51 protein-coding genes (2 of these 51 only partly in view) are annotated in these 57,359 nt (G+C 68.2%); 20 read left to right on the top strand and 31 right to left on the bottom strand.

Features of this window, described 5'->3' with window-relative positions:
- The 3 genes from nadD to rlmH form a co-directional block, all read left to right on the top strand.
- Positions 1-90, top strand: partial view of a nicotinate-nucleotide adenylyltransferase gene (nadD, locus tag V7060_RS05185; RefSeq protein ID WP_334178192.1) — the 3' end only. 588 nt of this gene lie to the left of the window's left edge; the window shows 90 of its 678 coding nt (coding positions 589-678); its start codon lies beyond the left edge, outside the window; it ends in the stop codon at positions 88-90.
- Positions 91-121: 31 nt separating this feature from the next.
- Entirely contained in the window at positions 122-538 is a 417-nt protein-coding gene (gene rsfS, locus V7060_RS05180) for a ribosome silencing factor (RefSeq protein ID WP_334178191.1), read from the top strand.
- A gap of 84 nt (positions 539-622) precedes the next feature.
- Positions 623-1,093 (top strand): 23S rRNA (pseudouridine(1915)-N(3))-methyltransferase RlmH, encoded by a 471-nt coding sequence (rlmH, locus tag V7060_RS05175; protein WP_334178190.1) that lies wholly within the window; start codon positions 623-625, stop codon positions 1,091-1,093.
- 65 nt (positions 1,094-1,158) lie between these two features.
- Here the strand turns inward: rlmH and V7060_RS05170 are convergent, their stop codons facing one another.
- Both V7060_RS05170 and V7060_RS05165 read right to left on the bottom strand, forming a co-directional pair.
- Positions 1,159-1,824 carry a TonB family protein gene (locus V7060_RS05170; RefSeq protein ID WP_334178189.1) on the bottom strand — a complete coding sequence of 222 codons (666 nt, stop codon included), beginning with the start codon at positions 1,822-1,824 and terminating at the stop codon, positions 1,159-1,161.
- A gap of 209 nt (positions 1,825-2,033) precedes the next feature.
- Complete coding sequence (locus V7060_RS05165) at positions 2,034-2,777, bottom strand: SIMPL domain-containing protein (RefSeq protein ID WP_334178188.1); 744 nt, start codon at positions 2,775-2,777, stop codon at positions 2,034-2,036.
- Between the two features lie 160 nt (positions 2,778-2,937).
- Between V7060_RS05165 and V7060_RS05160 the strand changes: the two genes are divergently transcribed.
- The 4 genes from V7060_RS05160 to tldD all read left to right on the top strand — a co-directional run bounded on the left by V7060_RS05160 (position 2,938) and on the right by tldD (position 10,478).
- Positions 2,938-3,534: a Maf family nucleotide pyrophosphatase gene (locus tag V7060_RS05160; protein WP_334178187.1), complete on the top strand. Its 597-nt coding sequence runs from the start codon at positions 2,938-2,940 to the stop codon at positions 3,532-3,534.
- Between the two features lie 10 nt (positions 3,535-3,544).
- Complete coding sequence (rng, locus tag V7060_RS05155) at positions 3,545-5,032, top strand: ribonuclease G (RefSeq protein WP_334178186.1); 1,488 nt, start codon at positions 3,545-3,547, stop codon at positions 5,030-5,032.
- A gap of 108 nt (positions 5,033-5,140) precedes the next feature.
- Positions 5,141-8,974, top strand: coding sequence for a YhdP family protein (locus V7060_RS05150; protein WP_334178185.1), 3,834 nt, complete (start codon positions 5,141-5,143; stop codon positions 8,972-8,974).
- A 55-nt stretch (positions 8,975-9,029) separates the two neighbouring features.
- Positions 9,030-10,478, top strand: a complete 1,449-nt coding sequence (gene tldD, locus V7060_RS05145; protein WP_334178184.1) for a metalloprotease TldD — start codon at positions 9,030-9,032, stop codon at positions 10,476-10,478.
- A gap of 137 nt (positions 10,479-10,615) precedes the next feature.
- Here the strand turns inward: tldD and yjgA are convergent, their stop codons facing one another.
- On the bottom strand, positions 10,616-11,170 hold the full coding sequence (yjgA, locus tag V7060_RS05140) for a ribosome biogenesis factor YjgA (RefSeq protein WP_334178183.1): 555 nt from the start codon (positions 11,168-11,170) through the stop codon (positions 10,616-10,618).
- Between the two features lie 98 nt (positions 11,171-11,268).
- Between yjgA and pmbA the strand changes: the two genes are divergently transcribed.
- Together pmbA and V7060_RS05130 are read left to right on the top strand one after the other, a co-directional pair.
- A complete protein-coding gene (gene pmbA / locus V7060_RS05135) occupies positions 11,269-12,627 on the top strand; it encodes a metalloprotease PmbA (RefSeq protein WP_334178182.1) in 1,359 nt (452 codons plus the stop codon).
- A gap of 127 nt (positions 12,628-12,754) precedes the next feature.
- Complete coding sequence (locus V7060_RS05130) at positions 12,755-13,132, top strand: DUF4870 domain-containing protein (protein ID WP_334178181.1); 378 nt, start codon at positions 12,755-12,757, stop codon at positions 13,130-13,132.
- Between the two features lie 59 nt (positions 13,133-13,191).
- Here the strand turns inward: V7060_RS05130 and V7060_RS05125 are convergent, their stop codons facing one another.
- From V7060_RS05125 to V7060_RS05110, 4 genes are all read right to left on the bottom strand, one after another.
- The gene (locus V7060_RS05125; RefSeq protein ID WP_334178180.1) at positions 13,192-14,070 is read right to left on the bottom strand and encodes a polyprenyl synthetase family protein; all 879 of its coding nucleotides are present in this window, start codon (positions 14,068-14,070) and stop codon (positions 13,192-13,194) included.
- On the bottom strand, positions 14,060-14,320 hold the full coding sequence (locus V7060_RS05120) for an exodeoxyribonuclease VII small subunit (protein WP_334178179.1): 261 nt from the start codon (positions 14,318-14,320) through the stop codon (positions 14,060-14,062). The genes V7060_RS05125 and V7060_RS05120 overlap by 11 nt, the downstream gene beginning before the upstream one ends.
- A 48-nt stretch (positions 14,321-14,368) precedes the next feature.
- Positions 14,369-15,670, bottom strand: coding sequence for a tRNA lysidine(34) synthetase TilS (tilS, locus tag V7060_RS05115; protein ID WP_334178178.1), 1,302 nt, complete (start codon positions 15,668-15,670; stop codon positions 14,369-14,371).
- Positions 15,671-15,810: 140 nt separating this feature from the next.
- Entirely contained in the window at positions 15,811-16,080 is a 270-nt protein-coding gene (locus tag V7060_RS05110) for a hypothetical protein (RefSeq protein ID WP_334178177.1), read from the bottom strand.
- An 81-nt stretch (positions 16,081-16,161) separates the two neighbouring features.
- On the opposite strand from V7060_RS05110, the gene lepB reads away from it, so the two are divergent.
- Complete coding sequence (gene lepB, locus V7060_RS05105; RefSeq protein WP_334178176.1) at positions 16,162-16,713, top strand: signal peptidase I; 552 nt, start codon at positions 16,162-16,164, stop codon at positions 16,711-16,713.
- 6 nt (positions 16,714-16,719) lie between these two features.
- Here lepB and V7060_RS05100 read toward each other — a convergent pair whose 3' ends face one another.
- Positions 16,720-17,472, bottom strand: coding sequence for a tetratricopeptide repeat protein (locus V7060_RS05100; RefSeq protein ID WP_334178175.1), 753 nt, complete (start codon positions 17,470-17,472; stop codon positions 16,720-16,722).
- Between the two features lie 244 nt (positions 17,473-17,716).
- Between V7060_RS05100 and V7060_RS05095 the strand changes: the two genes are divergently transcribed.
- Positions 17,717-20,536: a di-heme oxidoredictase family protein gene (locus V7060_RS05095; protein ID WP_334178174.1), complete on the top strand. Its 2,820-nt coding sequence runs from the start codon at positions 17,717-17,719 to the stop codon at positions 20,534-20,536.
- Between the two features lie 59 nt (positions 20,537-20,595).
- Here V7060_RS05095 and V7060_RS05090 read toward each other — a convergent pair whose 3' ends face one another.
- The 18 genes from V7060_RS05090 to V7060_RS05005 form a co-directional block, all read right to left on the bottom strand.
- Positions 20,596-21,405, bottom strand: coding sequence for a class I SAM-dependent methyltransferase (locus V7060_RS05090; protein ID WP_334178173.1), 810 nt, complete (start codon positions 21,403-21,405; stop codon positions 20,596-20,598).
- Between the two features lie 101 nt (positions 21,406-21,506).
- Positions 21,507-22,466 carry an acetyl-CoA carboxylase carboxyltransferase subunit alpha gene (locus tag V7060_RS05085; RefSeq protein ID WP_334178172.1) on the bottom strand — a complete coding sequence of 320 codons (960 nt, stop codon included), beginning with the start codon at positions 22,464-22,466 and terminating at the stop codon, positions 21,507-21,509.
- A gap of 96 nt (positions 22,467-22,562) precedes the next feature.
- Entirely contained in the window at positions 22,563-26,120 is a 3,558-nt protein-coding gene (dnaE, locus tag V7060_RS05080; RefSeq protein ID WP_334178171.1) for a DNA polymerase III subunit alpha, read from the bottom strand.
- A 184-nt stretch (positions 26,121-26,304) separates the two neighbouring features.
- Positions 26,305-26,715 carry a hypothetical protein gene (locus V7060_RS05075; protein ID WP_334178170.1) on the bottom strand — a complete coding sequence of 137 codons (411 nt, stop codon included), beginning with the start codon at positions 26,713-26,715 and terminating at the stop codon, positions 26,305-26,307.
- 153 nt (positions 26,716-26,868) lie between these two features.
- Positions 26,869-27,474: a ribonuclease HII gene (gene rnhB, locus V7060_RS05070; RefSeq protein ID WP_334178169.1), complete on the bottom strand. Its 606-nt coding sequence runs from the start codon at positions 27,472-27,474 to the stop codon at positions 26,869-26,871.
- Positions 27,475-27,621: 147 nt separating this feature from the next.
- Entirely contained in the window at positions 27,622-28,869 is a 1,248-nt protein-coding gene (lpxB, locus tag V7060_RS05065; protein ID WP_334178168.1) for a lipid-A-disaccharide synthase, read from the bottom strand.
- Positions 28,870-28,886: 17 nt separating this feature from the next.
- Positions 28,887-29,675: an acyl-ACP--UDP-N-acetylglucosamine O-acyltransferase gene (gene lpxA, locus V7060_RS05060; RefSeq protein ID WP_334178167.1), complete on the bottom strand. Its 789-nt coding sequence runs from the start codon at positions 29,673-29,675 to the stop codon at positions 28,887-28,889.
- Between the two features lies 1 nt (position 29,676).
- Positions 29,677-30,132: a 3-hydroxyacyl-ACP dehydratase FabZ gene (gene fabZ, locus V7060_RS05055; RefSeq protein WP_062354858.1), complete on the bottom strand. Its 456-nt coding sequence runs from the start codon at positions 30,130-30,132 to the stop codon at positions 29,677-29,679.
- Positions 30,132-31,151, bottom strand: coding sequence for a UDP-3-O-(3-hydroxymyristoyl)glucosamine N-acyltransferase (lpxD, locus tag V7060_RS05050; RefSeq protein WP_334178166.1), 1,020 nt, complete (start codon positions 31,149-31,151; stop codon positions 30,132-30,134). Before lpxD ends, fabZ begins: the two co-directional genes overlap by 1 nt.
- 117 nt (positions 31,152-31,268) lie before the next feature.
- Positions 31,269-33,749 (bottom strand): outer membrane protein assembly factor BamA, encoded by a 2,481-nt coding sequence (bamA, locus tag V7060_RS05045; protein WP_334178165.1) that lies wholly within the window; start codon positions 33,747-33,749, stop codon positions 31,269-31,271.
- 122 nt (positions 33,750-33,871) lie between these two features.
- Positions 33,872-35,248, bottom strand: a complete 1,377-nt coding sequence (gene rseP, locus V7060_RS05040) for an RIP metalloprotease RseP (protein ID WP_334178164.1) — start codon at positions 35,246-35,248, stop codon at positions 33,872-33,874.
- Between the two features lie 13 nt (positions 35,249-35,261).
- A complete protein-coding gene (locus tag V7060_RS05035) occupies positions 35,262-36,449 on the bottom strand; it encodes a 1-deoxy-D-xylulose-5-phosphate reductoisomerase (RefSeq protein ID WP_334178163.1) in 1,188 nt (395 codons plus the stop codon).
- A 2-nt stretch (positions 36,450-36,451) separates the two neighbouring features.
- Complete coding sequence (locus V7060_RS05030; protein WP_334178162.1) at positions 36,452-37,312, bottom strand: phosphatidate cytidylyltransferase; 861 nt, start codon at positions 37,310-37,312, stop codon at positions 36,452-36,454.
- 13 nt (positions 37,313-37,325) lie between these two features.
- Positions 37,326-38,078 (bottom strand): polyprenyl diphosphate synthase, encoded by a 753-nt coding sequence (gene uppS, locus V7060_RS05025; RefSeq protein WP_334178161.1) that lies wholly within the window; start codon positions 38,076-38,078, stop codon positions 37,326-37,328.
- An 8-nt stretch (positions 38,079-38,086) separates the two neighbouring features.
- A complete protein-coding gene (gene frr / locus V7060_RS05020) occupies positions 38,087-38,644 on the bottom strand; it encodes a ribosome recycling factor (protein WP_334178160.1) in 558 nt (185 codons plus the stop codon).
- A 77-nt stretch (positions 38,645-38,721) separates the two neighbouring features.
- Complete coding sequence (locus V7060_RS05015; RefSeq protein WP_334178159.1) at positions 38,722-39,651, bottom strand: cation diffusion facilitator family transporter; 930 nt, start codon at positions 39,649-39,651, stop codon at positions 38,722-38,724.
- A gap of 170 nt (positions 39,652-39,821) precedes the next feature.
- Positions 39,822-40,547, bottom strand: coding sequence for a UMP kinase (pyrH, locus tag V7060_RS05010; protein WP_334178158.1), 726 nt, complete (start codon positions 40,545-40,547; stop codon positions 39,822-39,824).
- Between the two features lie 52 nt (positions 40,548-40,599).
- Positions 40,600-40,983 carry a cupin domain-containing protein gene (locus tag V7060_RS05005; RefSeq protein WP_334178157.1) on the bottom strand — a complete coding sequence of 128 codons (384 nt, stop codon included), beginning with the start codon at positions 40,981-40,983 and terminating at the stop codon, positions 40,600-40,602.
- A 34-nt stretch (positions 40,984-41,017) separates the two neighbouring features.
- On the opposite strand from V7060_RS05005, the gene V7060_RS05000 reads away from it, so the two are divergent.
- Positions 41,018-41,713 carry an AIM24 family protein gene (locus V7060_RS05000; protein WP_334178401.1) on the top strand — a complete coding sequence of 232 codons (696 nt, stop codon included), beginning with the start codon at positions 41,018-41,020 and terminating at the stop codon, positions 41,711-41,713.
- A 22-nt stretch (positions 41,714-41,735) separates the two neighbouring features.
- Here V7060_RS05000 and V7060_RS04995 read toward each other — a convergent pair whose 3' ends face one another.
- The 3 genes from V7060_RS04995 to rpsB form a co-directional block, all read right to left on the bottom strand.
- Positions 41,736-43,229 (bottom strand): GGDEF domain-containing protein, encoded by a 1,494-nt coding sequence (locus V7060_RS04995; RefSeq protein WP_334178156.1) that lies wholly within the window; start codon positions 43,227-43,229, stop codon positions 41,736-41,738.
- Between the two features lie 214 nt (positions 43,230-43,443).
- Entirely contained in the window at positions 43,444-44,322 is an 879-nt protein-coding gene (gene tsf, locus V7060_RS04990; RefSeq protein WP_334178155.1) for a translation elongation factor Ts, read from the bottom strand.
- Between the two features lie 197 nt (positions 44,323-44,519).
- Positions 44,520-45,323, bottom strand: a complete 804-nt coding sequence (gene rpsB, locus V7060_RS04985; RefSeq protein ID WP_334178154.1) for a 30S ribosomal protein S2 — start codon at positions 45,321-45,323, stop codon at positions 44,520-44,522.
- 322 nt (positions 45,324-45,645) lie between these two features.
- Between rpsB and map the strand changes: the two genes are divergently transcribed.
- The 7 genes from map (at position 45,646) to V7060_RS04950 (ending at position 53,781) form a co-directional block, all read left to right on the top strand.
- Complete coding sequence (gene map / locus V7060_RS04980) at positions 45,646-46,422, top strand: type I methionyl aminopeptidase (RefSeq protein ID WP_334178153.1); 777 nt, start codon at positions 45,646-45,648, stop codon at positions 46,420-46,422.
- 44 nt (positions 46,423-46,466) lie between these two features.
- Positions 46,467-49,058, top strand: a complete 2,592-nt coding sequence (gene glnD / locus V7060_RS04975; RefSeq protein WP_334178400.1) for a [protein-PII] uridylyltransferase — start codon at positions 46,467-46,469, stop codon at positions 49,056-49,058.
- Positions 49,059-49,079: 21 nt separating this feature from the next.
- Positions 49,080-49,931 (top strand): 2,3,4,5-tetrahydropyridine-2,6-dicarboxylate N-succinyltransferase, encoded by an 852-nt coding sequence (gene dapD / locus V7060_RS04970; protein ID WP_334178152.1) that lies wholly within the window; start codon positions 49,080-49,082, stop codon positions 49,929-49,931.
- 4 nt (positions 49,932-49,935) lie between these two features.
- Positions 49,936-50,295 (top strand): Spx/MgsR family RNA polymerase-binding regulatory protein, encoded by a 360-nt coding sequence (locus V7060_RS04965; RefSeq protein ID WP_334178151.1) that lies wholly within the window; start codon positions 49,936-49,938, stop codon positions 50,293-50,295.
- Positions 50,292-51,434, top strand: coding sequence for a succinyl-diaminopimelate desuccinylase (gene dapE / locus V7060_RS04960; protein ID WP_334178150.1), 1,143 nt, complete (start codon positions 50,292-50,294; stop codon positions 51,432-51,434). The genes V7060_RS04965 and dapE overlap by 4 nt, the downstream gene beginning before the upstream one ends.
- Positions 51,435-51,688: 254 nt before the next feature.
- On the top strand, positions 51,689-53,416 hold the full coding sequence (asnB, locus tag V7060_RS04955; protein WP_334178149.1) for an asparagine synthase B: 1,728 nt from the start codon (positions 51,689-51,691) through the stop codon (positions 53,414-53,416).
- On the top strand, positions 53,413-53,781 hold the full coding sequence (locus V7060_RS04950; protein WP_334178148.1) for a nuclear transport factor 2 family protein: 369 nt from the start codon (positions 53,413-53,415) through the stop codon (positions 53,779-53,781). The genes asnB and V7060_RS04950 overlap by 4 nt, the downstream gene beginning before the upstream one ends.
- Here V7060_RS04950 and V7060_RS04945 read toward each other — a convergent pair.
- Positions 53,769-56,168: a penicillin acylase family protein gene (locus V7060_RS04945; RefSeq protein WP_334178147.1), complete on the bottom strand. Its 2,400-nt coding sequence runs from the start codon at positions 56,166-56,168 to the stop codon at positions 53,769-53,771. The genes V7060_RS04950 and V7060_RS04945 overlap by 13 nt on opposite strands.
- 161 nt (positions 56,169-56,329) lie before the next feature.
- Between V7060_RS04945 and bfr the strand changes: the two genes are divergently transcribed.
- Complete coding sequence (gene bfr / locus V7060_RS04940; RefSeq protein WP_334178146.1) at positions 56,330-56,815, top strand: bacterioferritin; 486 nt, start codon at positions 56,330-56,332, stop codon at positions 56,813-56,815.
- On the opposite strand, the gene V7060_RS04935 is transcribed toward bfr, so the two are convergent.
- Positions 56,816-57,359: the 3' portion of a thiopurine S-methyltransferase gene (locus V7060_RS04935; RefSeq protein WP_334178145.1), read on the bottom strand. It continues 113 nt past the right edge of the window; 544 of the gene's 657 nt are visible here — the last part of the coding sequence; its start codon lies beyond the right edge, outside the window — the gene reads right to left on this strand; its stop codon occupies positions 56,816-56,818.

The raw sequence follows: 57,359 nt of genomic DNA, 5'->3' as shown, positions 1-57,359 counted from the left end.
TGGCGCCATCTTGTCCCGCCCCCGGTGGCCGCTGCGATTGCCGACGAAAGGCTTTACGCCTCACGGGCCGCCGACGCGGGTCCGCTATAATCGCCGCCGTATTCCCGGAGCCACCAAGCCTTTGTCCAGCCAAGCCCACGTCATCAAGACCCGCCTCCCCAGTCCGCCGCCGGCCCTGCCGGACCTGCTTGCCAACGTGCATGCCGCGGTGCAGGAACTGAAAGCCAAGGATGTCGTCGAGATCGACGTGCGTGGCAAATCCAGCGTTGCCGACTACCTGGTGATCGCCTCGGGTACCTCGACCCGCCACGTGAAATCCATCGCCGACGAAGTGGTGAGGTTCGCCAAGAAGCTCGACGTGATGCCGTTGGGCGTGGAAGGCGAGCGCGAAGCCGAATGGGTGCTGGTGGACCTGGGCGACGTCATCGTCCACGTCATGCTGCCGCGCGTGCGCGAGTTCTACGCGCTGGAGCGCCTGTGGACCGTCGGCGACCAGCCGCCGGAAGACGTCGAGACCGCCGACGAATCGGGACTCTAACCGGTTCCACGAGGTCGTACGACGGCGCCTTCCCGGCGCCGTTGTCGTGTATGGACAGGTTTCCGCGCTCGCTATCATGCCGCCATGAAATGCCGTCTCATCGCCACCGGCGAGCGTGCGCCGACCTGGGTCGCGCAGGGCTTCGCCGAATACCAGAAGCGCCTGTCGCACTGGCTGCCGTTCGAACTCGTGGAAGTCGAGCCAGGCCTGCGCGGCAAGGGACGTGATCCTCAGCGTGCCATCGAGGACGAGGGCAAGCGCGTGCGGGCGGCATTGCCGAAGAGTGCGCACATCGTGGCGCTGGAAGTCACCGGCAAACCGTATTCCTCCGAACAGCTCGCGCAGCGGCTGGAACACTGGCGCACGCTGGGTCGCGACATCGCGTTGCTGATCGGTGGCCCCGAAGGCCATGCGCCGGACGTATTGGCCGCCGCGCACGAGACGTGGTCGCTCGGCCCGCTGACATTGCCGCACATGCTGGTGCGGCTGGTGGTGGCCGAACAGGTCTACCGCGCTGCGGCGATGCTGGCCAACCATCCGTACCATCGCGCTTGATCGGCGGCACGGCGGCAAGAAAAAGCCCGCTTTACGGCGGGCTTTTTCCGTTCATGCATCCGGCCTCACTGCAGGCTGAAGGCGATCGGCACCAGGCCGTAGGCCTGCACCACCTGCCCGTTCTGCATGGCGGGCTTGAAGCGCCAGGTCTTCAGGACGTGCTGCAGGGCCGCCTTGTCCAGGTTGCGGTTGCCGCTGCTGGTCTCGACCGTCACGTCGGCAGGCTTGCCGTCGATGTCCACCAGCACGCGCAGGATCACCGTGCCCTGCACGCCGTTGCGCAGTTCGTTGATGGGATAGCGCGGCGACGTGGCGCGTACGTACTCCAACGTTGCGGACGGCAGCGGGCCGCCGGATGAGATCGGGCCCGCGAGGTCCGCGGCGGGTTCGACCGCATCGATGACGGTCGCTTCGGTGCCGCCCTCGACGATCACCGAGGTGTCAACGAGGGGCTTCGCCACGTCGGGACGCGTCTGCACCGCGTCCGGTTTTTTCTCGGGCGTGATCTTGCGCTCCTGCACGACCGGCATGGGATCGAGCGGCTTGGGCTTCTCGCGGTCGTACCAGTGCACGATGGGCTTCGGCTTCGCCGTCGGAGCGATGGTCGGTGCCGCCATCGGCATCAGCAGCATGAGCAGGGCGGCGGCGTGGAGCGCGATGGCCGCCGCGATGGCGGCGATGCGACCGATGTCGATGCGGGTATCGGAACCGTGGGGTAGTGCGCGAACCATGATCCACCTCCTTCAGGGCTGTGAACGGAACAACGCTCGGCCGCAAGGAGTGGGGTTGCAACGTCCCGGCGCCGCACGCCCAGACTGTACTCCGGCGGTTGGCGTCCGCAAGAGGGGCGGGGTTCGACCTTGGGCGTAGTCCGGTGGTCCGGTTCCGGAACGAAAACGGCGCCCCGCAGGGCGCCGTCTCGGGATGGGTCAGGTCGGGCTTACTTGCCCAGTTCGAACACCACGTCCAGGTTGATCGAGACCGTGGTTTCACCCGGCGAAACCGGCGGCGCGCCGCTCGCGTCGCGGGCTTCCATCTTGGCCATGGCCATCATCGGCATCGGGCGGAAGCCGCCATTGCCTTCGGAGATGCTGACGATCCGGCGCACTTTCAGTCCCAGCGACTTCGCATAGGTCTCCGCGCGGGCCTGGGCTTTCTTCAGCGCCGCGAGGCGGGCTTCGTCATAGACCGGTTCCGGATTGTCGATTTCGAAGCTGGGGCCATTGATCTGGTTGGCACCCACGCCGGCCAGTGCATCCAGCACCTTGCCGAGCTTGGCGATGTCGCGGACCTTGATGCTGACGGTGTTGTTGGCCTGGTAGCCGGTGATCTTCGGGGCTTCGTTCTCGGCGTAGCGGTACTGCGGATTGAGGCTGATGCCGCTGGTCTGCACGTCCTTGTCGGCAATGCCGGCGGCCTTGATGGCGGCCACGACCTTGGCCATCTGCTCGCTGTTCTGGCGCATCGCGGTATTGCCGTCGACCGCCTGGGTGACGACGCCGGCGGAGATGGTGGCGATGTCCGGCACGCGCGACGCCTCGGCCTGCGCCGACACGTTGAGCAGGGTGCCGTCGGCGGGGATGGCGTACGCGGGGGCGGTTTGGGCGTGACTGGTCATGGCGACGGTAGTTCCGAGGGACAGGGTCATGGCGAGCAGCAGCGGGCGAAGCAGGGGCAGATGCATGGGATCTCCTTATTCTTGGTGGGGGGTGATGCGGCACCCGGTCGTCTACGCGAAAGGGTGTTCACGATGACATGAACGCGCCGTGATCTGGCGCAGGGTTACCCGGTTCCGGCGGGCATCAGCGGTCATTCAGTCAGGCGCCGCGGGTTATTCTTCCGCGATGCTCTATCTGGCCTCCCAATCCCCGCGCCGTGCCGAACTGCTGACCCGCCTGGGGCTCTCGTTCGGCCGGATAGACCTCGACATCCCCGAACACCGCCAGCCCAACGAGCCTGCCACCGATTATGTCCGCCGCGTCGCCCGCGAGAAGGCGGGCGCCGGCCTGCTGAAAGTCGTCGCCACCCCGGGCGCGGTGGTGCTGGGGGCCGACACCGAGGTGATCCTGGAGGACGAGGTCTTCGGCAAGCCCGTGGACGCCGCCGATGCGGCCGCCATGCTGCGCCGCCTGTCCGGACGCACGCACCAGGCTGTCTCCGCTGTCTCGGTGGTCAGCGCCGCGCGGGAAGCGCAGGCGCTGGTGGTCACCGAGGTCACGTTCGCCGAGCTGCACGATGACGATATCGGCGCCTACGTCGCCAGTGGCGAGGCGATGGGGAAGGCCGGCGCTTACGGCATCCAGGGCCGGGCCGAGCAGTTCGTCACCCGCCTGGCCGGCAGCTACTCGGCGGTGATGGGCCTGCCGCTGTACGAAACCTCGAAGTTGCTGCGCGACTTCGGTATCCATCCAACGGCAACCGCCGCCACCGCGTCAGCCTGAGGAAGGACCCATGTCGGAAGAAATCCTGGTCAACGTCACCCCGCGCGAAACGCGCGTCGCGGTGATCGAAAACGGCATGCTGCAGGAGCTGCACATCGAGCGTGGCTGGCGCCGCGGCGTCGTCGGCAACATCTACAAGGGCAAGGTGCAGCGGGTGATGCCCGGCATGCAGGCGGCGTTCGTCGAGGTGGGGCTGGAGCGCGCGGCGTTCCTGCACGCCAACGACATCGTGCGGTCGTCGCCGGGCGCCGTGGTCGATGGCGAAGAAACGCCGCTGCCCACGCCGCCGGCGGCCCCCATCATGGACCTGCTGCGCGATGGGCAGGATGTCATCGTGCAGGTGGTCAAGGATCCGATCGGCAGCAAGGGCGCCCGGCTGACCACGCAGATCAGCATTCCGTCGCGCTACCTGGTGCTGCTGCCGCAGTCCAAGGTGATCGGCGTGTCGGCGCGCATCGAGGACGAGGCCGAGCGCCATCGTCTCAAGCAGGTCGTCACCGAGCTGGCCGGCCTGCACGGCGGCCACGGCTACATCATCCGCACCAACGCCGAAGGCCAGCCGGCCGAGGCGCTGGCCGAGGACATCGCCTACCTGTCGCGTGTGTGGAACGTGGTCGAACGGCGCGGGCGCGAGTCGCCCTCGTGCAGCATCCTGTACGAAGACCTCAGCCTGCCGTTGCGCGCCGTGCGCGACCTGATCCGCAAGGACGTGGAGAAGGTGAAGGTCGATTCCAAGGAAACCCACGAACGCCTGCAGGCCTTCGTCGCCAAGTACATGCCGGTGCTTGCCGAACGCATCGAACTGTACGCCGGCGAGCGCCCCATCTTCGACCTGTATGGCGTCGAGGACGAGATCGGCCGCGCGCTGGACAAGCAGGTGCCGCTGAAGTCCGGCGGCTACCTGGTGATCGACCAGACCGAGGCGATGACCACGGTCGACGTGAACACCGGTTCGTTCCTCGGCCAGCGCAACCTGGAGGAAACGGTCTACCGCACCAACCTGGAAGCTGCGCAGGCCGTGGCGCGCCAGCTGCGGCTGCGCAACCTCGGCGGCATCATCATCATCGACTTCATCGACATGGACGATCCCGAGCACCGTCGCCAGGTGCTGCGCACGCTGGAGAAGTCGCTGGCGAAGGACCATGCCAAGACCACGGTCTACGAGTTCTCGCCACTGGGCCTGGTGGAGATGACGCGCAAGCGCACGGTCGAAAGCCTGGCGCGCCAGTTGTCGGAGCCGTGCCCGGAATGCAGCGGCCGCGGCAGCATCAAGACCACCGAAACCGTCACCTACGAGATCTTCCGCGAGATCACCCGCGCCGTGCGCCAGTTCGAAGCCGCGCGCCTGCTGGTGATCGCCTCGCCGAAGGTCGTCGCCCGCATCACCGACGAGGAATCGACCGCAGTGGCGGAACTCGAGGAATTCCTCGGCAAGTCCATCCGTTTCCAGGCGGACGAGCAGTACCTGCAGGAGCAGTTCGATGTCGTGCTGCTGTGAAGCCGTGATTCGTGATTCGGAATGGGTGATTCGCGAAGGCACGAGTCGCGCTCTGCGTGCACGAATCACTCATCGCGAATCACGAATCACCGCGAGCGAAGCGAGCTGATGCCCACGCCGCTGCGCCGTCGCCTGCGCCTGGTTCGCCGCGGTGCCCTCTATGGCATCGCGGTGGTACTGGTGTGCATGGCCGTGGTGCTCGGCGTGGCCAGCCAGGTGTTTCCGCTGGCCGAACGGCACCCGGACCGCATCGCCGCATGGCTCAGCGAGCGCGCGGGCCAACCGGTGGCTTTCGACGCGGTGAAGACGCAGTGGACGCGGCGTGGCCCGTTGCTGCAGCTCGATGGCCTTCGCCTGGGCGAAGGCGATGCCGGCGTGCGCGTCGGCCAGGCAGAAGTGCTGTTGTCGATGTACGGTGGCCTGCTGCCGGGACGCTCGTTTACCGAGTTGCGCCTGCGCGGCCTGTCGCTGACGCTGCAACGGGGCGACGATGGCAAATGGGTGGTGCGCGGCCTGCCGGGACAGCAGCAGGCCAATGCGGACCCGTTGCGCAGCCTCGAAGGACTCGGCGAGCTGCAGGTCATCGGCGGCCGGCTCGCCATCGTCGCGCCATCGCTGGGCTGGGACATCCGCCTGCCGAAGATCGACCTGCGTTTGCGTGTGCAGGGCGATCGCGTGCGCGCCGGCACGCGTGCATGGATTCGTACCGATGCCGCGCCGCTGAACGTGGCGGTGGATTTCGATCGCAAGGCCGGCGACGGCCGCGCATACCTCGATGTGGCCGCCGACGATATCGGTGCGTGGGCGCCGCTGCTGCGCTATGCCGGCGTGGTTGCCGAACGCGGCAAGGGTCGCGTGCAGGCGTGGACGGAACTGCGCCGGCACCGCGTGGTGCTGGTGACTGCCGATGCGAACCTGCGCCAGGTCGGCCTGCGTGGTGCACCGCTGCCGGATTCCACCGCGCCCATGCACATCGCGTTCGACCAGATGGAAGCGCGCATGCGCTGGCGGCTGATAGCCGGCGGCTGGCGGCTGGACGCGCCGCGACTGCGGGTAGGCACGGCGCCTGCCGTGCAGACGCTGGATGGACTGGTGCTGGCGGGCGGCGACCGTTACGCACTGCTGGCCGATGAAGTGGACGCCGCACCGCTGCTCGCGGTGCTGGGGCTCAGCGACAGGGTCGACTCCGGCCTGCGTCGCTGGCTGGTGCAGGCGCGGCCGGGTGCGCGGCTCGCGCGCCTGACCATGGCCGGGCGAAAAGATGGCGCGCTGCATGCGGAAGGACAACTGCGCGACATGTCGTTCAAGGCGGTCGGCGATGCACCGGGACTCAGCGGGTTGGCGGGCGACTTCGCCGGTGATGCCGACGGCTTCCGGCTGACGCTGGATCCCGCGGCGGCGATGCGCTTCGACTGGCCCAGCGGATTCGCGGTGGTGCACGAGGTGAACCTGCGGGGCGATGTACTCGGCTGGCGCGAAGGCAATGGCTGGCGCGTCGGCACCAGCGCGCTGCACGTGCAGGGCAAGGAGTACGCGGCCGACGTGCGCGGCGGCCTGTGGTTCCAGGGCGACGGCACGCGGCCATGGATCGATATCGCGGCGGACCTTGCCGATGCGCCGGTGCCGGTGGCCAAGGGATTCTGGATCCACCACAAGATGCCGAAGGCAGCGGTCGACTGGCTGAATGGTGCACTGATCGGCGGCACCGTGCGCCAGGGGCGTGCGATCGTCAGCGGCGACCTGGACGACTGGCCGTTCACCCAACGCGACGGCCGCTTCGAAGCCGTGGCGCACATCGAGCAGGGGCAGTTCAAGTTCCAGCCCGAGTGGCCGCAGCTGGAACACGTGGACGCGGACATCGCCTTCATCGGCAACGGGTTCGAACTGAAAGGACGCGGCACATTGGCGGATGTCGCGATCCCTGCATTCCAGGCGGGCATCGCGGACTTCGGCGAGGGCGACCTGAAGATCGCCGCGCGGACCGACACCGATGCCGGTCGCCTGCTTGCACTGCTACGGCAGAGTCCACTGCACGAGACCTACGGCGACACACTGGACCACCTGCAGGCCAAGGGGCCGGTGGCGGCGACGTTCGACCTGCTGCAGCCGCTGCATGCCGACGAGCAGGCACGCAGGAAGCTGGCGGGCAGCGTAGACCTGAAGGGCGCGCGGTTGTCCGAGACGCGCTGGGACCTGGTGTTCGACGACGTGCGCGGCAAGGCGCGCTACGACGATGGCGGATTCGCATCGGGGCCGTTGCAGGTCGTGCACGACGGCCTGCCGGGCGTGCTGGGCCTGCGTGCGGGCAGCGGTACGCGCGATCGCACCCAGGCCTTCGAAGCCGACCTGTCGGCGGTGGTGGACGCCGACCGCCTGCTCGATCGCGCACCCGAAATGGCGTGGCTGAAACCGTACATGGACGGCCGTTCGCAATGGACGGTCGGCGTGAGTATTCCGCGTACCGCGGCAGGCGCAGCCGCGGCGCCGACGCAGCTCGACCTGACATCGGACCTGGTCGGCACGGCGATGCTGCTGCCCGCGCCGTTGCGCAAGTCCGCGGCAACGGCGCTGGCGACCACCGTGCATGCGCCGCTGCCGATGGGCAGTGGCGAAATCGACGTCGCCTTCGGTGATGTGCTGGCGTTGCGTGCGCGCAACCAGAATGGCCAGACCGGTGTACGCGTCGTGCTGGGGAGCGCGGAGGTGAAGGACGCGCCGCCGGCGTCGGGCCTGGTGGCGACCGGCCGCACCGGGACGCTGGATGCGATGGAATGGATCGCGGTGGCCAAGGGAGGCGGCGAGGGCGATGGCCTTCCGCTGCGCCATATCGACGTCACGGCGGAGCGCCTGCTGATGATCGGTTCCTCCTTCCCGGACACGCGCCTGCAACTGGCACCCGCGCAACAGGCGCTGGCGGTGTCGCTGGATGGCCAGGCGCTGTCCGGTGCGCTGCTGGTACCCGATGCGAAGGGCGCGCCGGTCGTCGGCAAGCTGGCGCGCGTGCACTGGCGCAAGGCGCCGGCAGGCATCGCGGCAACGGTCGATGCGGGCGCACGCAGCACCACCGACGATATCGATCCCGCTGCGGTTCCACCGCTTTCGCTGGACATCGACGACCTGCGCTTCGGTGATGCGCGCCTCGGTACCGCCAAGCTGCGCACCCGCCAGCAGGGCGATGGCCTGCATGTCGAACAACTGCAGTTGCGCTCGCCCAGCCAGCAGATCGATGTGCGCGGCCAGTGGACCGGTACGGGCAACGCGGCGCGCACGCAGTTCGCGGCGGAGGTGAAGAGCGAGAATTTCGGCGTGTTGCTGGACGACCTGGGCCTGGGCGATCGCGTCGGCGGCGGGCATGGCCAGATCACCGCAGACGCTGCCTGGCCGGGCAGCCCTGCCGGGTTCCGCCTGTCGGCCGTCGAAGGTCGCGTGACGCTCGCCGTGCGCGACGGCCACCTGCTCGAAGTGGAACCCGGCGCCGGCCGCGTGCTGGGCCTGCTGAGCGTGGCCGAAGTGCGACGCCGGCTGATGCTCGATTTCAGCGATTTCTTCTCCAAGGGTTTCGCGTTCAACCGCATCGCCGGCGACATCCGCATCGATGGCGGGCTGGCACGCAGCGACGATCTGCTGGTTGATGGCCCGGCCGCCGAGATCCTGATCCGCGGCGATACCGACCTGCGTACCGAGCAATTCGACCAGACCGTCGACGTGAAGCCGAAATCCGCCAACGTGCTGACTGCCGTCGGCGCGGTGGCCGCTGGCCCCATCGGCGCGGCGGTGGGCGCGGTGGCCAACGCGGTGCTGAAGAAGCCGCTCGCCGAAATGGGCGCGAAGACCTACCGCGTCACCGGCCCCTGGAAGTCGCCCAAGGTCGAAGTGGTAGGCCGCGAGCAGTCGCGCGCCCGTGCCGGCGAAGACCGCACCGACAGCGCCGGCGCGCCGTGACGCCTGCGTGCGCCTGCGCCTGCGCTTGCCGCCGCCGTCTTCCGCCCCCATTGTGATGACCATGACCCTGCCGATCTCGCTCGCCGAAACCCGCCTTCTCCTGCCCGCCGGACTGGATCCCTCCGGCCTCGACCGGGCGTTCGGCACGTTGCTGGGGCCGGGCATCGATTTCGGCGACCTGTACTTCCAGCATGCCCGCCGCGAGAGCTGGACCGTCGAGGACGGCATCGTCAAGGACGGCGCGCATTCCATCGAGCAGGGCGTCGGCGTGCGTGCGATCTCCGGCGAGAAGACCGGCTTCGCGTATTCCGACGACATCAACGCGCAGGCGTTGCTCGATGCCTCGAAGTCCGCGCGCGCCATCGCCCGCGACGGTGCCGCGCATGCGCCCCGAGCGCTGGTGCGCAGCGGCGGACGCGCGCTGTACGCCAGCGACGATCCGATCGATGCGATGGGCAACGACGCCAAGGTCGAGGCGTTGCGCGCGGTGGACCGCCTGCTGCGTGCGGCCGACCCGCGCGTGCAGCAGGTGACCGTCAGCCTCTCCGGTGGCATCGACACGGTACTGGTCGCGCGCAGCGACGGAGTGCTCGCGTCCGACGTGCGTCCGCTGGTGCGGTTGAACGTGCAGGTGATCGTGGAGCAGAACGGCCGCCGCGAATCGGGCTATGCCGGCATGGGCGGTCGCTACGGCTATGCGGAACTGTTCGCCGACGGCAAACCGGATGACCTCGCGCGCGAAGCGTTGCGCCAGGCATTGGTGAACCTCGATGCCATCGATGCGCCTGCCGGCGTGATGCCGGTGGTGCTGGGCAGCGGCTGGCCGGGCGTGCTGCTGCACGAAGCCGTCGGCCACGGGCTGGAAGGCGACTTCAACCGCAAGGGCACCAGCGTCTACGCCGGGCGCATCGGTCAGCAGGTCGCATCGAAGGGCGTCACCATCGTCGACGACGGCACGCTGCCGGGCCGGCGCGGTTCGCTCAACATCGACGACGAAGGCATGCCGACCCGCTGCACGACGTTGATCGAGGATGGCGTGCTGGTGGGCTACATGCAGGACTCGCTAAACGCGCGTCTCATGGGGATGGCGCCGACCGGCAACGGACGACGCGAATCGTTCGCGCACCTGCCGATGCCGCGCATGACCAACACCTACATGCTGGCCGGCCAGGACGATCCGGAAGACATGATCCGCTCGGTGAAGAAGGGTCTGTACGCGGTCAATTTCGGCGGCGGCCAGGTCGACATCACCAGCGGCAAGTACGTGTTCTCGGCCACCGAGGCCTACCTGATCGAGGACGGCCGCATCACCGCGCCGGTCAAGGGCGCCACGCTGATCGGCAATGGCCCGGAAACGATGCAGAAGGTGAAGATGGTCGGCCACGACCTCGCCCTGGACCAGGGCGTCGGCATCTGCGGCAAGGACGGCCAGAGCGTGCCGGTCGGCGTGGGCCAGCCGTCGTTGCTGATCGATGGGCTGACGGTAGGTGGGACGAAGGCGTGATGCGTTCCTGGCTGTCCCTTCTCCCATCGGGAGAAGGTGCCCGCAGGGCGGATGAGGGTGCGGCGGAGTCCACGCGGCATGCGCATCATGGACTCCGCCGTACCCTCACCCCAACCCCTCTCCCGGAGGGAGAGGGGCTAAGGAGCGTCGTCTTCGTCGGTGTCCCGCACGTCGGCCGCAGACAACACATCGCGCACTTCGCGGAACAGCTCGCGGAACGCGCGCGGAGGCTTGTTCTTCGCACGCTCGTCGAGGGCATTGCGCACCAGCTGCCTCAGCTTCTGCCGGTCGGCCGTGGGGAATTCGTCCAGCAGGTCCGCCAGCGCCTGGTCGCCATCGGTCAGCAAGCGGTCGCGCCACTGCTCGGCACGATGCAGCAACGCGGTTTCACGACGCGCCGCGTCGCCGCCCTCGTCCATCGCATCGCGGATCGCTTCCAGCACTTCGTCTTCCTCGCGCCGCATCTGCTTGGCGAGGAACTGCAACTGGCGCTTGTGCGCGATGTGCGAGGTGATGCGCTGCGTCTCGACGATATGCGGCATCAGGTCTTCGGGAATCGGCAGGCGCGCCAGTTGCGCGGCCGGCAGCGCCACCAGCTTTTCGGCCAGGCTGCGGATCTCCAGCGCCTCGCCCCGTTGCTGGGTGCGGCTGGGGCCAAGGAATTCGCCGGTTTCGGGGTCGCGTCCGCGCATGGTGAAGCCTCTCTTTCGCTTCCGCCGCCTCGTGCGGAAGCCTGATCAAATGCCGATCCGGCGCCCTGGCGCGGATCACAGGACACAAGGATAAAGCATTGAACGCCACCGCCCTGACATCCCCCGACGAGAGCCTGGCCCGGCTGGACCGCCTCGAGGCGCTGTCGCAGCGCCTGCTGGAGCGCGCGCGTGCGCATGGCGCCACCCAGGCCGAGGTGAGCTGCAGCGAGGAAACCGGCCTCAACGTCAACGTACGCCTCGGCGACGTAGAGACCGTCGAGTCCACCCGCGACCGCGGCATCGGCGTCACGGTGTACTTCGGCCAGCGCAAGGGCAGCGCCAGCACGGCCGACCTGCGCGAGGAAAGCCTGGAAGCCACCGTGGCGCAGGCCTGCGCGATCGCGCGCTATACCGAGGACGACGATGCGGCCGGCCTCGCCGATGCGGCGCTGATGGCGCACGACTTCCCGGATCTGGACGTCTGGCATCCGTGGGCACTCGACACGGACCGCGCCGTGGACCTCGCGCTCGCCTGCGAAGCGGCGGGGCGCGATGCCGATGCGCGCATCGAGAATTCCGATGGCGCGTCCGTCGGCAGCGGCGAAAGCCTGTCGGTCTACGCGAACTCCCACGGGTTCATCGGCCGTGAGCGCGACACCCAGCACACACTCGGCTGCGCGCTGATCGCCGGTCAGGGCGACGGCATGCAACGCGATGGCTGGTACAGCACCGCGTTGTCGCACCTGGAACTGGACGATCCAGCATCGATCGGCCGCAAGGCGGCGGAGCGGACGGTATCGCGGCTGCAGCCGCGTTCGCTGGCCACCGGCGAGTACCGCGTGCTGTTCTCGGCGGATGTCGCGCGCTCGCTGGTCGGGCACCTGCTGGGTGCGGTCTCCGGTGGCGCGCTGTACCGGAAGGCCAGCTTCCTGCTCGACCATGCCGGCCAGCGCATCTTTCCGGACTGGTTCTCCATCGAGGAACTGCCGCTGCTGCCGCGCGGGCTGCGCTCGTCGGCTTTCGATGCGGAGGGCGTGGCGACCAGGCGCTCGCACCTCATCCGCGACGGCGTGCTGGAGCGTTACGTACTGGGCAGCTATTCGGCGCGCAAGCTCGGTCTGCAGACCACCGGCAACGCCGGCGGCGTCCACAATCTGCAGGTGAAGGCCAATGCGGGGGGCTTCGACGACCTGCTGGGCGGCATGCGCACGGGCCTGCTGGTCACCGAGCTGATGGGGCAGGGCGTGAACGGCGTGACCGGCGACTATTCGCGCGGTGCGGCCGGCTTCTGGGTCGAGGACGGCGCGTTGGCCTATCCGGTCGACGGCATCACCATTGCCGGCAACCTCAAGGGCATCTTCGCCGGCATCGAAGCCGTGGGCCGCGATGTCGACCGGCGGTCCCACGTGGGCGTCGGGTCGATCCTGGTCGGCCGCATGACAGTCGCAGGCGAATAGCGCCACGACCCCTCACGGGACCGTCCGTGACCCGCCGCGCCATGGATTGCCGTTATGCTTGGCGAGCGGAGTCTGCGGCGGAGCCGCAGTACTCGACAGCCCTACTACCACCCTTGGGGAATCCCGCATGAGCGAATTCGACAACGTCACCGCACCACCTCCGCCGACCGTCGGCGATGCACCGCAGGACCAGCGCACCATGGCGCTGCTGGCCCACCTGCTCGGCATCATCACCGGCCCCATCGGCGCGCTGATCATCTGGCTGGTCAGCAAGGACGATGCCTCCAAGGGTTTCGTCACCGACCAGTCCAAGGAAGCGCTGAACTTCCAGATCACGGTGTTCATCGCGATCGTGATCTCGTGGATCCTGGCGTTCGTCCTGATCGGCCTGCTGCTGATGCCGCTGGTCGGTATCGCCAACCTGGTGCTGTGCATCATCGCGGGCATCAAGGCCAACAATGGCGAGTCGTACCGTTACCCGTTCGCGCTGCGCCTGATCAAGTAAGCGATCGCCGCAGGGAAGGAAAAAGCCCGGCATCGCCGGGCTTTTTTCATGCGTCCGGCTCAGTGCGAGCGGTGGATCGCGAGGTCGCCGAGCGCGCGCAGCGCATCGGCGCGGTCATCGTAGGGCGCCAGTGCCTGGCGCATGCGGGCATCCAGCTCAGCGAGCTTCGCCTTCGCGCCGTCCATGCCGAGCAGGGCGGGATAGGTCGACTTGGCCTGCGCCACGTCCTTGCCGGCCGTCTTGCCGAGTTGTTCGGAACTGGCCTCGATGTCGAGGATGTCGTCGCGTACCTGGAACGCCAGGCCCAGCGCGGTGGCGAAATCGTCCAGCCGCGTGAGCGAAGCGGCATCCGCACCGCCCGCCAGCGCGCCCATGCGCACGGCGGCGCGGATCAGGGCGCCGGTCTTCAGCGCATGCATCCGCTGCAGCTCGTCCAGCGATTGCCGCGTGCCGGTGGCATCGATGTCGAGTGCCTGGCCCCCGCACATGCCGCCGGCACCGGACGCCTGCGCCAGTGTCGCGAGCCAGGCGACGCGCAACGCTGGATCGGCCTGCGCGGTCGCGAGATGTTCGAAGGCCAGCGTCTGCAGCGCATCGCCGGCGAGGATGGCGGTGGCCTCGTCGAACGCGACGTGCACCGTCGGCTTGCCGCGCCGCAGGTCGTCGTCGTCCATCGCCGGCAGGTCGTCGTGTACCAGCGAATAGGCGTGGATCAGTTCGACCGCGATGGCAGGTGCGTGCAGCGTCGGCTCGTCCGCCTGCAGCAGCGTGCCGCTGGCATGGACGAGCAACGCGCGCATGCGCTTGCCGCCACCGAGCACGGCGTGGCGCATGGCGGCATGCAGGCGTTGCGGGGCCGCGAGGGCCGGCGGCAGCACGCGGTCGAGACGGTCTTCCAGCCCCGCCGCCCAGGCGGCGAAGCGGGGATCAGCGGCCATCGGGTGCGGGCGCGAACGCGTCGCCGGTGTCCGGCCGTTCGGGATCGCTGAGCAGGCGCACGCGCAGTTCGGCCTGTTCCAGCGCCGCCTGGCATTGCCGGTACAGGCCGACGCCGCGCTCGTAGGCGGCGAGCGATGCTTCCAGGGTCAGGTCCCCGTGTTCCATCTTCTCGACCAGTTGCTCGAGTTCGTCCAGCGACTGCTCGAAATGGGCGACGGGCGATGCGTCTGCGGGGGTCTTCTTGGCCATGCGGCAAGTGTGGGGATCGCCCGCGGTCAGGTCAAACGCAAGGTGCGTTCAGCCGCGCTGCCAGCGCAGCCGTGCGCCGCGCGCCCGCAGCCACGCATCGCACTCGGCCGACAGGACCAGGTCGCCCGCGGCCCACAGCGCGTCGCCCCGCCACAGCAGGGGCAGCTGGCGTCGCTCCCATGGCGGAATGCCCAGCGACTGCAGCACGTCCTTCAGCGCATGCCGGTGCGCGCGGCCGGGCAGGGCGATCCGCTCGCCGCCGCGCCGCGCGGTCAGACGCAGGGGCACCTCGAATGGCGCACCTTGCTCCTCCAGACTGACGATGCCGCCATCGGGAAGCGCGAGTGGCGCCGTGCCGTCCCAATCGGCCTGCCAGCCGTCCGGCAACGCCGGGCGCTGGCGCTCGGCATGCAGCAGCCCCCGCCAGCGCCGCACGATCGCGCCATGCCAGGCGAACTCGGCGTGTGCGTCCGCCCGTGCGTCGAGGAGGTGTGCGTCGATCCGGGCCACCCCTTCGGCAGGCAACGGAGGCAGTGACAGACTATCGATCCAGTGTCGCAGCGCGCGTGCACGCGAGGCGACGCACGCGTCGCGCAAGGCCCCGACCTGCAAGGCGGCGGGATCGGCGGTGGCCGCGCGGGCGAGCAGTTCGCGATCCTGTCGTGCGAGCAACCCGGCCGCGTCCGCATTCAGTGCGGCGCTGCGTGCGAACGCGGCATCCGCATGCGGCCAGCGTGCCCGCAACAGCGGCAGTACCTCGTGGCGCAGGAAATTGCGGTCGAAGGCGGTGCTCGCGTTGCTGGGATCCTCGATCCACGACAGCGACGCCGCACGTGCATACGCCTCCAGCGCGGAACGGGGCATGTCCAGCAACGGTCGCCACAACCATCCCGCGCCGAATGCGCGCCACGGACGCATCGCGGCCAGACCCTCGGGACCGGACGCGCGCAGTGCGCGCAACAGGAAGGTCTCCGCCTGGTCGTCGCGGTGATGGGCGAGCGCGATGATGTCGCCCGCCTGCATGGCCTGCATGAAGACAGCATGGCGTGCATGCCGCGCTGCGGCTTCCACACCTTCGCCGTGCGCCGCGTCCACGCGCACGCGATGCACCTGCATCGGTACGCCACGCGACACACACTGCGCTTCGCAATGCGCGGCCCAGGCGTCGGCGTCCGCGTGCAGTCCGTGGTGCACGTGGATCGCGCGGAGTCCCTGCCTGCGCACGGCAGGGTCCTGTGCCAGCCGATGCAGCAGCACCGTCGAATCCAGTCCGCCGCTGAAGGCCACCCACACGCGCCCTGCCAGCGGTGGCGGCGGCACGGCGAGCGAAGGGGCGTCGGGGCGAAGCATGCGTGCATGCTAGCGGCGAGCGCGCTGATATGCAGCCGGTCGCACCGTCACGGCAACACGGCATCGACGGGGTCTGATCCGGCGTGCGGCGACCCTGTCGATGACGCGATGGCCGGCGATCGCGCCACGCAGGCGGCCGGCTACTGCACGCGCTGCAGGATCACGACCATCGCGGCTATCCAGCAGGCCGATACGAACATCCCGAGCACCAGGTGCTGGCTGGCGCCGTTGCGGTGGAAGCGCCACCGGTTGATGCCAAGCACCGTGGCGAGCGACAGGACGAACAGGGCCGTTGGCAGGCACCACCAGGGCAGGGAAAGCAGGTTCATGTCGTCTCCCGGCATCGCGGCGTAGCACGCCGCGATGGCAGGATCGCGCCCTTCCGCCGCATCCGCCTTGATTGCGATCAAGGAGACGTCCCGGCCGGAAAGGTGCGGAACAGGCGGATCTGCGGCAAGCTGGCCGCCACCTCACGGCTGTCACCAGGAAACATGTCCCGCCTGCGTCGCTCCATCGTCTGCGTGCTCATCGCGTCGATCGTCCTCATTCCTGCGGCTTCGCTGGCGATGTATGCGTTCAATCCGTTCGGCGCGCGTTCGCTGGACCCACGCCAGCGCATCCTGGGGCATGGCCTGTACCGCGTGCCCTCGTCCAGCATGTTGCCCGGCATCGTGCCGGAGCAGGTGCTGCTGACGCGTGCGGGCTATTACACGACGCATGCGCCGCAACGCGGCGACGTGGTCACGCTGTTCGTGCCCGAACACGAGGGCCAGGTGTGGCTGCAGCGTATCGTTGGCCTGCCGGGTGAAACGCTGGGGATCGTCGATGGCACGGTGCACATCGACGGTGCCGCACTGGAGGAACCCTACGTGGCGGGAGATAACGTCCGCACGGACTACGCGCTGACGTTCGCGCCGGTCCGGGTGCCGGAAGGCCACTACTTCATGATGGGCGACAATCGCGACAACAGCGTCGACAGCCGGCTCCAGCCGATGACGCGGCGCGAGGACCTCACCGGCAAGGTCGTCGCCCAGTTGTACTGAGGCGGCTCAGGTGTGCGGCAACGCCGCGAGTTCGCGCTTCGCCACGTCGATCCAGTCGCGCTGCTCGCGCTGGTAGTAGCGCGGCGCCGCGTCGGAGCGATCGAGGATTTCCTGGAACACGGCGCGTGCGCGGGCGTGTTCGCCCTGGCGCTTCAGCAGCAGGCCGAAGCGGGCGCGGGCTTCTTCGCCCGGATAGCCCTGCACGACGGCCTCGTACTCGTGGATGGCGGCGGCCGCGTCGGCGGTGTCCTCGACCGCGCGCGCGTACAGCAGATGGCCTTCCGCGGAACGGAAGCCGGGATTCGCGGCGATCAGCGCGTCCAGCGTCGCGCGCGCCCGAGCGGAGTCGCCCAGGCCGAACTGCGCCTTCGCCAGCCCGAGCATCAGGTCGGGATCGGTCGCGTACAGGCCCTTCAATGCGTGCTCGTAGAGCTCCGACGCATGCGCGTAGTCGCCGCTGCGCAGGCTTTCCTCGGCTAGGCGCCGGCGGTTCTCCGGCGTATCCGACGCCTTCAGCAGCTTGGCCGCATCGCGGCGGTCGCGGTCGGGATCGATGCGGCTGCGGACATTGCGCACCGTGCGGCGCGCCGACGGACTGTTGCGCAGGTCCGGCAGGACCTCGGCGATGACGTAGATGATCGCCGAGAGGAACGGGAACACCAGCAGGATGAAGACCCAGTACAAGGGGCGTCCGGTGCGCACCACGTGCACGCAGCAGGCGATCTGTACGGCATAGGTCAGCAGCAGGAGTGGGCTCATGCGAAGGAAGTGGCGCCGTGGCGGAGCGCCAAGCATCCGTCATCGGCGCGACGTGCGCCAGCATCGCAAGGTGACCGGTATGCGCGTGCCCTGCGCAGCAATGTGCGGTGGCGGTCACAGCCATGTGCGGGACGGCTCTGCGACCATGCGGCTTCCTGCCACCGGATGGCGCACCTCCGCTTCGGGGAAAGAAGCGAGCGTGCTGCCGACTTTCCCCACGCGTCCCCCACGGAGTCGGTGCCTGATGTATTCCTCCGCGTTCGTCCGGCGCCTGCGCGCGCCGGTGCTGTCCCTGCTCGCCGTGATGTCGCTGGCGGCATGCTCCGCGCCGTCCGACGAGGCGGGCGATGCACCGTTCTGGAGCCGGGCACGTCCTGTGTCCGCGTCCGCGCAAGGCGTGAGCGGTGGTGCGCGGGCAGTCGCCGTTGCCGCCGAAGCCCAGGCGGTGCCGCAGAACATCAACGTCGATCCCGTGCCGCCGGGCCGCTACCGCATCGCCAGCGCATTGAGCGGCCTGTGCATCGAAGTCCGCGACGGCAACACCGCCAACGGCACGCCGCTGGCGCAGTCGACCTGCGACGCGACGCTGCATCGGCAGTTCTTCGACATCATCGAGACCGCCACCGGACAGTACCGGCTGCGCAATCTGGCCACGCAGAAGTCCGCCGACATTCCTGCCGCGTCGAACGCCGACCATGTCGTCGTACAGCAATGGGAGGACAACGGCAGCGGCGCGCAGCGCTTCCGCCTGCAGCGCATCGATGCCAGCGATCGCTACCGCATCGTCAACGTCAACAGCGGCAAGTGCCTGGCCATCGTCGGCGCAGCGACCGTGGCGGGCGCCTCGGTCGAGCAGCTCACCTGCGCGGCCGTGCCCGCCCAGCAGTTCCACCTCGGCGCGGGCGAGCCGCAGCCGATCCGCCAGAACGGTTCGCAGCCGTTGCTGCCTCCACCGCCGCCGGTGCCGCCATCGGCAAGCTACCAGCCGCTGCTGTGGCCCGACGATGCCGCACCGGTCCACTACACGCAGGACGACGGCACGCTGGTCACGCACGTCGGCGGCCGCGTGCGCGACCGGCATGCGCGCGAGCCGATCGTCGACGACAGCTACCAGGTGTTCCCGCCGCACTACTTCGAACGGCGCACGCACGAGATCCTGATCTACGACGATGCCGTGCCCGGCACCTCGGGCGAGCAGCGCGTGCTGACCGTGGTAGTGAAGCCGCAGCACTACTGGTACGGCACCAACTTCCGCCATGGCTACATCGGCCGGCGCAGCGAGGATCCGCTGGAACCGACCTCGGTGGCGCTGTATGCCGACAATGGCGGGATGAAAGTGCTGCCCGGCGGCGTGGCGGCGCAGACGCCGGTCGCCAACTACGCGCAGCTGGGACAGGACCCGAACGGCAACTACACGCCGCCGGCCGGTGCGCCGGGCAACGCCTTCGTGCTGGTGAAGGAAATCCGCACCGCCGCCAACGAGTCCCATCGCCCGCTGCGCAAGGGCGACCTGGTGGAGTTCGAGCTGGGTATCTTCCTGGCCGGCAATCCTGACGTGATCGGCCGCTTCAACTACTACGCCGAGGCGCTGGTGTACCGCGCGGGATCGCACGGCATCGTGTCGTGGTTCCGCGGTCCGGGCCATGGCGTGCAGCGGCCGCTGGACTCACTGGCGATGCCGGTGGACGCGCTGTCGGCCGGCCCGTGGATGACGCTGCACGAGGACACCTCCAGCGAACCGTTCCGCATGCTGCAGCAGGCCTCGCACAACATCGCCGGCTACAACATGCAGCCCTGGGCGGAGGGGCGGCGGCTGATCCACACCTCCTTCGCCAGCGGCCGGCATTCGGAAGAGAGCAACACCGTTTTCAGCGCGCATGCCGGCAAGACGGCTCCCCGTTTTTCGCAGACCCGCTGCGTGGATTGCCATACCGGGAACGGACGCAGTTCGCCCGTGGTCGGTGCACCACTGGACCGCCTGGGCGTGTTCATCGGCGTGGCAGGAGCGGGTACGCAGGCGCCCGATGCGCGCTTCGGCCTGCGCCTGCAGCAAGGCACGTATCGCGCGGCGGGTGCGAACATCGATGGGCGCGAAGCCGAGCTGGTGCTGGCCGGATACACCGAGCGTCCCGGCCGTTACGCGGATGGCACCGGCTACGTGCTGCGCCGGCCGAACTATGCGCTGCGCGATCGCGCAGGCCAGCCGCTGGCGTTGCCGACCGCCCTGTCCGTGCGCGTTGCGCCTTCGCTGGTCGGCCTTGGCCTGCTGGAAGCGGTGCCAGAGCAGCAACTGGAACGCCTGGCGCTGGCGCAGCAGGGCGATCCCGATGGCGTGGCCGGCCGGCTGCAGATCGTTGCCGACGCGCGCGATGCAGGCGCCAGCCGCGTGGGTCGCTTCGGCTGGAAGGCGGCGGCCGCCACGCTGGAGCAGCAGGCCTCGCTGGCGTTCAACACCGACATGGGCGTCACCTCGCCGCTGATGCCGTCGCTGGAATGCGCACGCGGCAGCCAGGGCACGGCGTGCGCGCAGGTCGACAACGGCAGCGCGAAACTGACGACGGACGACATCCGCCAGACCACGCTTTACCTGAGTTTGCTGGGCGTGCCGCCGCGCCGCGATTTCGACAATCCGCTGGAGCAGGACACGCAGGCGCGTGCGCGCCAGTTGCGCGTCAAGCGCGGTGCGCAGCTGTTCGAGGCGGCGCGTTGCAGCACCTGCCATGTGCCGGAACTGCGGACCGGCCACCACCGTTTCGTCGAGCTGCGCTACCAGACCATTCGTCCGTACTCCGACCTGCTGTTGCACGACATGGGGCCAGACCTGGCCGACACCTACGTCGAAGGCCGCGCCACCGCACGCGAATGGCGCACGCCGCCGCTGTGGGGCCTGGGCCTGGCGACATCGATCGATCCGAACGTGCGCTACCTGCACGATGGCCGCGCGGCGACGCTGGAAGAGGCCGTGCTGTGGCATGGCGGGCAGGGAACGGCGGCAAAGCAGCGGTTCGAGGCCATGAACGCCGAGGATCGGCGCGCGCTGGTGGACTTCCTCAAGTCGCTCTGAGCGGGGAACCAGGCGGCGCGTCGGATCGCACGTGGGCGCAGGAGGCGCCCCGGCATGCCTCAGCCCGGCGAGAGCGTCGGCTTGCGTGCGATCAGTGCGATCGAGTCGTCCGTCGTGCCGTCGTGGACGCGCTGGCCATCCAGGCCGTAGGCCTCGGCATCGGCTTCGAAGCCGGCGTCGACCAGTTGCTCGCGCTGCTTGTCCAGCGTCAGGTAGTACAGCATGGTGCTGTAGTGGTGGCAGACATCGTTGATGACTGAGTAGTCCTCGGTATGGATCTCATGCGGATGATGCTGCCGCCGGTTGCGGAAGCGCAGTACGGTTTCGCCGGTGAAGCGCAGCGAACGCACGGCCAGGCGCAACGGATTGAACGACCAGTCGAACGGCGGGAACAGGAAGCCACGCCGGAATTCCGGTGAGTTTCGATTGTGGGTGGAGAACAGGAAGAAGCCGCCGGGGCGCAGGACGCGCTGGACTTCGCGCAGGATCAGCAGGCGGTCGGCATGCGAGACCATGCCGATGCCGTTGCAGCTGAACACGGCCAGGAAGATCGACGCATCGGGAACGTTCGATAGTGCGCGTGCGTCGGCGAGTTCGAACCTGACGTCCGGGAACCGCTGCCGGCAGGCGTCCACCATGCCCTGGCTGTAGTCGATGCCCAAGTAGTCGTGGCTGATGCGGCGGAGAGCCTCCACCGTGCGTCCGCCGCCCACGCCAAGGTCGAGGATGGGCTGGTCCTTGGCCTGCGCGGCCACCCGGTCGAACGTGGCCTGTTCCGCCCGGCTCAGTTCCCAGGGACGTGCGTAGTGGGTGACCACCGATGCGGTGGTCATGGTCTTCCTGTTGATGCGGTCGATCGACTCGCTCATTGCGCTTCCCCCTGCTGCAAAGCGATGTGGCGCCGGCTCCATCCCCATGGAGCGCGACGGTACGTCATGGTCGTGCGTGGATCAGGCCATGGCGTGCCGGTTCACGCGGCTTCGTAGGCGCCGTAACCGCGCAGGCGCTCGTAGCGCTTCTGCAGCAGTTGATCGACCGGCAGCTGGTCCAGCGCGTGCAGTTCGTTCAACAGCACGGCCTTCAGGCGCACGGCCATCTGCCGCGGATTGCGGTGCGCGCCGCCGATGGGTTCGCGCACCACCTTGTCGACCAGGCCCAGTGCGCTCAGGCGCTTGGCGGTGAGGCCGAGCTGTTCCGCCGCGTCCTTGGCCTTGGCGGCGTCCTTCCACAGGATCGACGCGCAGCCTTCGGGCGAGATCACCGAGTAGGTGCCGTATTCCAGCATCAGCGTGCGGTCGCCGACGCCGATCGCCAGCGCGCCGCCGCTGCCGCCTTCGCCGATCACGGTGCAGATGATCGGGATCTTCAGTTCGGCCATTTCCATCAGGTTGCGCGCGATGGCTTCCGACTGGCCGCGCTCTTCCGCCCCCACGCCCGGATACGCGCCCGGCGTGTCGATGAAGGTCAGCAGCGGCAGCTTGAAGCGCTCGGCCATCTTCATCAGCCGCAGCGCCTTGCGGTAGCCCTCGGGGCGCGGCATGCCGAAGTTGCGCGCGATCTTGCTCTTGGTGTCGCGGCCCTTCTGGTGGCCGATGATCATCACGCTGCGGCCATCGATGCGACCCAGGCCGCCGACGATGGCGGAATCGTCGGCGAACGCGCGGTCGCCGGCCAGTTCCTGGAACTCGTCGCAGAACACCTTGATGTAGTCCAGCGTGTACGGCCGTGCCGGATGGCGGGCCAGCTGCGAGACCTGCCACGGCGACAGGTCGCGGAAGATCTGTGCGGTACGCACGCGCAGCTTGTCCTGCAACGCATGGACCTCGGCATCGACATTCACCGCCGGGCCGGTGCTGGCGGCGCGCAGATCCTGGATCTTGGCTTCCAGATCGGCGATGGGCTGTTCGAAATCGAGGTAGTTCGGATTCATCTGCGGGCCATGGGCCGGAAAGGGGGGAAGTGTAGCCGAAGCCGTCCGCTGGTCACGTACGGGGGGGTAGGGCCTTGGCGTCGCGCACGCGGCGCGTCAGTTCGCCCACGGACGATGGAACGCGGGCTTGGCCGCGCGCACGCCGGGCATCGAGCGCAGGGCGTCGAGCAGCTCCGCATCCACGCGCACCGCCTTCTGGCCGTTGAGGTCGAGCATGCCGGCGATGGCCGCGTCGGGGGTCGCCATCAGCAGGTCCAGGCGCAGCGGCGTGCCGCCGGGGCGATGGCGCGCCAGCAGGGCGTCGACGCGCTCCCACAGGCCGGGTACGCGCAGGTCCAGGCGCAGTTGCAGACGCTGCGCATGCTGCTGGCACAACTGGGCGTAGTCCCACACCTGGCGGATGCGCAGGCTGTAGCCGCCACTGAATTCGTCCTCGCGCAGGCCGCCCTTGATGACCAGCACGCGGTCGCGCGTCATCAGCGCGCCGAACTCGGCCAGCGCATCGGAGAACGCGCTGCATTCGATGCGGCCGCGGCCGTCTTCCAACTGCACGAAGACCTGGCTGTCGCCCTTGCGGCGGATGCCGACCACCTGGCCCGCCACGATCGCATTGACCTCGGGGCGCCAGCCTTTCTTGTCGCCGCCGGACGAACTGGACCAGATGCGGTCGAGTTCGCTGAGGTCGCTGCCGACCAGCGAACGCAGGTCGTCGTGGTACGGGTCCATCGGATGGCCGCTGAGGTAGTGCCCCAGCGTCTCGCGCTCGCCGTGCAGCACCTGCATGAGCGGCCATTCATCGGTGTTGGACAGTTCAACATGGATGTCGTCGCCGCCGCTGCTGGAACCGAACATGTCGACGATGCCGGCATTGCGGTTCTTGCTGATCTGGTCGATGGCCTTCAGCACTTCCGGCAGCTGCAGCGCCAGCGACGCGCGGTTGCGGCCCAGCGCATCCAGCGCGCCGGCATTGATCAGCGCTTCGAGTGCGCGCTTGTTGAGCTTGGACGAGTCGGCGCGCTTGCAGAAATCGAGCAGGTCGCGGAACGCTCCGCCTTCGCGGCGCGCTTCGGCGATGCTTTCGCACACGCCCTGGCCGACGCCTTTCACCGCGCCCAGGCCGTATCGCACCGTGTTCGCGTCGGTCGCCACGAACATGAAGTCCGAATGGTTCACGTCCGGCGGCAGCACGTTCAGGCCCAGGCCACGCGCTTCATCAAGGAAGGCGACCACCTTCTCGGTCTTGTCCATGTCCGACGACAGCGTGGCGGCCATGAACTCGGACGGATAGTGCTTCTTCAGCCACGCCGTCTGGTAGGCGACCAGCGAGTACGCGGCGGCGTGCGACTTGTTGAAGCCGTAGCCGGCGAACTTCTCCATCAGGTCGAAGATTTCGTCGGCCTTGCGCTCCTGCACGCCGCCCTTGGCGGCACCCTCGCGGAAGATCTCGCGGTGCTTGGCCATTTCGGCCGGCACCTTCTTGCCCATCGCGCGGCGCAGCAGGTCGGCGCCGCCCAGCGAATAGCCGCCGACGATCTGCGCCATCTGCATGACCTGCTCCTGGTAGACCATGATGCCGTAGGTCTCTTCCAGCATGGTCCGCGTGCGCGGGTCGGGATACTCGAATTCCTCGCGGCCGTGCTTGCGCTCGACGAACGACGGGATCATGTCCATCGGACCCGGGCGATACAGCGCGTTGAGCGCGATCAGGTCTTCGAAGCGGTCGGGCTTGGCTTCCTTCAACGCGCGGCGCATGCCGGTGGATTCGAACTGGAACACCGAGCCGGTGTTGCCGTTGGCGAACACGTCGCGGTAGACGCTGGCATCGTCCAGCGGAATGGTGGTGATGTCGACCGGCGGCACGCCGGCGCGCGCATGGCGCACGTTGATCGCCTTCACCGCCCAGTCGATGATCGTCAGCGTGCGCAGGCCCAGGAAGTCGAACTTCACCAGGCCGACGGCTTCCACGTCGTCCTTGTCGAACTGGGTGACCGGGTTCTTGCCGCGACCGCCTTCGTCGTGTTCGGCGAACAGCGGGCAGAAGTCGGAGAGCGGCGACGGCGCGATCACCACGCCACCGGCGTGCTTGCCGGCGTTGCGGGTGAGGTCTTCCAGCTGGCGCGCCAGGTCGATCAGGTCGCGGACGTCATCCTCGTCGCGGTAACGGTCGATCAGTTCCTGCGAGGCCGCCTCGCTGTTGCCTTCGCCCATCGCATCCTTCAGCGTCACGCCCAGGATGTTGGGGATCAGCTTGGCGACACCGTCGACCAGGCCGTACGGAAAGCCGAGCACGCGACCGGCGTCGCGCACTACCGCCTTCGCCGCCATCGTGCCGTAGGTGATGATCTGGCTGACGCGGTCGCGGCCGTACTTGCGCGCGACGTAGTCGATCACCTCGTCGCGCCGGTCCATGCAGAAGTCGATGTCGAAGTCGGGCATCGACACGCGTTCCGGGTTGAGGAAACGCTCGAACAGCAGGCCGTACGGCAACGGGTCCAGGTCGGTGATCTGCAGCGCCCACGCCACCAGCGAGCCGGCACCCGAGCCACGGCCGGGACCGATCGGGATGCCGTGGTTCTTTCCCCACTGGATGAAGTCGGCCACGATCAGGAAGTAGCCGGGGAAACCCATCTTGCAGATGGTGTCCAGCTCGAAGTCGAGCCGCTGCTCGTAGTCCTCGCGGGTATGCCCGGGCGCCAGCGGATTCTTGTCCAGGCGCGCCTTCAGGCCGTCGTGCGACTGGCTGCGGATCCAGCTGTCCAGCGTCTCGTCGTCGGGCACCGGATAGGCGGGCAGGAAGTAGGTGCCAAGCCGCATCTCGATGTTGCAGCGCTGCGCCAGCGCCAGCGTGTTGTCGATCGCGTCCGGCACGTCGGCGAACAGGTCGGCCATCTGCTCGGCCGACTTCATGTATTGCTCGGCGCTGTACTCGCGCGGACGCTTGGGATCGTCCAGCACACGCCCGGAGGCGATGCAGACGCGCGCTTCGTGCGCGTCGAAATCGTCCGGCGACAGGAAGCGCACGTCGTTGCTGGCGATCACCGGCAGGCTGCGCGACCCGGCGGCATGCAGGGCGAAGGCGTTGAAGGCCTCTTCACCATCGCGCTGCGTGCGGGTCAGTTCCAGGTGCAGGTCGTCGCCGAACGCGCGCTGCCAGTCGGCGAGATGCTGTTCGGCCAGGTCATGGCGGCCGGTCAGTGCCAGCCGGCCGGCCAGGCTCTGCCGTCCCATGATCGCGAACAGGCCATGGTGGTCGGCACGCAGCCAGTCCGGGTCGATCGCGACGCCATCGGTGCGATGCCCTTCCATCCATGCGCGCGACAGCAGGCGCGACAGCGACAGGTAGCCTTCGCGGTCGCGGCACAGCAGCGTCACCGGCCATGGCGCGTCGTTGCCGTCGGCCACCAGCAGGTCGGCGCCGGCGATGGGCTTGATGCCTACGCCCTCGGCGGCCTTGTAGAACTTCACCAGCGCGAACAGGTTGTTGCGGTCGGTCACCGCCAGTGCGGGCATGCCGAGTTCCACCGCCCGGCTCAGCAGGTTGGCCTGCTTGGCTTTCCTGGGGTCGGCATGGTCCGGTTTCTCGGGCACGCGGATGATCGAATCCGCGAGCGAGAACTCGGTGTGCAGGTGGAGGTGGACGAAACGGGAAGACATGCCGGCCCAGAATGCTGTCGGGGCAGCGTACCGGCGGGGGTGGGGAGGGGCAAGGCTTGACATTCCGGCGTCGCGGAACGGGCCGTACGGGACAAAAAAAGGCCGCCCGGGGAAAGGCGGCATAGGGGAAAACCCGAGGGCTCGGGCGGGGTAGGGCGCGACGACGTGGGACGCGCCCGGAGGATCAGTGGATGCGGAACATCGGGGTAGGTTCCGGCGCATAGCTGCTGGAACGGACCTGCCGCAGGTGCGACGCCAGTGCGGCTTCGGCAGTGCGGGCGGCTTCCCAGTCGGCGCGGGTGAAGTGCAGCGCCCCGGGCGCGCACCCGCGTAGTTGCGCTTCGATGGCGCGCAGGCGGCGGAAGTCCAGGTAACGCGCGGTCTCGTCGGCGACCAGTAGCCAGGCGGCTTCATCGAGCGAGGGGAGAGCAGGGTCGAGCAAGGCCATCAGCGCCTGGAGCAGGCGCTGGCGCAGGGTCGACGCCTGCGACCAGTCGCGATCCGCCAGCAGGCTGCGCAACAGCTGCACGCGCGCGTCGTCGACACGGTGTGGCGTGGGGGAAGGGGATGGAACAGCGGTGTTCATCTGGGTCATGGCGGCGCGCCTCGTGGGGGAAGAGGGCTCCCGTGCGTGATGGCGCGCGGGATGCAGGGCCATGGTGCCGGTGGGAGCGCAGGCACGCGCCTGCTGGAAGCCATCGTGACCATGGACACCATGCCGATGGTCACGCGGTGGTCGCGCGCGATGTCAGCGCCGGTCGAGCGCCTTGCGCACGGGCGCGAAGCTGCGCCGGTGGTGCGCGCACGGACCGTGCTGCGTCAGTGCCGAAAGATGCGCGGGCGTGGGATAGCCCTTGTGGACGTCGAAGCCGTACTGCGGGAACGTCGCATGCAGTTGCACCATCAGGCGGTCCCGTGACACTTTCGCCAGGATCGATGCCGCCATGATCGCCGGCTCGATGGCGTCGCCACCGACCAGCGTTTCCGCCATGCAGTTCAACCCCTTCGGCGCGCGGTTGCCGTCGATGCGGACCAGTTCGGGGAACGGCTGCAATGCCATGACCGCACGGCGCATGCCTTCCATCGTCGCCTGCAGGATATTGAGGCGGTCGATCTCGTCCGGCTCGACGAAGGTCACGTGCCAGGCGAGCGCGCGTTCCTGGATCTGCGGGAACAGCGCTTCGCGTTTCGCTTCGCTGAGCTGCTTGGAGTCGTTGAGTCCCGCGATGGGCCGGGATGCGTCGAGGATCACCGCCGCGACGGCAACCGGTCCGGCCAGGGGGCCGCGGCCCGCTTCATCCACGCCCGCGATCAGGCGGACGACAGGATCGGGAAACAGTGAAGCCGACGTCATCGCACGATGCACCCTGTAGGAGCGACGTAAGTCGCGATAGGGGAAACGACATCCACGGAGAGTCCGCTCGTCGCATGAACAGATACAGAGGGACGTTGTCTGGAGGATGCTGATGAAGCAGCGGCTGTCATGGTTCGCGGTCGCGACTTACGTCGCTCCTACAGAGTGACTGATCAGTTCCGCCACCGCATCGGCCGCGCTCGCCGATGCGTCCTGGCGCAGTTGCTCGTGCAGCCGCTGGTAGACGGGCTGAAGGCCGGCGACCGCCCCCGGTTCGCGGAACCACCGCAGCACGGCCGCAGACAGCTGCGCGGGCGTGCAGTCGTCCTGCATCAGTTCCGGCGCGATGTCTTCGCCTGCCAGCACGTTGGGCAGCGCGTAGCGTTCGACCTTCAGCAGGCCCAATCCCTTGACGATGCGGTAGGTCAGCGGCGCGATGCGGTAGCCGACCACCATCGGCCGCTTGCACAGCATCGCTTCCAGCGTCGCGGTGCCGGAGGCGAGCAGCACGACGTCGCTGGCGATCATCGCCTCGCGCGCGTGTCCGTCGAGCAGGTGCCACGCAGCATCGGCGCCGTGGGCGGCGAATTGGGCTTCCAGTGCTTGCCGACACGCTGCGTTGGCCGCGGGTACGACGATCTGCAGGTCCGGAATCTGAGTGGCCACCTGGCGCGCCGCTTCGAAAAAAGCCGGCGCCAGCCGCCCGATTTCACCGAGCCGGCTGCCGGGCAGCACCGCCAGCATCGGTGCATCGGTCGGCAGGCCGAGTGCGGCGCGGGCCGCCGCACGATCCGGCTGCAACGGGATGTCGTCGGCCATCGGATGACCGACGAAGCGCGCATCCACGCCGTGCTTCGCGTAGATCGGTGGTTCCATCGGGAACAGGCACAGCACGCGGTCGGCACTGTGGCCGATCTTCTCGGCGCGCCTCTCGCGCCACGCCCACACCGACGGACTGACGTAGTGCACGGTGCGCACGCCGCGCTGTTTCAGCCAGCGCTCGATGCCGAGGTTGAAGTCGGGTGCGTCGATGCCGACGTAGACGTCCGGCTTCCAGTCCAGCACACGCTGGCGGAACGCCTTGCGCAGGCGCAACAGGCGCGGCAGGTGGCGCAGCACTTCGGCCAGGCCCATCACCGCCAGTTCGTTCGCGTCGAACCAGGTCTCGCAGCCGGCGGCGCGCATCGCATCACCTCCGATGCCCGCGAACTCCGCGTGGGGATGATGTTGGCGCAATGCCGCGATCAGGCCCGCGCCCAGGCCGTCGCCCGACGCTTCGCCGGCGCACAGCGCGATGCGTACGCCACGCGTGGCGGGAATCGGGAAGGGGGAATAGGAAGGGGAGCGGGCAAGGGGGGCGGACGAAGAGCCGTCTTGACCATTCCCGAGTCCCACTTCCCGATTCCCGGCACTCACCGCTGCAGCGGCCGTTCGCCGCTTTCGATGAAGTGCAGCAGCGCCTTCACGTCGTCGCTGGCCTGGGCCTGTTCGGCGAGCTGCTGCTTGGCATCGGCCAGCGGCAGGCCGGCGACGTACAGCGTGCGGTAGGCGCGCTTGATGGCGGCGATGCGGTCGGCGTCGAAACCGCGACGCTTCAATCCTTCGCTGTTGATGCCGCGCGGCCGGCCGGAGGCCTCGCCCGCGACCATCGTGAACGGCGGCACGTCGCCGCTCAGCAGCACGCCCATGCCGATGAACGCGTGCGCGCCGACACGGCAGAACTGGTGGACGCCGGCGAAGCCGCTCATGATCACCCAGTCTTCGATGGTGACGTGGCCGGCCAGCGTGGAGTTGTTCGAGAACACGCAGTGGTTGCCGACGATGCAGTCGTGCGCCACGTGCGTATAGGCCAGCAGCATGTTGTCGCTGCCGATGCGGGTGATGCCGCCGCCGCTGCCGGTACCGCGGTTCAGGGTGACGAATTCGCGCACCTGGTTGCGGTCGCCGACCACCAGTTCGACGCGCTCGCCCTTGAACTTCTTGTCCTGCGGGTCGCCGCCGGCGGCCACATGGCCGACGAAATGATTGTCGCGGCCGATGCGCGTCGGGCCGGTGATCGTGCAGTGCGGGCCGATCACGGTGCCGTCGCCGATCTCGACCTCGGGGCCGACATAGGCGAACGGACCGATGCGTACGCCTTCACCCAGCGTCGCGCCGGCATCGACGACGGCGCTGGGATGGATGGCGGTGGGGGCGCTCATCTCAGCGGGTGTCCTCGGCGCACAGCACGTCGGCGCAGGCGACCTGTTCGCCATTGACCGAGGCCACGCCGGTGTAGAAGGCCATGTTGCGGATCAGGCGCTTCAGGGTGACGTCCAGGTCCAGGCGGTCGCCGGGCACCACCATGCGGGTGAACCGCGCATTCTCGACCTTCACCATGTAGAACATGCGGCCCGCGGTGTCGCCCTGGTGGGACAGCTGAGTCAGCAGTCCGCCGGCCTGCGCCAGCGCCTCGATGATCAGCACGCCCGGCATGATCGGGCGATCCGGGAAGTGGCCGGTGAAGAAGGGTTCGTTCTGGGTGATGTTCTTGTAGGCCAGCACGCGCTTGTCCTTCTCGAACTCCACCACGCGGTCCACCAGCAGGAACGGGTAACGATGCGGCAGCAGCTTGCGGATGGTGGCGGCGTCGATCGGTAGTTGCAGGTCTAGGGTCATCAGGATTCCTTGTCGGCTGCCAGCACCCGTCGTGCGAGGGTGTCCAGTTGCTTGAAGCGGGCGGCGTTCTTGCGCCAGGTACGGTTGTCGGTGAGCGGCGTGCCGCTGGAATATTCGCCGGGTTCGGTGATGGAACTGGTCACCAGCGACATGGCGGTGACCACCACGCGGTCGCAGATTTCCAGGTGGCCGAGGACGCCGGCGGCACCGCCGATCAGGCAGTAGCGGCCGATGCGGGCACTGCCGGCGGCAGCGCTGCACCCTGCCATTGCGGTATGCGCGCCGATGCGGACGTTGTGGCCGATCTGGATCTGGTTGTCGAGGCGGACGTCCTCCTCCAGCACCGTGTCGTCGAGTGCCCCCCGGTCGATGGTCGTGTTGGCGCCGATCTCGCAGTCGTCGCCGACCATCACGCCGCCGAGCTGCGGCACCTTGATCCAGTGCCCGCTGTCCATCGCCAGGCCGAAGCCGTCCGCGCCGATCACGGCACCGGGATGGATCAGCACGCGCTGGCCCAGGCGCACGCGCGTGACCAGGGTGACGCGGGCGATCAGTTCGCAGCCGTCGCCGATCAGGCAGTCGTCGCCGATCACGCAGCCCGGGCCGATGACGCTGCCTTCGCCGACGACGCTGCGCGCGCCCACCACCACGAAGGGCCCCACATGGGCGCCGGCCTCGATGCGTGCGCTGGGGTCGATGACGGCGCTGGGATGGATGCCGGGTTCGCGAGCCGGCTTGCGTTCGAACAACGCCGCCATTTTCGCGAAGGCGGTATAGGGATCCTTCGCCACCAGCACGGCGCCCGCAGCCTCGCCGGCGTCGTCGGCACGCAGCACGACCAGGCTGGCGCGACTGTCCGCCAGCTGGGCGCGGTAGCGGCTGTTGGCCAGGAAGGCGAGCTGCCCCGGCTCGGCCCGCGCCAGCGTGGCCACGCCGTCGATGCGGAGGTCCGCATCGCCACGCAGCTCCAGCGCGAAGCGCTCGGCCAGGTCACCGGAGGTGAAGGAAGGAGGATTCATAGGGCGTGTAGTTTAGCCCCTGCCGCGCGCGAACCGCTTTCACGGTGGCGTATGGTGGACAGCAGAAGGGGGGCTTCCGCCCCCCATCCTGGCCATCCGGCTTGCGTGCCGCAGCCGTCAGAACGCGCCGCCGAAGGTGAACTGCAGGCGCTCCAGTTCGTCGCCTTCTTCCTTCTTGATCGGGAAGGAGTAGCTGATCGAGATAGGACCGACCGGGGCACGCCAGAGCAGGGCGATACCGGTGGAGGCGCGCAGTTCGCCCGCATCGAAGTTGTCCACGCCGTTGAACACGTTGCCGAAGTCGAAGAAGGCCGAGACGCGCGCCGCATTGGAGTCGAACAGTTTCGGGAAGATCAGCTCGACCGAGCCGGTGGTCTTCAACGAACCGCCCAGCGGCTGGCCCCGGTAGCCCGAGATCACTTCGGAGCGCGGACCCAGCGTGTTGTCGCGGAAGCCGCGCACTGAGCGCGTGCCGCCGGCGTAGAAGTTCTCGAAGAACGGCAGCCCGCTGGCGACCAGCGTCCTGTCGAGCGTGCCGCCGTCGGCGCAGGTGCCATCGGCCGCCGGTCGCGTGGTGGTGCCCTGGCCGGGGATCTGAGGATCCGAGCCGGTTGCGCGGCAGATGTAGCGGTAGATGTCCGAACCGTAGCTGTCGCCGTAGCCGACTTCCGCGCGGGTGTTCAACACGAACGAGGGACTGAGCGACCAGTACTTGGAGAACTCGTAGTTGAGCTTGTAGTACTGCACGGTGGAGCCGGGCAGCGCCACTTCGGCCGACACGCGCTGGTAGGTACCGCCGGTGGGCATGAAGTAGTCGTTGCGCGTGTCGCGCGCCCAGCCGAGTTCGGTGCGCCAGGCATGGAACGTGCGCTGGCCCACCGCATCGATGTAGTCGACGATGGACCGGGGCGTGGAGCCGCCGAAGGTCAGGATCTCGTTGCTGTCCACGCCGAACAGCAGCGACACGGTGTCGTTCTCGGTGATCGGCAGGCCGAGGATGCCTTGCGCCGCCGCGCTGGTGGTCGAGTATTGCGCGGTGTTGAAGTCCGAGTAGTCGAACTCGCGCCACCACAGGTTGTAGCCCAGCGACATGCCTTCGTCGGTGAAGAACGGGTTGGTATACGAGAACGAATAGCGCTGCAGGTAGTCGCTGCGCTGCGCTTCGACCGACACGCGGTTGCCGCCGCCGAGGAAGTTGTTCTGCGACAGCTGGATCGAGGTGGTCAGGCCGGACAACTGCGAATAGCCCAGGCCGAACACGAAGCTGCCCGAGGTCGTTTCCTTCACGTTGAAGACGACATCGACCTGGTCGTTGGTGCCGGGGACCGGTGTGGTTTCGACGTCGACCGTCTCGAAATAGCCGAGGCGGCGCAGGCGCACGCGCGAACGGTCGACCGCGACCTGCGAGAACCAGCTGCCTTCGAACTGGCGCATTTCGCGACGCAGCACTTCGTCGGACGTGCGCGTGTTGCCCTTGAACACGATGCGACGCACGTTGACGCGCGGCCCCGGCACCACCTGCAGGTTGATCGCGACGGTGCGGTTGTCGCGGTCGATGGTCGGGATCGGGTTGACCTGCGCGAACGCGTGGCCGATGTTGCCCAGCGTGGCGGTGATCGAGTCGGCCGTCATTTCCAGCAGGATGCGCGAGAACGTCTGCTCGGGCTTCACGATCACCAGCTTCTCGACCTCTTCCTTGGGCAGCACCGTGTCGCCGGTGACCTTGACGTCGGAGATCTTGTACTGCTCGCCTTCGGTGATGCCGGCGGTGATGAACATGTCGCGCTTGTCGGGACTGATGGATACCTGCGTGGAGTCGATGTTGAAATCGACGTAGCCGCGATCCAGGTACCACGAGTTCAGGCGCTCCATGTCGCCCGACAGCTTTTCCTTCGAGTACTGGTCGTCGCGGCGGTACCACGACAGCCAGGTGGTTTCCTTGGATTCCCAGTTGTCCAGCAGGTCTTCGGTGGCGAACTTTTCCGCGCCGACGACGTTGACGTGCTTGATCTTGGCGGCCTTGCCTTCCTTGACGGCGATGGTGACGTCCACGCGGTTGCGGTCCAGCGGGCTGACGGTCGGCGTGATCTCGACGTTGTACTTGCCGCGGTTGTTGTACTGGCGCACCAGTTCCTGCGTTACCCGGTCCAGGCTGAGCCGGTCGAAGGTTTCGCCTTCGGCCAGGCCGATGTCCTTCAGGCCCGACATCAGGTCATCGGTCTTGATGTCCTTGTTGCCGGTCAGGGTCAGCTTGTTGATCGCCGGGCGTTCGGTGAGGGTCACCACCAGGATGTCGCCCTGGCGGTCCAGCTTCACGTCCTCGAAGAAACCGGTCTTGTACAGCGCGCGGATGGACTCGCCCACATTGGTCGGCGTGACGACGTCGCCGCGCTCGATCGGCAGGTAGGTCAGCGCGGTACCGGTCGAGATGCGCTGCAGGCCATCGATACGGATGTCCGTCGCGGTGAACGGTGCATTGCTCAGCGGCGCGGCGGCCACGGGCGCGGCAGCGGGTTCCGTCGTCTGGGCCAGTGCCGGCATGGCGATGGCCGAAGCCAGGGCGAGGGCAAGCAGGCGGCGGGAAGGCAGTCGCGTCATCATCACATCCGGTTGGGGTGGTTCCTGCAACGCAGGAGTGGACCGCGGGGTGGCGGTCCGGGGTGTCGCCAAGGAAAGGGCGGCCACCTTGGAGCGGGCCGGCCCGTGGAAGTTCAGGGGCATCAGGTCACCAGACGCGTCATCAGACGCAGGATGTCGTTGTAGAACGCCAGTCCCATCAGGCCCGCGAGTGCGGCCAGGCCCACATATTGTCCGGCCACCATGTGGCGCTCGCTCAAGGGGCTGCCCTTGACCAATTCGATAAGGTAATACAGCAGGTGCCCGCCGTCCAAGACGGGGATGGGCAGCAGGTTGATGATGGCCAGGCTCAGGGACATCGCCGCCAGGAACCAGAGGAACCAGTCCACGCCCCGTTTGGCCGAGACATTGGCGACCTGGGCGATGGTGATGGGGCCGGACACGTTCTTCAGCGAGGCCTCGCCGGTCAACATGCGCCGGATCATGCCCAGCGAGTCCGAGGTCAGTTTGCCGGTCTCACGCAGGGCCGCAGGCACGGCCGCCAGGGGGCCAAAGTGGAGCCGCGTGTCGTAACCCGGCATCCGGACCTCATCGGGCGGGGCCAGGCCCAGTGCCCAGTAGTGGCCCTTGCCGGCATCGGGGTGCTTCGTCCAGCGCGGCGTCAGTTCGAACGCAAGGCGCTGGCCCTTGCGGTCCACTTCCACCATGGCGCCGCTACCTTGCTTGCCCAGCACGTCGACCTGGCGCGCGATGTCGGCGAAGCCGTACACCCGCTGGCCGTCGACGGCGGTCACGGTGTCGCCGGCCTCGAGCACGCCGTCGGCGGCCGAGCCGGGCGCGACCTTGCCGATGACGGCCGGGGTTACCCAGTGCTGCCAGACCAGGCCGCTCAGGCCGATCACGTTTTCCTGGTCGAATCCGGCTGGCAGCCGCGACAGCGGCAGGGTGCGCGTTGCCGTCCCTCCCGCGGCCGTCTCGACGTCCACCGGCAGGTCTGCGCCGTCGATGGCGGCCTTGGTCAGCGCGATAGACGCGTCGGTCCAGGTATCGATCGCGCGATCGCCGACCCGGATGATCCGGTCGCCGCGCTGGAAACCGGCGTCGGCTGCGAGGCCCGAGGCGCTACCCAGCGTGGCCGAGTAATCCTGCTTGCCGATCACGAACATCGCCCACAGCAGGATCACGCACAGCAGGATGTTGGCCAGCGGGCCGGCCGCGACCACGGCGATGCGCTGCCAGACGGACTTGCGGTTGAAGGCCTGGTCCAGCTGCGCGGCAGGAACGTCGCCTTCGGCTTCGTCCAGCATCTTGACGTACCCGCCCAGCGGGATGGCCGCAACGGCGAACTCGGTGCCGTTGCGGTCGCGGCGCGACCACAGCGGCTTGCCGAAGCCCACGGAGAAGCGCAGCACCTTCACGCCGCACCGGCGCGCCACCCAGTAGTGGCCGAATTCGTGGAAGGTGACCAGTACGCCCAGCGCCACGATCATCCACCAGATTGAGCCCAGCACGTCACTCATCGGATGTCGGTGCTCATGCGGAGAGGTGGCCTGCGAGGTTGTGTTCGGTCAATCGACGGGCCTCTGCATCCGCTGCCAGCAGGACCTCCAGCGAATCCGCCGGCACCGCAGGCAGCGCGGCGAGGGCGTCCTCGACCAGCGCAGGGATGGATAGGAAACCGATCCGGCCCTGAAGAAAGGCTGAAACTGCGACTTCGTTCGCGGCATTCAGGACGGCCGGTGCGGTGCCGCCAGCCGCCATGGCCTCCCACGCCAGTTGCAGGCACGGGAAAGCCGCCAGGTCCGGAGCCTCGAAGTCGAGCCGCGGGTGCTTCAGCAGGTCCAGCCCGCCCACGCCGGAATCGATCCGTTCGGGCCAGCCCAGACCCACCGCGAGCGAGGTGCGCATGTCCGGCAGGCCGAGCTGAGCCAGCGTGGACCCGTCGACGAATTCCACCAGCGAATGCACCAGGCTCTGCGGATGCACCAGCACGTCCAGCCGGTCGCGGCCGACGCCGAACAGGTGGTGCGCTTCGATCAGCTCCAGGCCCTTGTTCATGAGCGTGGCCGAGTCGACCGAGATTTTCGGACCCATCACCCACTTGGGATGGGCGATGGCCTGTTCACGCGTGACCTGGGCCAGTTCGGCGCGGCTGCGGCCCCGGAAGGGCCCGCCCGACGCGGTCAGGACGATGCGGCTGACCTGGGCCTGAGCCTGTCGTGAACGCAGGCACTGGAAGATGGCGTTGTGTTCGCTGTCGATCGGGATGATTTCCGCGCCTGCGGCATCCGCTGCGGCGATCATCAGTTCGCCTGCGAGCACCAGCGATTCCTTGTTGGCCAGCAACAGGCGCTTGCCGGCGGTGGCCGCGGCCAGCGTCGACGCCAGCCCGGCCGCCCCGACGATCGCTGCCACCACGACGTGGCAATCCGGATCGACGACCAGCATATCCAGCGCCGCCATGCCGGCGTGCGCGCGGGTCGCCAGCCCGGCATCGGACAGGCCGTCGCGCAGGCGTGCGTACAGGGCTTCGTCGGCGATCACCGCATGGTCGGGACGATGCGTCGCACACAGGGCCAGCAGCGCGTCCACGTTGCCGCCGGCCGCCAGCACGCTGGCGCGGTAGCGCTCCGGATGGCGCGCGATGACGTCCAGCGCCGACGCGCCGATCGAGCCCGTCGCGCCCAGGACCGCCACATTGCGGGAGGCATGCACGGCCATGCTCAGAATCCGAAGATTTCCTTGCCCAGCACGAAGATCGGCAAGGCCGCCAGCACGCCATCGATACGGTCCAGCACGCCGCCATGCCCGGGGATCAGGTCGCCCGAATCCTTGGCGCCGACATGCCGCTTGAGCAGGCTCTCGAACAGGTCGCCGACCACCGAGAAGAGCACGGTGAACACGGCCACGATCAGCACCCCGGCAAGCTGTCCGACACCCGCGCCGGCCATCAGCGCGCCGGCGGCGGCCACCAGCATGCCGGCGACCAGCCCGCCCAGCAGGCCCTCCAGTGTCTTGTTCGGGCTGATCCGGGGCGCCAGCTTGCGGCCGCCGAACCAGCGTCCGCCAAAGTGACGGCCCGCGAAGTAGGCGCCGCTGTCGGCCGCCCACACGATGGCCAGGGCGACGAACAGCCAGATGTGCCCGTTCGGCTGCGACGAGTGGATCAGGCCCAGCGCGCACCAGGCCGGCACCACGGCCAGCGTGCCTGCCGCCAGCTTGAAGACGCGCGCCCAGGTCTCGTGGTCGGAGGCGAAGGTGAAGAAGCGCAGCCACAGCAGCGCCAGCAGCCACCAGACCACGCCGGCCAATGCCATCAGGCGCAGCGGCACCAGGTCGGTGGCGTCGCCCGAGCCGCGCGATGCCCACACCAGTGCCACCATCACCAGCAGGTTGGCGGTCAGCAGCACGGTACGCTGCAGCGTGTCGTCGATCTCGGCGAGCTTGAACCACTCCCACAGGCCCACCAGGAACACAAGCGCGGCCAGCATGGCCAGCCAGGAGGTGGGCAGCAGCAGGATCGCGCCGATGGCGAAAGGCGCCATCACCAGCGCGGCGATGACACGGGTGCGGGTGGCGCTCATGCGATGCTCGCTCTCATGCAGGGCTGCTCTCGGTGGCGCTGCCGGCGACTTGTGCGCTGGTCAGGCCGAAGCGGCGCTCGCGCTGCGCGAAATCGTCCAGCGCGCGCTGCAGCAGCGCGGTGTCCAGGTCGGGCCACAGCACGTCGGTGAACCAGAGTTCGGTGTACGCCAGCTGCCACAGCAGGAAGTTGCTGATGCGGTGGTCGCCGCCGGTGCGGATGAAGAGGTCGGGCGGCGGCAGGTCGGCCAGCGCGACGTGCGCACCCAGTGCGGTCTCGTCGATGTCCTCGGGCCGCAACCGGCCCGCCGCGACCTCGGCAGCGAGCGCACGTGCGGCATGCGCGATGTCCTGGCGCCCGCCGTAACTGGCGGCGATCACGAGGTGCAGGCGTGCATTGTCGCGGGTCAGCGCCTCGGCCCCATCCATGCGGGCACGGATGTCGGCGGAAAAGCGGGTGCGGTCGCCGATGAAGCGCACGCGCACCTGGCGCCGGTGCAGTTCGTCGACCTCGCGATCGAGCGCGTTGAGGAACAGCTTCATCAACGCGCCGACCTCTTCCTCGGGCCGTCCCCAGTTCTCGCTGGAAAACGCGAACAGGGTCAGTGCGCCGATGCCGCGCTCGAGGCAGAAGTCGATGCAGACATTCACCGCGCGCGCGCCGGCGCGATGGCCGATCACGCGTGGGCGACGCCGGCGCTCCGCCCATCGTCCATTGCCGTCCATGATGACGGCCAGGTGGCGGGGCACGGGCACGGCAGGGGACATGGCGGTCCTCAGACCGCCATCAGTTCCTGTTCCTTGGCCTTGACGACGTCGTCGACGTCCTTGATGGACTTGTCGGTGAGCTTCTGGATCTCGTCTTCGGTCCGGCGCTCTTCGTCCTCGGTGATCTGCTTGTCCTTCAGCAGGTCCTTGACCTGCTGGTTGGCATCGCGACGGATGTTGCGGATCGCGACCTTGGTGTCCTCGCCTTCGCCATGGACGACCTTGGACAGCTCCTTGCGGCGCTCCTCGGTGAGGGCGGGCAGGTTCAGGCGGATGGTGGTGCCCGCGGTGTTCGGGGTCAGACCCAGGTCGGAGGCCAGGATGGCCTTTTCGACGGCGCTGACCATCTGCTTTTCCCACGGCGTGATGACCAGCGAGCGGGAATCGGCGATCGAGACGGTGGCCACCTGGCTCAGCGGCATGTCGGAGCCGTAGTAGTTGACCTTCAGGTGCTCGACCAGGGCAGTCGACGCACGGCCGGTGCGGACCTTCACCAGGGTGTGGCGGAGCGCTTCGATGCTCTTGGTCATGCGCGCCTGCGCGTCTTTCTTGATGTCGTTGAGCATCGCCCTTTCCGTTGCAAAGCCTGTAAACGACCGATTATAGGGCGTTTGCCGGCCCTTGCCGACCGCCAGTGCACCGTTCAGTGCGAATGATGCGGCGCGGCATCGTGCAGATCGTGGCCGCAGCCGGCGCCCCGTTCGATCTGCAAGGTGGCGTGGTTGATGCCGAACCGGTCGTCCAGCGCATGCAGCGTGGCATCGATGAAGGCATCGTGGTCGTCCTCGCGAGGTCGTACCAGGTGCGCGGTCAGGGCGATCTCGTTCGCGCCCAGCGACCAGATATGCAGGTGGTGCACGGCCGACACGCCAGGCTGTTCCTGCAGGAACACGCGGACATCGTCGTGGTCCACGCTGCCCGGCACGGCATCCATCGCGGCGTCGAAACTGTCGCGAAGCAGGCCCCAGGAGCCTACTGCGACCACGATCGCGATCAACAGGGCCGTGGCGGGATCCAGCCACGCCCATCCCAGGGTGGCCATGCCCACGCCGGCCAGCACGGCAGCCAGCGACACGGCGGCATCGGCCATCAGGTGCAGGAAGGCACCGCGCTTGTTCAGGTCGTGCGCATGACCATCCTTCACCAGCCAGGCGGCGCCCAGGTTGACCAGGATGCCCAGCGAGGCGACCACAATGACGGGCGTGGCGGGAATCTCGGGAGGCGCGCTGAAGCGCCGCAACGCTTCCCAGCCCAGCGCGCCGGAGAAGACGACCAGCAGGATGGCGTTGGCCAGCGGAGACAGCAGGGTCGCGCGGCGCCAGCCGTAGGTGTGCCGGCCGCGCGGTGGCCGGCCCGCCAGTGCGGCGGCAGCCCAGGCCAGCGCCAGTCCGAGCACGTCGCCCAAGTTGTGCAGCGCGTCCGACAGCAGTGCCAGCGAATTGGTGTGGAAACCGTAGCCCGCCTCGAGGAGGGTGTAGGCGAGGTTGATCAGCGTGACCCACGCGAACGTGCGCGTCGCCGATGCCTGTGGATGGGCGTGCGCCCCGTGTCCGTGATGATGCCCGTGTCCCATGGCGGGCTAGGGTGCCTGCGGGAGTGGGGCGAACACTATTACAGCCGTGATTGCAGGCGTTGCATCGCGGCGGCCCGCCCTCGCCCCGTGCCCGCTCCCGCGGGGAGAGGGGGAGTCGATGCCATGTGGGATCGGCTTCGGGTCGCAGTGCGACCCCGCGATGCCGTGTGTCAGCCGCGTCCCTTTACGAGGGTGCCGACGTGCTCGCCGCGCAGGATGCGCATCAGATTGCCCGGCACGGACAGGTCGTAGATGCGCAGCGGCACGTCGCTGTCGCGGCACAGGGCGAAGGCGGCGGTATCCATCACCTGCAGGTCGCGGGCGATCACGTCGTCGTAGGTCAACTGGTCGTAGCGCACGGCATCGGCGTGCTTGCTGGGGTCCTTGTCGTAGACGCCGTCCACCTTGGTCGCCTTCAGCAGCAGGTCCGCACCGATCTCGATCGCGCGCAGGGCAGCGCCGGAGTCGGTGGTGAAGAACGGGTTGCCGGTGCCGGCCGCGAAGATCGCGATGCGGCCCTTCTCCAGGTGGCGGATGGCGCGGCGGCGGATGTAGTCCTCGCACACGTCGTTGATCTTGATGGCGCTCATCACCCGGCACTTCGCGCCCAGCTTCTCCAGCGCGTCCTGCATGGCCAGTGCGTTGATGACCGTGGCCAGCATGCCCATCTGGTCGCCGGTCACCCGGTCCATGCCGCCGGCGGCCAGGCCGGCGCCGCGGAAGATGTTGCCGCCGCCGATCACCAGGCCTACCTCTGCCCCGGCGTCGCGTGCCTCGATGATCTCGCGGGCGATGCGGGTGATGACGGCCGGATCGATGCCGTAGTCCTCCGCCCCCATCAGCGCCTCGCCGGACAGCTTGAGCAGGATGCGGCGATACATGAGCGGTGCGGGCATGGGGGTCTCGGCGTGGGGGCAAACAGCGCAATTCTAGCCGAGAGCCCGCCCCTCAGTCGCCGGGTTCGTAGATCGCGTAGAGCTTGCGGGCCGTTTCCAGCACTTCCCACGTGCCTGTGAAGCCCGCCGGCACGACGAAACTCTGGCCCGCTTCCAGCAGCACGTCGCTGCCGTCGTCCCCGCGAAGACGCACGCGTCCACGCAGCAGGTGGCAGAACTCGTGCTCGGTGTACCGCACGCGCCACTGGCCCGCCTCACCCTCCCACACGCCGCAGTGGAAGCGTTGGTCGGGGGCCGAATAGGCATTGGCCGCTGCCTGCGACGGATGGCCCGACAGCAGGCGATCGGCGGCGACGGGCTCGCGCGGGACGTCGTCCAGTGCGTGGGAAACAGCGACGATGACGGGCATGTGGTCCTCCAGGGTGGCGTCTATCATGGTGGCCCTGTCCGCCCCGCATCAAGGCATGGTCATGAGCGTGCGCACGCTGCAGGAATTCCTCGCCTCGTCCCGCGAAAAGGACGCCAGCCCCGAGGCGTTCGAACTGGAAAGTCCGCACCTGCTCGAAGTACGGCTGAACGGTCTGGTCTGGGCCAAGGCCGGCGCAATGGTCGCGCGCAAGGGCACGGTGAAGTTCACCCGCCAGGGCGTGCTGGAGCAGGGCCTGGGCAACCTGCTGAAGAAAGCGGTCAGCGGCGAGGGCATGCAGCTGATGAAGATCGAAGGCCAGGGACGTGTCTACCTGGCCGACGCCGGCAAGCGGATTACCCTGCTGCGGTTGGCCGGCGAATCCATTTTCGTCAACGGCAACGACGTGCTGGCGGTGGAGTCGGGCATCGAGAGCCGCATCACGATGATGCGCAAGGTCGCCGGCATGCTGTCCGGCGGGCTGTTCAACGTGCGCCTGGGCGGGCACGGCATCGTGGCCATCACCTCGCATTGCGAGCCGCTGACGCTGCCGGTGAACGCGCAGACCGGGCCGGTGTTCACCGATCCCAATGCAACGGTGGCGTGGTCGGGCGGCCTGACGCCGGAGATCATCACCGACATCTCGTTCGGCACGCTGCTGGGCCGTGGATCGGGTGAAAGCATCCAGCTGCGGTTCGCGGGCGAGGGCTGGGTGGTGGTGCAGCCGTACGAGGAAGTGGCGCTGCAGGTACGGCAGTAGCCGCGGCTTCCCGCGACGGAACTCAGGTGCCGACCGTCCCTGCCGAAACCCGGTTGCGACCCTGCCGCTTGGCGCCATAGAGCGCTTCGTCCGCCGCACGCAACAGATCGTCGACATGGCGGAACTGTTCCAGCGCACCTTGCGTCGCGAGGCCGGCGGAGAAGGTGATGTGCAGTGGTTGGCCGTTGACGTGCGCCATCGCCACGCTCGCGACCTCCGACAGGATGCGCCGCACCACTTGGGCCGCGGCGTCTTCGTTGATGCCCGGCAACACCACCAGGAATTCCTCGCCGCCGTAGCGGGCGACGATGTCGCTGCTGCGCACGTGCCGCATCAACGCCTTGGCGAAGTTGCGCAGCACGTCGTCGCCCACCAGGTGGCCCCAGCGGTCGTTGACCTGCTTGAAGTCGTCCAGGTCGATGAAGGCGATCGACAGGGGCCAGCCGTGGCGCGTGGCGGCGTCGAACTCCTTCTCCAGCACCTCTTCCAGCTGGCTGCGGTTGTAGGCGCCGGTCAGCGGGTCGCGCCGCACTTCTTCGGCCAGGCGGCGCGCGCGGTCTTCGTGTTCGTCGGCTTCCTTGCGCGCGCGAGCCGCTTCCTGGATCTCGCGCAGGTTGCGCACCACCAGCAGTTCGCGCGCCTGCTCCAGCAGGGCCTGGATGCGGGCGGGCGGCGCTGGCGGCACGTCGAACATGGCGCAGACCTCCGGGAGGGCGGCGATCATGTCCTCGGTCAACGCAAGGAACGTCGCGTAGTCCAGCCCGAGGCGCGTCGCGGCCTGCAGCGCCGCGTGCCGATGCGCTGCTTCGGTACGTGCTTCGTCGGCACCGGCGAGCCAGATGTCGGCGACATGGCCGGACACCGCGACGCAGGCATTGAACGTGGTGTCCGACGCGGGGGACTCGCTCTCGATGACGGCTTCCCGCAGCAGGGCCGGCAGGTTCCATTGCCGCGCCAGCCAGCCGCCCACGGCGGCGTGGTCGCTGCCCAGCCATTCGCGCTCGGCTGCCAGCAGCGCGGCGTTGTCGTCGGCCTGCTCGACGAGTCGTGCATAGTCTTCGCCCAGCACGTCCAGCAGCGCCAGCATGCCGATGTCCTGCAACAGGCCGGCCAGCATCAGTTCCTCGGCCTTGCGCATGCCGGCGTGCTGGCCCAGCAGGCGGCACGCCAGCGCGGCGATGACGCTGCGGCGCCAGACGCGCTCCTGTGCAGCGGGGTGGCTGCCGCTGCCGCAGCGGGCGAGCGAAAACCCGAGCGCCAGCGTCAGGGTCGCGTTGAGGCCGAGCACCGTGAGCGCCTGCGAGAGGTTCTCGACGCGGCGGCGGCTGGCGTAGAGCGGGGAGTTGGCGATGCGCAGCATGCGTGCGCTGAGCGCCGCATCCAGGCCGATCGCGTCGGCCGCCGTCGCCATCACCACCTCGGGATCCTGCGCAAGCTCGATGATGCGCAACGCCACGCCCGGCGGGCTGGGCAGGTTGCGGCAGTTCGAGAGCTGGGATTCGAGTTCGGGACGCATCCGGGTGCGCACTACGCTGAAGGAAAGTGGCGGGCAGCATGCCAGCAAAGCGTGACCGAATGTCAGCTTTGTAAACAGTTTCGGCGAAGATTGGGCAAACTTTAGTCGCGGGCGACGAGTGGTCGTGCGACGCGACGACGCAGGCTACGCGCATCGCGGGAAAAGAAAAAGCCGCGGTTTCCCGCGGCTTTTCCGGTGAAGCGGAGCGGTTGGCTTACGCCAGGCCGGCCTGCTTCATCACTTCGGCGGCGTAGTCTTCCACCACCTTCTCGATGCCTTCGCCGACCACCAGGCGCTGGAAGCCGACCACGTCGGCGCCGGCGGCCTTGACCACCTGTTCGACCGACTTGTCGCTGTCCAGCACGTACGGCTGGCCGTACAGGGTGACTTCGTTGACGATCTTGTTGATCTTGCCGGAGATGATCTTCTCCAGGATGTCGGCCGGCTTGGCCTTGTCCTTGTCCGACATCTTGGCCAGCTCGATTTCCTTTTCCTTCGCCACGAACTCGGCCGGCACGTCGGCCGCCTTGTTGTGCGGGGGGTTCATCGCGGCGATGTGCATCGCCAGGCCGCGGGCCAGGTCGGCGTCGCCGCCCTTGACCTCGACCAGCACGCCGATCTTGCCGCCGTGCACGTAGGCCGCGACGTTGTTGGCGCTGTCGATAGCGACCAGGCGACGGATCTGCATGTTCTCGCCCAGCTTGGCGATGGCGGCGGCGCGAGCTTCCTCGACGGTCTCGCCCGAAGCCAGCTTGGCGCTCTTCAGCGCTTCCACGTCGGCGGCGCCCGAGGTCAGCGCGGCCAGCGCGATGGCGTCGGTGAAGGCGATGAAGTTGGCGTCCTTGGCGACGAAGTCGGTCTCGGAGTTGATCTCGACCAGCACGGCCTTGCCGCCGTCCTGGGCGACCGCGATGCGGCCTTCGGCGGCCACGCGGCCGGCCTTCTTGTCGGCCTTGGCCAGGCCCTGCTTGCGCAGCCACTCGGCCGCGACGTCGATGTCGCCGTTGTTCTCGGTGAGCGCCTTCTTGCACTCCATCATGCCGGCGCCGGTGCGCTCGCGCAGTTCCTTGACCAGGGAAGCGGTGATTTCCACGGGATTACCTCTGTTTGGATTGGCAAAGCCCCTCTCCCGTCGGGAGAGGGGTTGGGGTGAGGGTCCGGGGGAGTCGCGACGCATCGAGCGCCAGCGTGCTTCCCGTACCCTCATCCGCCCTTCGGGCACCTTCTCCGGAGGGGAGAAGGAAGAACATGGACCGCCGCGCAGCATGGCGCGGCGGCGTTGCAGCCGGATTACTCGGCGGCGGCTTCGTCGGACTTCTTGCCGGCGGCCTTCTTGGCCGGGGCGCGACGGGCGCCCTTGTCGTCGCCGCCTTCGGCGAACTCTTCCTCGCGCACGGTGGCGGCGTTCGGCGAAGCGGCCTTGCCTTCCAGCACGGCGTCGGCGGCGGCGCGGGCGTACAGCTGCACCGCGCGGATGGCGTCGTCGTTGCCGGGGATGGCGTAGTCGACCAGGGCCGGATCGTAGTTCGAGTCGACCACCGCGATCACCGGGATGCCGAGCTTCTTGGCTTCCTTGATGGCGATGTCTTCATGGCCGATGTCGATGACGAACAGGGCGTCCGGCAGGCGGTTCATGTCCTTGATGCCGCCCAGCGAGGCCAGCAGCTTCTCGCGCTCGCGGCGCAGGCCCAGCACTTCGTGCTTGACCAGCTTCTCGAAGGTGCCGTCGGTCTCGGCGGCTTCCAGTTCCTTCAGGCGGGCGACCGACTTCTTCACGGTGGCGAAGTTGGTCAGCGTGCCGCCCAGCCAGCGCTGGGTCATGAACGGCATGCCGCAACGCTCGGCTTCTTCCTTCATGGACTCGCGCGCGCTGCGCTTGGTGCCCAGGAACAGGATGGTGCCGCGCTTCTGCGCGACGCCCGAGATGAAGTTCATCGCGTCGTTGAACAGCGGAACGGTCTTCTCGAGGTTGATGATGTGGATCTTGCCGCGGGCACCGAAGATGTACGGCGCCATCTTGGGGTTCCAGTAGCGGGTCTGGTGGCCGAAATGGACGCCGGCTTCCAGCATCTGGCGCATGGTGACTTGGGGCATTGCGATAACTCCATCGAAGGGGAACCCACCGTCCGGTTCTATGGAGGACGGCGCCGGTGAAGGCGGGGTTCCGGGGTTGGGCCTCCCTGCGGCTTCCGTGTCCGAACCCTTCAGCGAAGGGCACCCCGGCACGGGTTGGGGCAGCAGGTGTGGATTCGTCGGTGTCGCCCGACGTGGGCGGTCCGGCCGGGCGGACCCGGGCACGAAGCCGCGGGATTATAGCGGCCTTTCCCGCACCGTCGCAAACCGGCGGAACGGCCGCGGCATGCGTCGATGCGGCCGGGCCGTTCAGCCGCGGCGCCAAATGGGGGATAATCGGCCAATGGCCATCCAGCTCAAGACCCCCGAAGACCTCGCCCAGATGCGCATCGCCGGCCGGCTCGCCGCCGAAGTGCTGCAGGTGGTCGCCCCGCACGTGAAGCCGGGCGTGACCACCGCCGAACTGGACCGCATCTGCCACGATCATGTCGTCAACGTGCAGAAGGCCATCCCGGCCAACGTGGGCTACAAGGGCTTCCCGGCGACGGTCTGTACCTCGGTCAACAACGTCATCTGCCACGGCATCCCAAGCGAAGGGAAGGTGCTGAAGGACGGCGACATCGTCAATATCGACGTCACCGTCATCAAGGACGGCTGGCACGGGGATACCAGCCGCATGTACCTGGTCGGCACCCCGTCGGTGATGGCCAAGCGGCTGGTGGACACCACCCGCGAGGCCATGTTCCGTGGCATCCGCGCGGTGAAGCCGGGCGCCACGCTGGGTGACGTGGGCCATGCGATCCAGCAGTACGCCGAGGCCGAACGCTTCAGCGTGGTGCGCGAGTACTGCGGCCACGGCATCGGCAAGGTCTACCACGACGAACCGCAGGTGCTGCATTACGGCCGCCCGGGCGAAGGCGTGGTGCTGAAGCCGGGCATGACCTTCACCATCGAACCGATGATCAACGAGGGCGCGCGGCACACCCGCGTGCTGCCGGACGGCTGGACCGTGGTCACCAAGGACCGCAAGTTGTCCGCCCAGTGGGAGCACACGGTCGCGGTGATCGAGGACGGCGTCGAGATCCTGACCCGCGTGCCGGGCGACGACAACGACCTGTGAGCACCCCTGCAGCCGCGAACGGACAGGCGACGCGGCTTCCGGACATCGGCCCGGACGCCGCCGATGATGCGGCCTGGTCGGCGGCGGCGCGTACCTCGCTGGGCCATACCGATGCACGGCTGGACAAGCGCTTCGACCACGACGACGGCATGGACCGCATCCTCGCGCTGCGTGCGCGGGCGGTCGACCATTTGCTGAAGGAGGCGTGGGCGCGCTGCATCCCGGCGGATGCGCCGATGGCGCTGTTCGCGGTCGGTGGATACGGCCGCGGTGAACTGTTCCCGCATTCCGACGTCGACGTGCTGGTGCTGGCGTCGCCCGGCGCACAGCAGGCCCAGCACGACGCCGTCGCGCGCCTGTTCGCGCTGCTGTGGGATGCCGGCCTGCCGATCAGCCACAGCGTGCGCTCGGCAGGCGAATGCACGGCGGCGGCCGCCGACCAGAGCGTGCTGACCGCGCTGATCGAAGAGCGGTTGATCGTCGGCGAGCCGGTCGACGAAGGCCTGCTGATCGATGCGATCGGCCCGGCCCGCGTCTGGCCGCCGCGCGACTTCTTCGTCGCCAAGCGCGAGGAGTTGCGCATCCGCCACGCGCGCTTCGGCGATACGTCCGACAACCTCGAACCCAACATCAAGGAAGGTCCCGGCGGCCTGCGTGACCTGCACACGCTGGGCTGGATGGCGCTGCGCACGTTCGGCGTGCGCGACCTGGAGGCGCTGGTGGGTCTGGGCCACCTCGGCCCGGACGAGGCCGCCGCACTGGCGCGCGAACGGCGTGCGCTGGGGCGCCTGCGCTACGGCCTGCACCGCGTGGCCGGACGGCCCGAGGAGCGCCTGCGCTTCGACTACCAGAAGACGCTGGCACTGCGGCTGGGCTTTGCCGACGACGCCGAAAACCTCGGCGTCGAGAAGATGATGCAGGGCTTCTACCGCAGTGCGGCGATCGTGCGGCGGATCAGCGACCGCCTGCTGCAGCGGTTCGAGGAGCAGTTCGACGGCGAAGCGCTGCCCGAGGCGCTGGACGAGCAGTTCTCGCTGCGCCGCGGTTACCTTGCCGCGCGGCAGGGTGGCTGGCCGGCGAACGATGTCGGCCAGGTGTTCGCATTGTTCGCAGCGTGGGCAGCGCATCCGCAGGTCCGTGGCTTGCATTCGCGCACCGCGCGTGCGTTGGCCGAATCGTTGCCGACGCTGTCCGCGTATCCCGCCGCCACGCGTGCGCAACGCGATGCCTTCATGGCCCTGCTGCGCGGTCCGCGCGCGGTGGAAACCCTCACGCGCATGGCGCGCCTGGGCGTGCTGGGGCAGTGGATCCCGGCGTTCGCACGGGTCTCCGGGCGCATGCAGTTCGACCTGTTCCATGTCTATACCGTCGACCAGCACACGCTGATGGTGCTGCGGAACATCGCGGCGTTCGCCGCGGGTCGTGCCGACGAGCGCTTTTCCATCGCGCATGAAGTCTGGCCGCGCCTGCGCAAGCCGGAACTGCTGCTGCTGGCGGGCCTGTTCCACGACATCGCCAAGGGGCGCGGCGGCGACCATTCGGAACTGGGTGCGGTGGATGCGCGCGAGTTCTGCGCGGCGCATGCGCTCAGCGAGGCCGACAGCGCGCTGGTGGCCTGGCTGGTCGAGCAGCACCTGCGCATGTCGGTGACGGCGCAGAAGCAGGACATTTCGGATCCGGACGTCATCCACGCCTTCGCCGCCCTGGTGGAGGACCGCGAGCGCCTCGACTATCTGTACCTGCTGACCTGCGCGGACATCGCCGGCACCAGTCCCAAGCTGTGGAATGCGTGGAAGGACCGGCTGCTGGCGGACCTGTACTTCGCCGCGCGCCGGGTGCTGCGCGAGGGCCTGGAGAATCCGGTGGCCGTGGGTGAACGGTTGGACGAGGCTCGCGGCAGCGTGCGTGCGCTGCTGGAGTTGCAGGGCCTGTCGGCGGCGCAGGCGGACGCGCTGTTCACGACGATGCCGGAGGAGAGCTTCCTTCGCTTCCGTCCCGAACAGCTGGCGTGGCAGACGCATGCCATCCGCGGCGCCACGCCGGGCGAGACGCGGGTGCGCGCACGACGCATCGCCGACGATGCGGACGCGATGGAAGTGTTCGTGCATTCGCCGGACCGCGACGGCCTGTTCGCCGCCATTCTCGCCACCCTCGACCGCATGGGCTTCGCCATCCACCAGGCGCGCGTGCTGGTGGGGCCGCAGGGCGCGGTCTTCGATACGTTCGAAGTGCTGCCGGCCGATACGTATGCGCCGCGCGACCCCGAAGACGTCCAGCGCACGCTCGGCATCGCCCTGGCGCGGCCGCTGGACAGCGTACGCACGTCGCGCCGCGCGGTGCCGCGCCAGCTCAAGCATTTCCGTTTCGCGCCGCGCATCGAGTTGGGCACCACGCCGGACGGGCGCCGTACCGTCCTCGGCTTCGTCGCGCCCGACCGCCCCGGCCTGCTGTCGGACGTGGCCCAGGTGCTGCGCCGGCAGGGACTGCGCGTGCACGACGCGCGCATCGCGACCTTCGGCGAACGTGCGGAGGACGTGTTCCAGATCACCGACGAGCACGACCAGCCGCTCACCGACCCCTCATTGCAGGACGCGCTGCGCGATGCGCTGCGCGCCGGCCTCGACACTCCCCCCTGATCCGATCCGGCAGAACCTTTGATGACCCGCAAAGCCAGCAAGAACGAAGAACTGAAGTCCACCATCGAAAGCGCGTTCGAGCGCCGTGCCGAACTGACGCCGGCAGAGATCGAAGGCTCCACGCGCACCGCCGTCGAACTGGCCATCGAAGGCCTGGAGAGCGGCAAGCTGCGCGTGGCGGAGCCGGACGGCAAGGGCGGCTGGAAGGTCAACGAGTGGCTGAAGAAAGCCGTGCTGCTGTACTTCCGCGTCAACGAGATGGAGCTGGTCGAAGCCTATCCCGCGCCGTTCTGGGACAAGGTCGAAGCCCGCTTCGGTGCGTTCGACGAAAACGATTTCCGCAAGCTCGGCGTGCGCGTGGTGCCGGGGGCGATCGCCCGTCGCGGCACGTACTTCGGCAAGGACGTCGTGCTGATGCCCAGCTTCGTCAACATCGGCGCCTACGTGGGCGAGGGCACGATGGTCGACACCTGGGCGACCGTCGGTTCGTGCGCGCAGATCGGCAAGCACTGCCACCTGTCGGGTGGCGCCGGCATCGGCGGCGTGCTGGAACCGCTGCAGGCCAGCCCGACCATCATCGAGGACCATTGCTTCATCGGTGCGCGTTCGGAGGTGGTCGAAGGCGTGGTCGTCGGCCATCACAGCGTGATCAGCATGGGCGTGTTCATCGGCCAGTCCACGCGCATCTACAACCGCGCCACGAAGGAAATCACCTACGGCTACGTGCCGCCGGGCAGCGTCGTGGTGTCCGGTTCGCTGCCGGCCGCCGACGGTTCGCACTCGCTGTACTGCGCGGTGATCGTCAAGCAGGTCGACAAGAAGACGCGCAGCAAGACCAGTGTCAACGAACTGCTGCGCGGGCTGGCGGACTGAGCCCATGACGACGCTTTATGGCCTGAAGAACTGCGACACCTGCAAGAAAGCGACGAAGTGGCTGGACCGTTTCGGTGTCGCATACGAATTCATCGACTACCGCGACAATCGGCAATCGCCGGAGACGCTGAAGGGCTGGGCGGATAAAGCGGGCGGTTGGGAGGCGTTGATCAACAAGTCGTCGACGACCTGGCGGCAGCTGCCGGAGAACCGCAAGACGCCCGGCTCCGATGCGGAGTGGAAACTGCTGTTGAAGGAGTATCCGCAGTTGATCCGCCGTCCGGTCGTCGTCGGCGGCGTGGCGGGCTTTTCGCAGAGCTTCAGCGACAACGGCTTCAAGAAGCAGTTCGGAGCCGGCGCGTGAGCGATGTCGTCGAACTCTCCAGCGAACTGATCCGCCGTCATTCGGTGACGCCGGACGATGCGGGCTGCCAGCAGGTGCTGGCGACGCGGCTGGCGCAGTGGGGGTTCCAGTGCGAACACCTGCGCTTCGGCGATACCGACAACCTGTGGGCCACGCACGGCAGCGGATCGCCGGTGCTGGTGCTGCTGGGCCATACCGACGTGGTACCGCCGGGTCCGCTGTCCGCCTGGACCAGCGATCCGTTCGTGCCCACCGTGCGCGATGGCGTGCTGTACGGGCGCGGCACCGCCGACATGAAGTGCAGCGTGGCCGCCTGCACGATCGCGCTGGAACGCTTCGTCGACGCGCATCCGGACCATCCCGGCACGGTCGCCCTGCTGGTCACCTCGGACGAGGAAGGTCCTGCGCACGATGGCGTGAAGAAGGTCGCCGAGCTGTTCCGCGAGCGCGGCCAGAAGATCGACTGGTGCGTCACCGGCGAGCCTTCCTCGAAGGAGGCATTGGGTGACCTGCTGCGCGTGGGTCGTCGCGGCACGCTGACCGGCACCTTGAACGTGCACGGCGTGCAGGGCCACGTGGCCTATCCGCACAAGGCGCTGAATCCCATCCACAAGGCATTGCCAGCGCTGGACGAACTGGCCGCGCGCCGGTGGGACGACGGCTACGAAACCTTCCCGCCGACCAGCCTGCAGATCTCCAACATCAACGCCGGCACCGGCGCCAGCAACGTGATTCCGGGCGAGCTGCAGCTCGTGTTCAACCTGCGCTTCAATCCCAGTTGGACAGCGGAGCGGCTGGAGCAGGAGATCGAGGGCATCCTCCGCCGGCATGGCCTGGACTACAGCATCCAGTGGCTGCGTGGCGGCGAGCCGTTCTACACACCGGAAGGCCATCTGCGCGCCACCGCGCGCGCGGTGCTGGGCGAGTTCGTCGGCGCGCCACCGGAAGAGAGCACGGCGGGCGGCACGTCCGATGCGCGTTTCATCGCCCCGCTGGGTGCGGAGTGCATCGAGGTCGGACCGGTCAATGCGAGCATCCACAAGGTCGACGAGCACATACGCGTGTCGGATCTGGAAGCATTGCCGGGCCTGTACCAGGCGCTGGTCGAACGGCTGATGCTGCCGGGACGGACCTCCTGAGACATCCGCACGGCCCGCGTCGCTTTCGGATGAAACAGTTGCCAAGCTGCGACGGGACCGGTTACGGTCGCGCCATGCCCAGTCGCACCGCCATCATCAATAACCGCAACAACCTGCGCCCGAACAATCGGACGCGGGCGATGCGGCTCTGCGACTAGGCAACGAAAGACCTGCCGGATACCAGAAACCCGCATCGCGAGATGCGGGTTTTTTCGTTCCGGGTGCCCCCATCGAATCCCACCAGGAGTTTTCCCATGTGTTCCATCTTCGGCATCTTCGGGCTGCAGCCCGGCGACGACATCCAGGCGCTGCGACGGCAGTCGCTGGAGCTGTCGCAGAAGCAACGCCACCGCGGCCCCGACTGGAGCGGCGTGTACCACGACGACGGCGCCATCCTCGTGCACGAACGCCTGGCCATCGTAGATCCGGCCGGCGGCTCGCAGCCGTTGCGTTCGGCCGACGGCGAACTGGTGCTGGCGGTCAACGGCGAGATCTACAACCACCGCGAGCTGAAGGCGGAACTGGCGCAGGACTACGCCTTCCAGACCGGCTCGGACTGCGAGGTCATCAACGCGCTGTATCGCGAGGATGAACCTGCTTCGTTCCTCAACCGCCTCAACGGCATCTTCGCGTTCGCGCTGTGGGACAAGGCAAAGGGACGTGCGCTGATCGCGCGCGATCCCATCGGTGTCTGTCCGCTGTACTGGGGCCATGATCGCGAAGGCCGCCTGTGCGTGGCCTCGGAGATGAAGGCGCTGGCGCCGATCTGCGCGGACGTGGCGCAGTTCCCGCCCGGTCACTACTACGAGTTCTCGACGGATGCTGAGGATGGCGGGCCAAGGCCCGCCCTACGGAAGTACTACGACACGGCGTGGCGCGACTACGCGGCGGTGGAGGGCGTGCAACTGGCGAAGGACGAATTGCGCGAAGCCTTCGAGCGTGCCGTGCACCGCCAGTTGATGACCGATGTGCCCTACGGTGTGCTGCTGTCGGGCGGGCTGGATTCGTCGCTGGTCGCGGCGGTCGCGGCACGCTACGCGCGTCATCGCATCGAGGACAACGACACGACGGAAGCCTGGTGGCCGCGCCTGCATTCGTTCGCCATCGGGCTGGAAGGCTCGCCCGACCTGGCGGCGGCCGAGATCGCGGCGAAAGCGCTGGGCACGGTGCACCACGGCTTCACCTACACCTTCCAGGAAGGCCTCGATGCCATTCCCGAGGTGATCCGCCACATCGAGACCTACGACGTCACCACCATCCGCGCCTCGACGCCGATGTACCTGCTGGCACGCCGCATCAAGGCAATGGGCGTGAAGATGGTGCTGTCGGGCGAAGGCAGCGACGAGATCTTTGGCGGCTACCTGTACTTCCACAAGGCGCCGAACGCGCGCGAATTCCACGAAGAACTGGTGCGCAAGCTGGATGCGCTGCACAACTACGACTGCCTGCGCGCGAACAAGTCGATGATGGCCTGGGGCGTGGAGCCGCGCGTGCCGTTCCTCGACGTGGAATTCCTCGACGTGGCGATGAAGATGGACGCGCTGCACAAGATGATCGACAAGGGCAGCGCCGGCGCACAGCGGATGGAGAAGGGCGTGCTGCGCGAGGCCTTCGACGGCTACCTGCCGGAGTCGATCCTGTGGCGGCAGAAGGAACAGTTCAGCGATGGTGTCGGCTATGGCTGGATCGACGGGTTGAAGGCGCATGCCGAGGCCCAGGTCAGCGACCGCGAACTGGCCGCGGCCGACAAGCGTTTCCCGGTCAACCCGCCGCAGACCAAGGAGGCGTACTTCTACCGCACGCTGTTCGAGCAGCACTATCCGGGGCAGGCCTGCGCCGAGACGGTGCCGGGCGGCAAGTCCATCGCCTGCTCGTCGCCGGCCGCCATCGCCTGGGACGCGAGCTTCGCGAAGATGGCCGATCCGTCGGGCCGCGCCGTGGCGGGTGTCCATGCCGCGGCACTGGACGCATCGCCGTCATGAAGCCGTCCGACGTGGTGCGCGAATGGGTCCGCCGCTTCAATGCGGCGGACATCCGGGGGTTGGCGGCGCTGTATGCGGAGGATGCGGTCAATCACCAGGTGGTGACGGAAGCACTGCATGGCCGCGAAGCGATTGCAGGGATGTTCCGTATCGAGTTCGGTCGCGCCACGATGGTGTGCAACATCGAAAACCTGTTCGAGGATGGCGAATGGGCCATCCTTGAGTGGCGCGATCCGCTGGGCCTGCGCGGCTGCGGATTCTTCCATGTGCGCGACGGCCTGATCGTGTTCCAGCGCGGCTACTTCGACCAGCTCAGCTTCTTCCGGCAGCAGGGACTGCCGGTGCCGTCGCATTACCTCGGCTGAGCGTTGGTCGGACGCAGCGTCAGCGTGTGGGTCGCGGCGCCGGGCAGGAACGGCGTCGGCCGCCCGTGCACCCAATCGTCGTGCCCGGCGCCCCAGAACGGCGACATCGGATGGCCGCTCTGGCCGCCCGGCATGTGGATGATGCCGTCGGCTTCATGGCCCGGTGAGACCACCATGCGCTCCGATGCACCGAACGCCGGACCCTGCACGCGCGGCATGGCGCCGTCACCGGCGAGCGGTTCGCCCGGCATGCACAGCTTGGGCTTGAGGAACGCGGGCAGGGCGTTGGCCAGCGGGTGGCAGATCTTCGCGGTGTTGCGCTCGCCCCAGCGACGCTCGCTCAACGGGCCGCGTTCGGCCAGATCATCGCGGACTTCCTTCGCCGCGTCTTCCAGCAACGCGTCCCAGGTCGCATAGCGGCGCGACAGCAGGTGAGCGGGGCGCTGCTCCAGCAGGGGCCACACCACGCCTTCCAACTGGGGCAGGTCGGGCATCACGAAGTCGTCGCCCAGCGCCGCCTGCGCGGGTGCGGTCAGGCCATCGGCAATGCGTGCGTGCACGGCCAGGCGCCAGGCGCGTGCCAGCCGGTAGCTCACCGAATCGACGCTGGCGACGCCTTCCCAGGTCTTGCCGGCGACGGCGAGCGCGTTGATGGACGAGTCTGTCGGCTGTCGTTTCGCTTCGTCCTGCAGCAGCCTCCACCAGCGTTCGAGGAACAGCGCGCGATCATCCAGCTGGATGGCCAGCAGGTCGTTCTCGGTGAAGCGTTCCTTTGCCTGCAGGCCGTCCCGGATCTGCTTCGCGCGTGCGCCCAGGGCGTAACCGCCATCGCCCACGCGGGCGAGCGCGGCGCCATCCAGCACCCGCGCGTTCGCGGTCCACAGGCGATGGTCGGCCGGCGCAGTAAGTACCGGCGTCAGCTGGCTGGAAATCAACCACGGTGTGCAGCCGGCGGGCGGCTGCGGCGTGACGTCGGCGGGCGCGGATTCGAGCGCGTGGCCGCAGGAACCCGCGCGCGACGGCAACGGGCCGAGGATGCGCCAGCCGATGCGGCCATTGTGGTCGGCGATGACCAGGTTCTGCGCCGGGGTCGCCGTGCGCTGGGCCACCGACAGTGCGGCGGACAGATCGCCGGCCGTGGCGAAATCCGACAGCCCGAAGTTCAACGAACCCGGCTGGTGGGCCACCCATCGCAGCGCAAGCGCGGGTTGCGTGGCGCTTGCGGCATGGAGTATGGGTCCGTAGCGCGTGTCCTGCACGTCCAGCGTGACCGCATCGGCGCCGGCGACGCGGATCGTCTCGGCATGATGCTCGACCGCATCGCAGGTATCGGGCGCCTCGCCCTTGCCGCAGGGCTTCACCGGGTACCAGTCCGCCGTATCCGCATAGCTGTTGGTGAAGCCCCACGCCACATGACCGTTGCTGCCGACGATGATCGCCGGCAGGCCGGGCAGGCTGAAGCCGGAGACGTCCACTTTGCCGCCGGGTGCGCGCGGATCCGGATAGCGCAGGCGCACGCGGAACCAGATGTTCGGTGCGCGCAGGCCCAGGTGCATGTCGTCGGCGACGATGGCGCGGCCGTCGGCCGTCAGCGCGCCGGCCACGGCCCAGTTGTTGCTGCCCGGCGTGCCCTTGTCGGCGAGGCGCCGGTGCGTACCGTTCTCCGGCATCGGCAGCGTACGCAGGTCGACCTGGTCGGCCGTCGGCAGCACGGCGTTGCCGCGCGGCTCGCCCTGCAGCGGTGCGTCCCATTCGGTGCCGTCGTGGGCCAGCAATGCATACAGCGCGGACGGGACCTGGCGGCGGATCTTCCACAGGCCCAGTTCGCGTACGTTGTCCGCATCCTGCAAGTCGAAGTACATGGCGTAGCCGGCCAGTGCGGAATCGGCGACCTCCCACGGACGCGGCGACTGCCGCAGCAGCAGGTACGGCCAGGGGCGCGCTTTCAATGCGCCCAGGCCATCGTTGACGCCGTCGGCGTAGGCCTGCAGCTGCGGCATGCGGTTGCCGGCGAATCCGTCGAGGGACGCCGCCACGCGTGCGCGCATGCGGTGCATCCGGCGCGCCTTGTCCATGTCCACCGCGATGGAGCCGAACAGTTCCGACAACTCGCCTGCGGAACTGCGTCGCATCAGGTCCATCTCGAAATAGCGTTCCTGCGCATGCACGAAGCCGAGCGCGCGGACCGCGTCGGTCTCGCTGGCGGCATCGATGGTCACCACGCCGAGCGCGTCGCGCTGGAGGGTCACGGGTGCCGAAAGACCAGGAAGCGACTGCTCGCCGTCCAGGCGGGCCAGGCTGCCCCGCATCGACCACCACGCCACCAGCAACGCCACGACGACCAGAGCCAACAGCAGCAGCGCGATGCGCCGGGTCCACTTCAGCATTGCGGAATCCTTGCGGTAAGGGGGTGGCGGGGTGGCCGGATTATTCCACGGAAGCCATGGCCGTCACTGCCGCGCCGCAGCGACGAACGAGACTGATTCCGATTCGGTCATCGCCCGGGAGGATGGGGCATCATGCGCGCCTCGCCCCAGGAGCCGCCCCCATGAAAGGCCACCCCGACGTCGTCGATTACCTCAATTTCCTGCTGCGCGGCGAGCTGGCGGCGCGCGACCAGTACTTCATCCATTCGCGTCGCTACGAGGACCAGGGATTGAAAGCGCTGTTCCACCGCCTCGACCACGAGATGCAGGAAGAGACCGAGCACGCCGACGCGCTGCTGCGACGCATCCTGTTCCTGGAAGGCGATCCCGACATGCGTCCGGAGCCGTTCGTGGCGGGCAAGACGGTGGAAGAGATGCTGCAACGCGACCTCGATGTCGAGTACGCGGTGCGGGAGCACCTGGCCAAGGGCGTGGCGCTGTGCGAACGGCACGGCGACTACGTCAGCCGCGAGATCCTGCTGACCCAGCTGAAGGACACCGAGGAAGACCACGCGCACTGGCTGGAACAGCAGTTGGGTCTGATCAAGCGCCTCGGCATCGAGTTGTACCTGACCTCCAAGCTGGACGGCGAACCCGCCGGCGGATAATCAGCCGCGACGGAGACGGTAGACGGCCGTCTCCAGCGCGCTCAGCCCTTCCTCGCGGAAGCGCGGCTCCTGGTCGAGGATGTCGCGCCGCTCCACCAGCGTATGCCGCCACGGCGCCGCGAACAGCGCCTCGACTTCCGCCTGCTCCACCGAGAATGGCGGCCCGGCCTTCTCGTCCTGCGGGTATTCCACGGTGATCAGCAGGCCCTGGCAGCCGGCGGGGAGGGCGGCGTACACCGTCTCGCGGTAGCGCAGCCGCAGCGCCGGCGGCAGGGCGATCAGCGCCGCACGGTCGTAGACGCCGGCGACGTCCGCCAGCAAGGCCGGATCCAGGCCGAAGGCATCGCCCAGGATGATCTCGACCGGACCCGCGCTGAAGTGTTCGCCATAGCGGCTGGTCGTACGCGTGGGCGCCAGGCCTGCCTCGTCGAAGAACTGCGTCACCGCCAGCGGCGACAGCTCCACGCCCAGCACGCGGTGGCCCTGCGCCGCCAGCCAGTGCATGTCCAGCGACTTGCCGCACAGCGGCACCAGCACACGCGAG

The organism is Pseudoxanthomonas sp., assembly GCF_036845285.1.
In the GTDB taxonomy this organism is placed as follows: domain Bacteria; phylum Pseudomonadota; class Gammaproteobacteria; order Xanthomonadales; family Xanthomonadaceae; genus Pseudoxanthomonas_A.
This window is presented reverse-complemented; position numbering and strand designations above follow the sequence as displayed.

Bases quoted from the DNA above. Each gene is read 5' to 3' on its own strand.
- rlmH (WP_334178190.1), top strand. From the start codon at position 623: ATGAAATGCCGTCTCATCGCCACCGGCGAGCGTGCGCCGACCTGGGTC.
- V7060_RS05170 (WP_334178189.1), bottom strand. From the start codon at position 1,824: ATGGTTCGCGCACTACCCCACGGTTCCGATACCCGCATCGACATCGGT.
- V7060_RS05165 (WP_334178188.1), bottom strand. From the start codon at position 2,777: ATGCATCTGCCCCTGCTTCGCCCGCTGCTGCTCGCCATGACCCTGTCC.
- V7060_RS05160 (WP_334178187.1), top strand. From the start codon at position 2,938: ATGCTCTATCTGGCCTCCCAATCCCCGCGCCGTGCCGAACTGCTGACC.
- rng (WP_334178186.1), top strand. From the start codon at position 3,545: ATGTCGGAAGAAATCCTGGTCAACGTCACCCCGCGCGAAACGCGCGTC.
- V7060_RS05150 (WP_334178185.1), top strand. From the start codon at position 5,141: ATGCCCACGCCGCTGCGCCGTCGCCTGCGCCTGGTTCGCCGCGGTGCC.
- tldD (WP_334178184.1), top strand. From the start codon at position 9,030: ATGACCATGACCCTGCCGATCTCGCTCGCCGAAACCCGCCTTCTCCTG.
- yjgA (WP_334178183.1), bottom strand. From the start codon at position 11,170: ATGCGCGGACGCGACCCCGAAACCGGCGAATTCCTTGGCCCCAGCCGC.
- V7060_RS05130 (WP_334178181.1), top strand. From the start codon at position 12,755: ATGAGCGAATTCGACAACGTCACCGCACCACCTCCGCCGACCGTCGGC.
- V7060_RS05125 (WP_334178180.1), bottom strand. From the start codon at position 14,070: ATGGCCGCTGATCCCCGCTTCGCCGCCTGGGCGGCGGGGCTGGAAGAC.
- V7060_RS05120 (WP_334178179.1), bottom strand. From the start codon at position 14,320: ATGGCCAAGAAGACCCCCGCAGACGCATCGCCCGTCGCCCATTTCGAG.
- tilS (WP_334178178.1), bottom strand. From the start codon at position 15,670: ATGCTTCGCCCCGACGCCCCTTCGCTCGCCGTGCCGCCGCCACCGCTG.
- lepB (WP_334178176.1), top strand. From the start codon at position 16,162: ATGTCCCGCCTGCGTCGCTCCATCGTCTGCGTGCTCATCGCGTCGATC.
- V7060_RS05100 (WP_334178175.1), bottom strand. From the start codon at position 17,472: ATGAGCCCACTCCTGCTGCTGACCTATGCCGTACAGATCGCCTGCTGC.
- V7060_RS05095 (WP_334178174.1), top strand. From the start codon at position 17,717: ATGTATTCCTCCGCGTTCGTCCGGCGCCTGCGCGCGCCGGTGCTGTCC.
- V7060_RS05090 (WP_334178173.1), bottom strand. From the start codon at position 21,405: ATGAGCGAGTCGATCGACCGCATCAACAGGAAGACCATGACCACCGCA.
- V7060_RS05085 (WP_334178172.1), bottom strand. From the start codon at position 22,466: ATGAATCCGAACTACCTCGATTTCGAACAGCCCATCGCCGATCTGGAA.
- dnaE (WP_334178171.1), bottom strand. From the start codon at position 26,120: ATGTCTTCCCGTTTCGTCCACCTCCACCTGCACACCGAGTTCTCGCTC.
- V7060_RS05075 (WP_334178170.1), bottom strand. From the start codon at position 26,715: ATGACCCAGATGAACACCGCTGTTCCATCCCCTTCCCCCACGCCACAC.
- rnhB (WP_334178169.1), bottom strand. From the start codon at position 27,474: ATGACGTCGGCTTCACTGTTTCCCGATCCTGTCGTCCGCCTGATCGCG.
- lpxA (WP_334178167.1), bottom strand. From the start codon at position 29,675: ATGAGCGCCCCCACCGCCATCCATCCCAGCGCCGTCGTCGATGCCGGC.
- fabZ (WP_062354858.1), bottom strand. From the start codon at position 30,132: ATGACCCTAGACCTGCAACTACCGATCGACGCCGCCACCATCCGCAAG.
- lpxD (WP_334178166.1), bottom strand. From the start codon at position 31,151: ATGAATCCTCCTTCCTTCACCTCCGGTGACCTGGCCGAGCGCTTCGCG.
- bamA (WP_334178165.1), bottom strand. From the start codon at position 33,749: ATGACGCGACTGCCTTCCCGCCGCCTGCTTGCCCTCGCCCTGGCTTCG.
- rseP (WP_334178164.1), bottom strand. From the start codon at position 35,248: ATGAGTGACGTGCTGGGCTCAATCTGGTGGATGATCGTGGCGCTGGGC.
- V7060_RS05035 (WP_334178163.1), bottom strand. From the start codon at position 36,449: ATGGCCGTGCATGCCTCCCGCAATGTGGCGGTCCTGGGCGCGACGGGC.
- V7060_RS05030 (WP_334178162.1), bottom strand. From the start codon at position 37,312: ATGAGCGCCACCCGCACCCGTGTCATCGCCGCGCTGGTGATGGCGCCT.
- uppS (WP_334178161.1), bottom strand. From the start codon at position 38,078: ATGTCCCCTGCCGTGCCCGTGCCCCGCCACCTGGCCGTCATCATGGAC.
- frr (WP_334178160.1), bottom strand. From the start codon at position 38,644: ATGCTCAACGACATCAAGAAAGACGCGCAGGCGCGCATGACCAAGAGC.
- V7060_RS05015 (WP_334178159.1), bottom strand. From the start codon at position 39,651: ATGGGACACGGGCATCATCACGGACACGGGGCGCACGCCCATCCACAG.
- pyrH (WP_334178158.1), bottom strand. From the start codon at position 40,547: ATGCCCGCACCGCTCATGTATCGCCGCATCCTGCTCAAGCTGTCCGGC.
- V7060_RS05005 (WP_334178157.1), bottom strand. From the start codon at position 40,983: ATGATAGACGCCACCCTGGAGGACCACATGCCCGTCATCGTCGCTGTT.
- V7060_RS05000 (WP_334178401.1), top strand. From the start codon at position 41,018: ATGAGCGTGCGCACGCTGCAGGAATTCCTCGCCTCGTCCCGCGAAAAG.
- V7060_RS04995 (WP_334178156.1), bottom strand. From the start codon at position 43,229: ATGCGTCCCGAACTCGAATCCCAGCTCTCGAACTGCCGCAACCTGCCC.
- rpsB (WP_334178154.1), bottom strand. From the start codon at position 45,323: ATGCCCCAAGTCACCATGCGCCAGATGCTGGAAGCCGGCGTCCATTTC.
- map (WP_334178153.1), top strand. From the start codon at position 45,646: ATGGCCATCCAGCTCAAGACCCCCGAAGACCTCGCCCAGATGCGCATC.
- dapD (WP_334178152.1), top strand. From the start codon at position 49,080: ATGACCCGCAAAGCCAGCAAGAACGAAGAACTGAAGTCCACCATCGAA.
- V7060_RS04965 (WP_334178151.1), top strand. From the start codon at position 49,936: ATGACGACGCTTTATGGCCTGAAGAACTGCGACACCTGCAAGAAAGCG.
- asnB (WP_334178149.1), top strand. From the start codon at position 51,689: ATGTGTTCCATCTTCGGCATCTTCGGGCTGCAGCCCGGCGACGACATC.
- V7060_RS04950 (WP_334178148.1), top strand. From the start codon at position 53,413: ATGAAGCCGTCCGACGTGGTGCGCGAATGGGTCCGCCGCTTCAATGCG.
- V7060_RS04945 (WP_334178147.1), bottom strand. From the start codon at position 56,168: ATGCTGAAGTGGACCCGGCGCATCGCGCTGCTGCTGTTGGCTCTGGTC.
- bfr (WP_334178146.1), top strand. From the start codon at position 56,330: ATGAAAGGCCACCCCGACGTCGTCGATTACCTCAATTTCCTGCTGCGC.